The following is a 42,645-nucleotide window of genomic DNA, read 5'->3' as shown; positions in this document are numbered from 1 at the left end:
TGGAAGCCTCAGATGAAAATCTGAGGCTTTTTTGTATCCGCAGGACTCTAACTTGGGAGTAGGCCCCAGGCTATTCGGAAAGCCTCCAATACCGGATTACGCCTTCGGCTAATCCAGGCTACGGCGGCATGCTTCGTAGGACGGAATCGCCGCAGGCGCTTCCGTCGTTGGTACCCCGCACGACGCGCGGCACCACCGCCATCGCCGGGTTACGCCTTGGCTACGTTCTGTTTCACGAGCATGGGCCACTCCCTGCAATCGACATGGCCCCATAAACAAAAACACCGCCAACCCTTGCGGGAAAGCGGTGCTCGTGAAGCGACTCCAATTACTGCGCGGCGGCTTCCGGCTCGACTTCTTCTACCGGCGCCTGGGCTTCGTCACCCTTGATGCCCAGTAGCTCCAGCTCGAATACCAGCACCGAATTCGCCGGAATCAGCGGGCTCGGGCTTTGTTCGCCGTAGGCCAGGTCACTGGGGATATACAGCTTGTACTTCTCACCAACGTGCATCAGCTGCAGGCCTTCGACCCAACCCTGAATCACGCCGCCAACCGGCAGGTCGATGGGGCTGCCGCGCTTGATCGAGCTGTCGAAAACGGTACCGTCAACCAGACTGCCTTCGTAATGAACAGTGACGACATCATCGGCAGTGGGCTGAGCGCCTTCGGCCTGCTTGATCACTTCGTACTGCAGGCCGGATTCGGTAGTGGTTACACCGTCACGCTTGGCGTTGTCCTCAAGGAACTTCGTACCGGCAGCGACCGCTTCCTTGTTCATCTCGTCCATACGCTCTTCGGCGCGAGTCTGCAGGTAGGCAAAGGCCTCCATCAGCTCCTCGTCGGTCAGCTTCTGATCCTGCTTGGTCAGGGCATCGTCGATACCCTGCGCAACAGCGGCCGAATCGAGATCATTCATCCCTTCCTGCGCCAGACTTTTGCCCATGTTCAGGCCAATGCCGTAGGAGGCCTTCTGAGCTGGCGTGTCCAGCTTGACGCCAGGAGCGCTGGTATCGCTGTCGCAGCCCGCCAGGACCAGGCCCACCAGGGCAATCGCCGGAGCCAAACGCTGATATCTCATGCTGTTTCCTTATAACGCTAAAAGGGGGTAACGCAAAAAAGCAGTCGTCGAGCTTAGCAGGCGGGCACAATCACTGGCTACCGCACTTCACTCGGCTCTGTAGTAGACAACTCGCATCGGTGATCTGCATCACCACTTCACTGCGCATGTGTTGCAGCCCATTCAGGCCCTGACCCTTGCTGGATTCCCAAGCACCGTGCAACCGGGAGGAACGTCGCGCGTTACCACACTACCGGCACCGATCAGCGCATCGTCACCAATGCTCACGCCCGGCAGGATGATCGCTCCGCCACCGACCCAGACATTACGCCCGATATTGATCGGTCGCCCGAACTCAAGCCCCGATTCACGCTGCGCCGCATCGCGCGGATGGTCGGCGGTGAGTATCTGCACACCAGGGCCGATCTGGGTCATGTCACCGATGGTCACCGCGACGACATCGAGAATCACACAATTGAAATTGAGGAACACTCCTTCACCCAGACGGATATTGAAGCCGTAATCGCAGTGAAATGGCGGACGGATATTAACCCCCTGCCCGACTGCCACCAGGCGCTCTATCAGCAACGCATGCCGCGCCTCTACCGACCACGCAAGGGCAGCGTTGTAACGAGCCAGCCAGTGCATGGTTGCCATCATGTCGGCCTGCAACTCGGCATCGGAGGCGTCATACAGCTCGCCTGCCAGCATCTTCTGTTTTTCCGTTCGAGACATTTTCGTCAGCCTTTGCAGACATGTCGTTTCTCGGACAGCACAGAGCGGAATTTGATGCCGACAAAGAGTCTGCCGAATAAATTCGGCTCTACGACTGAGCGCTTTGCGCTGGAGATCGACTGTTTAGCCAGAAGAGAAACAAGCCTCAGAGCGCGCCGGAAGAATACCGGACGCAGAAAAACGAAAAGCGGCCAATGGCCGCTTTTCGTGTAGCTTCAGGGTGTTCAGTGGACCCATGAAGCGAATTTGGCGCAGCGGACGGGACTCGAACCCGCGACCCCCGGCGTGACAGGCCGGTATTCTAACCGACTGAACTACCGCTGCGCTAAACCTCGAGTGGTGGGTGATGACGGGATCGAACCGCCGACCCTCTGCTTGTAAGGCAGATGCTCTCCCAGCTGAGCTAATCACCCGTTTGCTCTCGAAGTGGGGCGCATTCTAGAGAGGGTTCCGCACCTTGGCAACCCCCTTTTGAAAAAAAAATTGAAGAACTTACAAAGACTTAGGAAACCCCTCTGTTTACGGACGATTTCATGGTTTCCATCGGCGCAGGGTTGGCCTCGGCTCCCGCCAGGGGAATAATGCGTGCTTTGCCTTTACCGGAGTTACACATCGCCATGTGGTTTCGCAACCTGCTCGTCTACCGTCTCACCCAGAACGTCCCTTTCGATGTCGAGACACTTGAAGCTGCATTGGCCGCCAAGCCCGCCCGCCCCTGCGCCAGCCAGGAACTGAGCACCTACGGTTTCGTCGCCCCACTGGGCAAGGGTGCGGACGCGCCACTGGTACATGCCAGCCAGGGTTTTCTGCTGATCTCCACGCGCAAGGAAGAACGCATCCTGCCCGGCAGCGTGGTCAAGGACGCGCTAAAGGAAAAGGTCGACGAAATCGAAAACGAGCAGATGCGCAAGGTCTACAAGAAGGAGCGCGACCAGCTCAAGGACGACATCATCCAGGCCTTCCTGCCGCGCGCCTTTATCCGCAAGTCCGGCACCTTCGCTGCCATCGCCCCGGAACAGGGGCTGATTCTGGTCGATGCGTCCAGTCCCAAGCGCGCCGAAGACCTGCTTTCCACCCTGCGCGAAGCCATCGGCTCACTGCCGGTGCGCCCACTGACCGTGAAGATCGCTCCGTCCGCGACCATGACCGAATGGGTGAAAACCCAGAAAGCCGCCGACGACTTCTTCGTGCTGGATGAATGCGAGCTGCGCGACACCCATGAAGATGGTGGCGTGGTGCGCTGCAAGCGTCAGGACCTGACCAGCGACGAGATCCAGCAGCATCTGGAAGTCGGCAAGCAAGTCACTCAGCTGTCGCTGGGTTGGCAGGACAAGCTGTCCTTCGTGCTGGACGACAAGATGGTCATCAAGCGTCTGCGCTTCGAGGAGCTGCTGCAGGACCAGGCCGAACAGGACGGTGGCGATGACGACCTCGGGCAGCAGGATGCCAGCTTCCTGCTGATGATGCTGACCTTCGGCGAGTTCCTGCCGGCACTGTTCGAAGCGCTGGGTGGTGAGGAAATACCGCAGGGGGTCTGATCCGCTCCGCAAGCACATGCACGGGCCGAACGTGTTCGGCCTTTGGGGCAGCATGGAAGGACGCGGGCTGAATGTTTCGGCCCAACAAACACCCGCAGCCACAGCAGGTCTGCCTCGGCTTGCCCGAAACGGGCTGATGTGCACAATAGCCCGAGTGAGGACGACCTCACCGCTCGCTCAAGCGACCCTACCGGGGACGACCCCAACTTTTCCTGTTGGAGCCCGTATGTCCTGGTTCATCCTGTTCCTCGCCGGCCTGTTCGAAATCGGCTGGGCCGTCGGCCTGAAATACACCGAGGGCTTTACCCGCCCGCTACCCACCAGCTTGACCATCGCTGCCATGGCGATCAGCGTCGGACTGCTCGGCCTGGCCATGAAATCCCTGCCGCTGGGCACCGCCTATGCCATCTGGACCGGCATCGGCGCAATCGGTACCGTGATCGCGGGGATCATCCTGTTTGGCGAATCAGTGAATCTGTTCCGCCTGGGTAGTGTGCTGCTGATCTGTACCGGCCTGATCGGATTGAAGCTCAGCCACTGACAGTCAGGCGCCCTGCTCTCAAGGTTCGGGCGCCGTATCGAGGTTGCCGGTGACCCACAGCCGGAAGCGGACAAGGAATTCCGGCACCGAGCAAAATATCCAGCCAGTTACCAGCACATTGAGCAGGGCCACGGCCAGAAACAGCTGCGGGATCGACAGCTCCGCCACGCTCAGAAAAAGGATCGACAGGATCGCCGACACCACCATAAACAGGGCGTTGAGGATATTGTTCGCCGCGACCACACGGGAGCGTTCCTGGCGTACGGTGCGCGACTGGATCAGGGCGTAGAGCGGCACGATATAGAGCCCGCCGAAGGCGCCCAGCGCGAAAATGTCCAGCAGCACCCAGCGTGTGCCGGCCTCGCCCAGCAACATCAGCCAATCGCGGGATTCGAGCGCTGGCGGCACGCTCGCGGCATGCCACCAGAGCGCAATACCGAACAACGTCAAACCGAGTGAACCGAAGGGCACCAGCCCCATCTCCACGCGATGTCGGGACAAACGCTCGCAAAGCAGCGAGCCCAGCGCAATGCCCACCGAGAACACCGCCAAAATCAGCGTCACTGCACCTTCGTCGCCCTGCAGCAGGTCGCGGGCGAGGGTCGGTATCTGTGTCAGGTAGACCGCACCGAGAAACCAGAACCAGGAGTTGCCGATCATCGCCCGCGAGACGGCACGCTGCTGACCAAGCCCCAAGCGCATGATCTGCACGGACTGCCGCAGAATGTTCCAGTCCAGACGCAGGCTCGCCAGCGCAGCCGTGGATGACGGAATCGCACGGCTGGTCAGGTAGCCGATGCTTGCCAGCACCACCACGACCACCGAAACCAGCACGGCATATGCACCACGGCTCATCAATAGACCGGCGAGGATGGTGCCGCCGAGAATCGCCAGAAAGGTGCCCATTTCCACCAGCGCATTGCCACCCACCAACTCATCGGCGCGCAACTGCTGCGGCAGGATCGAGTATTTCACCGGCCCGAACAGCGCCGACTGCGTACCCATACAGAACAACACCGCCAGCAGCATCGGCAGATTGCCCAGCAGCATGCCGAGCGCACCCGCGAGCATGATCAGGATTTCAGCGAACTTGATCCGACGAATCAGCCAGGCTTTCTCGTATTTCTCGCCGAACTGACCACCCAGAGCCGAAAACAGAAAGAACGGCAGGATGAACAACAGCGCGCAGAGATTGACCAGCAGATGGACATCGGCCTCACTGCCCAGCTTGTAGAGAATGGCCAGCACCAGGGCCTGCTTGAACACATTGTCGTTGAAGGCACCCAGTAGTTGCGTCACGAAGAAGGGCAGAAAGCGCCGCTTGCCGAGCAGGCTGAACTGGGAATGCTGGCTCATCGCATGCCTCCACCGTGACGCTCGCAGTCAGTGCTCACAATGGCAACTGCCCGAACGCCCAGCGCAGCAGGAAAAAAACCAGCAGGCCGCCCGCAATGGTCGCCAGCAGGTTGCGGCTCCATGCTGCGATCAGGATCGCCAGCAAGCCGGCCAGCAAATAGGCGTTGTCCCAGCGCAGCGCCCATTCCCCCTCGGGCATCAGCATGCCGGGCGCCACGATGGCAGTCAGAACGGCAACGGGCACGTAATGCAGTCCCTGCTCCGCCAGGCGAGGAAAACGCAGGTTCGGCCAGGCGAAAAAGCTGTAGCGGATCAGGAAGGTGATCACCAACATACCGATTATCAACAGCCAGATCAGCATCGCTGCGCCTCCTGTCGCGCACGGCGTTCGGCCATACGCTCAAGCCAGACGCCGACGACGATGCCTGCCAGCGCCGCGGCAATCAGCCCCAGCTTGTAGGGCAGTTCCCAGGTCAGCAACGCGACACCACCGGCCACCAGTGCCGAGGCCACCTGCGGTGACGTGCGCATCATCGGCACGGCGATACCGATAAAGGTCGCGATCATCGCGAAGTCCAGCCCCCAGCTCGCTACATTGGGCACCGCCTGACCGAAGCCTATGCCGATCAACGTTGCCAATTGCCAGCTCAGATACATGGTCAGCGCCGCGCCAAGGAAGAACCAGTGCTTGTGCGGTGAGGCATCGTCACGGGCATAGCGATGCTGGATCACCGCGAAGGCCTCGTCAGTCAGCCAGAACGCCAGGGGTATCCGCCAGCGGCTCGGCAGATGCCGAACGAACGGCTGCAATGCCGCGCTGTAGAGCGCATGGCGCAGGTTGACCACAAAGGTGGTCAACAACACAACCGCCGCGCCCACACCACCGCTGATCAATGTCACCGCAATGAACTGAGCCGAGCCGGCAAACACCAGCAGCGACATGCCCATGGCTTGCCAGCCGGACAGCCCGGCACCAATGGCGAGGGTGCCGAAGATGATGCCGAAGGGCACACCGCCGACGATCAGAGGCAGGATATCGCGGCAGCCATGCAGAAACTCTTGCGAGCGGGTCATCGGTTTCCTTGGAGGATTAACGCAAGGCACGCGCTGCGCGCCTTCATTGGAGTTGAAATAGCCAAGCATGAAGCGGCGTCATGACAAAATCGAGGTAGACCTTAACTCAAATCGGAAGCCTGTTGGCACAGACCTGCACGACATGAATCAGCTCGGCGAGCACAGGAGCAAAAAGTATTAGGTGATCTTCCGCACATTTCGTGCGAAGCGTCTGGAATGGGGCTTCCATCGACTCAAGAGTCTGCCGCCAGCTTATTCGACGTTGGTCGCAACCCCGGTCAGGATGCCTCTTTTACTGCGAAGATTTGCCCATACCTCTACCAATAAGCGGCAGCGTCGAGTGATCTGAAGCTGTCGAACCTGAATTGTCGCCCTCATCCGGTCAGCATGTTCAGCCTCAGGCCAGTCGGCCAAGGGGCCGGGCTCTGCTTTAATGACCGCTACCCAGGCGTCGTCAGGTCTCGATGAACTCTTCATTTCGACGCCCGCACATCCTTGCTGTCTGGAGTCTGCATGTCGTTGTCTGGTGGGCTGATCGCACTGGTCGCCTTCGCCTATATGGCCCTTTTGTTTGCCATCGCCTTCTATGGCGATCGCAACCGTGACCAGATGTCGCCGCGCCTGCGGCCCTGGGTCTACAGCCTGTCGCTGGCCGTCTGGTGCACCAGCTGGACCTTTTTCGGTGCGGTCGGGCAGGCCGCCGAACAGCTCTGGTCGTTCCTGCCGATCTATCTTGGCCCGATTCTGCTGATGCTGCTGGCGCCCCATGTGTTCCAGAAGATGATCATGATCAGCAAGCAGGAGAACATCACCTCGATTGCCGACTTCATCGCGGCGCGCTACGGCAAGTCGCAGCTGCTGGCCATCGTGGTGACGCTGATCTGCCTGGTTGGCGTGCTGCCTTATATCGCCCTGCAGCTCAAAGGCATCGTGCTCGGCGTGAACCTGCTGATGGGCAATCGGGCCGAGGCCGTCGCCGGCTCCGGCACGCAGGACACCGCCCTCATCGTGTCCGTGGTGCTGGCGCTGTTCACCGTGCTGTTCGGCACGCGCAACCTGGACGTGACCGAGCACCATCGCGGCATGGTCCTGGCGATTGCCTTCGAGTCGCTGGTCAAGCTGCTGGCCTTCATGGCGGTCGGGGCCTTCGTCACCTTCGGCCTGTACGACGGCTTCGGCGATCTGTTCAACCAGGCCCACGCCAGTGCGGAGCTGGCGAGCTTCTGGGAAGTCACGGTGAACTGGCCGGCGATGGTGGTGCAGACCGGTGTTGCGATGATGGCCATCGTCTGCCTGCCCCGACAGTTTCACGTCACCGTGGTGGAAAACATCGAGCCGAAGGATTTTCGCATGGCGCGCTGGGTATTCCCGCTGTACCTGGTGCTTGCCGTGGTCTTCGTCATCCCCATCGCGCTGGCCGGACAGATGCTGCTGCCTGCGGGCATCAGCCCTGACTCGTTCGTGATCAGCCTGCCGTTGGCCGAGAGCCATCCGGCCCTGGCAATGCTGGCTTTCATTGGTGGCGCCTCGGCCGCAACCGGCATGGTCATCGTCGCCAGTGTGGCCCTGTCCACCATGGTGTCCAACGACATGCTGCTGCCCTGGCTGCTGCGCCGCAAGGAAGCCGAGCAGCCATTCGAGGCGTTCCGCCACTGGATGCTCTCGGTACGGCGCATCAGCATCGTCACGATTCTGCTGCTGGCCTATGTCAGCTATCGCCTGCTGGATGCCAGCGCAAGCCTGGCGACCATCGGCCAGATCGCCTTCGCCGCCCTGACCCAGCTGGCGCCAGCCATGGTCGGCGCGCTGTACTGGAAACAGGCCAACCGCCGCGGCGTGTTCGCCGGTCTCACGGCTGGCGCGTTGATCTGGTGCTATACGCTGATTCTGCCGCTGCTCGGCTGGCCACTGGAAATGTTCCCCGGGCTGCAGTGGCTGTACACCACCAGCCTGCCCTTCGGCACCAGCGCACTGACGTTCGGTGTAACCCTGTCGCTGCTGGGCAACGCAACCCTGTTCTTCTGGGTTTCGATCCTGTCCCAGACCCGCGTTGCCGAGCACTGGCAAGCCAGCCGCTTCATCGGTCAGGAAATTCATCCCGCCGCCAGCTCGCGGCGCCTGCTCGCGGTCCAGGTCGAAGACTTGCTGCAGCTGGCGGCACGCTTCGTCGGTGCGGAGCGTGCGCGGACCAGCTTCTACCGTTTCGCCCGTCGCCACGGCCAGGACTTTTCCCCCAAGCAGCCGGCTGACGGCCAGTGGATTGCCCATACCGAACGGCTACTGGCCGGCGTGCTCGGTGCTTCCTCCACTCGCGCGGTAGTCAAGGCTGCCCTGGAAGGCCGCGACATGCAGGTCGACGACGTGGTGAGAATCGTCGGCGAAGCCTCGGAGGTGCTGCAGTTCAACCGCGCCTTGCTGCAAGGCGCCATCGAAAACATCACCCAGGGCATCAGCGTGGTCGATCAGTCCTTGCGGCTGGTGGCCTGGAACCATCGCTACCTGGAGATGTTCGAGTACCCGGAAGGGCTGGTCTACATCGGCAGGCCGATTGCCGATGTGATTCGTTATAACGCCGAGCGCGGCCTGTGCGGCCCCGGCAATCCGGACACCCACGTCGCCAAGCGGTTGTACTGGATGCGCCAGGGTCGTGCCCACACGTCCGAACGCATGTTCCCCAATGGGCGGGTGGTGGAGCTGGTGGGCAACCCCATGCCGGGCGGCGGCTTCGTCATGAGTTTCAGTGACATCACCGCTTACCGCGAGGCCGAGCGCGCCCTCAAGGATGCCAACGAGGGCCTGGAACAGCGCGTCAGCGAACGCACCCAGGAACTCTCCGAGCTGAATCAGGCGCTGACTGCGGCCAAGAGCACCGCCGAAGCTGCCAACCAGTCGAAAACGCGCTTTCTCGCGGCGGTCAGCCATGACCTGATGCAGCCACTCAATGCCGCCCGCCTGTTCTCCGCCGCGCTGTCGCACCAGCATGATGCCCTGCCGCGTGAAGCACAGGATCTGGTTCGTCATCTGGATAGCTCGCTGCGTTCGGCCGAGGACCTGATTTCCGATCTGCTGGATATTTCACGCCTGGAGAACGGTCGCATCACGCCTGACCGCAATCCGTTCCCGCTTGCCACCCTGTTCGACACCCTGAGCACCGAATTCACCGTGCTGGCCGCCGAGCAAGGCGTCGATTTCAAAGTGCACGGCAGCCGCTTGCGCGTCGACAGTGACATTCGTCTGCTGCGGCGGGTATTGCAGAACTTCCTCACCAACGCCTTCCGCTACGCCAAGGGCCGGGTGGTGCTCGGCGTGCGTCGCCAGGGTTCGTCGCTGCGACTGGAAGTGTGGGATCGCGGCCCCGGCATCGCCAGGGACAAGCTGCGGGTGATATTCGAGGAGTTCAAGCGTCTGGACAGCCACCAGACCCGCGCCGAAAAAGGCCTGGGACTGGGACTGGCGATTGCCGACGGCTTCTGCCAGGTGCTCGACCATCCGCTGTCGGTACGCTCCTGGCTCGGCAAGGGCAGCGTCTTCAGCGTGACCGTGCCGATTGCGGCCAATGTCGTGAAACAACCCAGCCACAGCGTAAAAGTCGAACCGCAGCAAGCCGCACTGACGGGCGTGCAGGTGCTGTGCATCGACAACGAAGACAGCATCCTGATCGGCATGCGCAGCCTTTTGTCACGCTGGGGCTGCCAGGTCTGGACCGCCAGCAACCGGGCCGAATGCGAGGCGCTGCTCAAGGAGGATGTACGCCCGCAAATGGTGCTGGTCGACTACCACCTGGATCACGGCGAAACCGGTTCCGAGTTGATGGCCTGGCTGCGCACCCGTCTCGGTGAACCGGTGCCTGGCGTCGTGATCAGTGCCGACGGGCGTCCCGAGCTGATTGCCGCAGTCCACGCCACCGGCCTGGACTTTCTCGCTAAACCGGTCAAGCCGGCGGCGCTGCGTGCACTGATGAGCCGTCACGTACAGCTGCACTGATCATTCCTGCCGGGTCTTGCCGCAGCGCAAGACCCGGCAGTAGCAAGACGCTAGACTGCAGCGGTTGCCGCTTCGCTGCCAGCCATGACGAAACAGGCCTGTCCCCCAACTTCGGTGCCTCTCCATGACCCTTGAGCTGTTGTTGAACCTGGCCACCGCGCTCGGTGTTGGCCTGCTGATCGGAACGGAACGCAGCTGGAGCGGGCGCGACAACGGCGGCGAGGAACTGGCCGGCCTGCGCACCTTCGGCCTCAGTGGACTGTTCGGCGGGCTGGCAGCATTGAGCGCAGGCCACTTCGGCGCGGCAGCCTGGATCGCGATGCTCGTCGTACTGGCGCTACTGGTGATCGCCGGTTACTTGATCGAGTCCCGCTACAGCGCCGATCACGGCATGACCACCGAAGTGGCGCTGCTGCTGACCTTTCTGCTCGGCAGCCTGGCGGTCGCTGAAAGCCGCATGCTGGCCGCCTCCATCGCTGTTGTCGTGGCGCTGCTGCTGAGCCTCAAGGCGCGCCTGCATGGCGCGCTGCGCAAGCTCAGCGAAGCTGAACTCGGTGGCGCACTGAAGCTGCTGTTCATTTCCGTGGTGCTGCTGCCAACGCTGCCCAATCAGGGCTACGGCCCCTGGCAGGCGTTCAACCCCTATACCACCTGGTGGATGGTGGTGCTGATCGCCGGAATCGGCTTTGCGGCCTATGTCGCCATCCGCCTGCTGGGCACCCGTCATGGACTGATGGTCACCGCGTTGCTCGGCGGCATCGTGTCGTCAACCGCAATGACCATGACCCTTGCCCGGCTGGATTCGGCCAAGCTGCGACCGGCACTGGCCGCTGGCCTGCTGGCCACCTCGGCACTGATGTTTCCACGGGTGCTGCTCGAAGTCGGGCTGGTCAACCGTACGCTGCTGCCGGCACTGATCGCACCCCTGCTGACCGCCGGATTGATCTACGCAGGTGGTGCATTGTTCTACTACCTGCGCGCCGCCCAACAGCCTGACGCCACCACCGAACCACCGCTGAAAAACCCCTTCGAGCTGGGCCCGGCCATGCGCTTCGCCGCACTGCTGGTACTGATCCTGTTTCTGGTCGAAGGTGCACAGCGCGGGCTTGGCGATACGGGTGTCTATCTGGTTTCGCTGGTATCAGGGCTGACCGACGTGGACGCCATCACGCTATCGCTGGCCAACAGCGCCCGTACCGAACTGAGCGAAGAGGTTGCAGTACGCGGCATCTTCCTGGCCGCATTGAGCAACAGCCTGGTCAAAGCGGTGCTGATTGGCCTCATCGGTGGCCGCTCCATGGCGCTGCTGACAGTACCCTTCATGGTTGGCGGATTGCTTGCCGGGTTCGCGGTGCTGTTACTGGTTTGAGGTTGTCGGTCATTCTTCATTGGCAGGCAGCGTCTCAGCTCCTGCCCGCTCCAGCCAGTCGTTCGGCAGACGCTTGCTGGCGCGGGCGCCGAGCAACTTGAGCTGTTCGGCACGACCCACCAGATTGCCACGGCCATCGGTGAGCTTGTTGCGCGCCCCCAGGTAGGCTCTGTCCAGCTGTTGCAGGCGGCTGCCTATCTCGTCCAGATCCTGAATGAAGGCGACAAACTTGTCGTACAGCGCCCCCGCCCGCTCGGCAATTTCGCGGGCATTCTGGCTCTGCCGCTCCTGGCGCCAGAGGCTGTCGATGACCCGCAGCGTTGCCAGCAATGTGGTTGGACTGACGATGACGACGTGTTTGCCATAGGCCTCCTGAAACAGCTCGGGATCGGCTTGCAGCGCCGCCGCGAACGCCGCTTCGATGGGCACGAACAGCAGCACGAAATCCAGACTCTGCAGGCCCTCCAGACGCTGGTAATCCTTCAGAGAAAGCCCCTTCAGATGATTGCGCAACGACAGCACATGCTGCTTGAGTGCCTGCGTGCGGCTGTCCTCATCCTGGGCGCTGGTCAGCATCTGGTAGGCCGTCAGGCTGACCTTTGCATCTACCACCACCTGCTTGTCGCCGGGCAGCTGGATCAGCACGTCCGGCTGGAAACGCTCACCATCGGCGCTCTTCAGACTGACCTGGGTGTGGTATTCGCGGCCCTTCTGCAGACCGGCATGCTCCAGCACCCGCTCCAGAATCATCTCGCCCCAGTTGCCCTGGGTCTTCTGCCCCTGCAGGGCTCGCGTCAGGTTGGTCGCCTCATCGCCCAGGCGCTGGTTGAGCTGTTGCAGCCGCTCCAGCTCACGGGCCAGGGAAAAGCGCTCGCGCGCCTCGTTCTGATAGCTTTCCTCAACGCGCTTCTCGAACGACTGGATGCGCTCCTTCAGTGGGTCGAGCAACTGGCCCAGGCGTTCGTGACTGCTTTCGGCGAAGCGTTTCTCGCGTTCCTCGAAGATCTTTCCGGCCAGCTCTGCGAATTGTGCGCGCAGCTCGTCGCGGGCGCCCTGGAGATCGTCCAGGCGCTGCTGATGGGTTTTCTGCTGCTCGTTCACTTCAGCGCTGACACTGGCATGTGCAGCGCTGAGAGCACGCAACTCGGCCTGCTGGGCGTCACGCTCTGCCTGCAGGTCATCGAGCCTCTCGCGGGCTTCCAGACGCTGCGCCTGCAACCATTCGCTCTCCCGGCGCAGTGCCGCCAGTTCAGCCTGTAATGCCGCGCGGGACTCCATGAGATCAGCCTGTTCCAGGCGACTGGTTTCCAGCTGCGCGTTGAGTCCTTCCTGAACCAGGGCAGCCTGACTCAGGCGTTCATCCAGCAAGGCGAGTTGCGCCTGTCGCTGAGCCAGACGGCGCTGTAACACAGCCGCAAGCATCGCCAACACGAGACAGAGAAATACAAGCCCGGCAAGCAGGTAGGAAGGATCTAGAGGCATGGACGCTCCGATAAAATTGCGGGGAAGTATAGCTGCCGAGTCAGGTCTTCTGACCCGCGGGTTGCGCCTTTGCCCTATCCAGTCTGCAAATCAAAAAGAGCAACTCGAAGGCTCTACCTCGCTGAGCTCGAAAACGCGAAGCAGAGCGCAGAAAAATTAATCCACAGAAGCTGTGGATAACTCTGTGAACAAATAGGTAACAGTTTCCCCTAGCGCCGATGATTGCAGGCCTGAGCTTAAACTGGCGTTTTTTTCACCAATTAAAAATACCTATATTTATCAATAACTTATTATCGGTCTATACCAAGACGAGGTTTGCGACACTTTGTCATAAGCGCTTGACAAGACAGGCGACAGGAATGTGCACAAGTTTGGCGCACGAAACACAAAACGCCCGTTCCAGGCACGTTCCTGCCCTTCGCGCGGAACTTCCCAGCCATCAGCTACTCCGCAACAGCGGCGGCAAACGGATCGCAACGGGGCATCGGCCAGCTTATGCTGTGCCGCTATCGACCACGGGACAGGCCATGGCCAAGCGGCGCGCTACCCTACTGTTTTCTGTTTCAGTCACGCTTTTACTGATGCTCGGTGCCGGTATTTACGCCGGATATCTGTGGCAGACGTTCAAGCGCGAACAGGGCATTGTCGCGCTCGAGGTTCATGGCTGGCGGCTGGCGGCGGACGGCCTTTTTCTGCAGCACATCAGCCTGACCCGAGAGACCGACGACGAACGGCTGACGTTGAATATTGACGGTCTGGCGCTGGGTCTCGACGCCTGGTGGCGACCGCTGCCACTGCGTTCACTGAGCATCGATCACCTGCGGGCAGACTGGCAGGATGTAGCACACACGGATCAGCACATCGACGACGACACGCCGCTGAGGCTGCCCGGTTCTCGGCAATTGGAGCAGTGGCTCGCCTGGCTTCCCCGCCAGGGTCATGTCGCCTCACTCGATTTCAGTCTGCCCTGCGTCAACGGCACCTGCCGCGAGCAGGGCCAGTTGCACTGGCAACAGGCCGGCGAGCGACCATTGCCGGCTGAAGCGCGCCTGCAACTGCAGCGCAACACGCACACGCTTGTACTGCTGGCCAACGCCTACGAAGAAAGCGCCGGCACTCATCTGGACGTGCACGTGCAACTCGACGGTCTGCAACGCCTGAGCCTGCTCAACAGGGTGTCGCCCCATACCGACGCTACCCTCTGGAGCGGCACTCTGGCCATGAGTGAGCTGCCGGAAGCGCCCTGGCTGCTGGAATGGCTAAGCGACTGGCTGGACTACCAGCCGCCGACACTGCCAGAGCTGCCCCAGCAGATGCGTATCGGTGCCGGCTGGGCGCTTCAGCTCGACTCATCGAACCTGATTGATACATGGAAAACCCTGGATGGTGACCTAAGGCTATCCGCCAACCTGCCTACGCCCTGGCCGGTACCGGGTATCGGCCAGCTTCAGGGCAAGCTCGACCTCACGGCCAAGGCAGAGCAAGGCCTCTGGCTACCCACAGAACTGGCCGCGAACCTGCAACTGGAGCCCACCGCCGATCTGCTCGCAGTGTTGCCGGCATCGCTGCGCCCACACAGGCTCGGCCTGATTGCAACGCCCGGCGCGGCGCGTGGCTCCGCATCGAGGCTGCCACTGCAGGTAGAACTCCAGGCAGAAGGCCCAGCACCGGCCACACTGCAAACGCACTTACTGCTCGATACCGCTGCGCCCTATGGCCTGACTGCGGAACAAGGACGTCTGCGACTGCAGAGCCAGAATCTGCCCGAACTTGGCGCGGAAGGGCTGGCGCTAGACCTGCGCTTCAAGGCTCAGGCATCGGCGCAGGCCGCGACATTTCGACTGGCTGAAGGCTCAACCATCCGCCTCGACAGCCTGAACAGCGCCCCGGATCTGTCGGCAGAAAAACTGAGCATGCAGCTATCAGGCGTCAACATAGAGGCAAACCTGACCGAGCAGCAGCTGCGGATCACTGGAGCGCCACTGATAGAGGCAGGCAGACTGCACCAGACATCGCTACGTTCACAGGGATGGCGCTGGAATCCGAGTCTGCACGGCAATCAGCAACGCATTACCCTCGACGGGCCGCTCACAAACGATGCCGGTCTTGCTCTGTCACTGGCGCTCAGGCATGACTGGGCGGACACCACGACCCGCATCGACGCCAAGCTTGGGGAACTGTTTCTGCGCGCCGGCAATCCGCTCGCCGCCACCCTGGCCGACTGGCCGCAAACACTGGAACTGAATACCGGTCGCTTCGAGGCTCAGGGGCGTATCGAGCTGGCCGCTGACAAAGCGCCCAGCGCCACGGCAACGCTCAATGCCAGAGGCCTGGGCGGCATTTTCGACCGCACCGAAATCAGCGGTCTGGACAGCGAGCTGAAACTCAATCTGCAACGCAATCAGCTACGCCTGGAAATTGCCGAGCTGAAGGTGCAGCAGGCCAATCCGGGCTTCAGTTTCGGGCCGGTGCAGTTGCGCGGGGACTACACGGCGGATATCCAGCAGCTCCAGCGGGGGCGCCTGAACTGGTCCACTGCCGAAATCCAGGTCATGGGCGGCAGGCTCTGGCTGGCTCCAGGCACAGCCGACCTGGCCGCCAGTGAACAGCGTCTAAGCGCCCAATTGCGCGGCCTGCAGCTACCGCTCCTGCTCGAGGCCTACCCCACCGAGGGCCTGTCCGGCAGCGGAGTCATTGATGGTGAGCTACAACTGCAGCGCAGCCAGCAGGGCCTGAGCATTGAACAGGGCTCTCTACTGGCACGCGAGCCCGGCGGCACCCTGCGCTTTCGCTCGGCGAAGATCCAGGCGCTGGGGCAATCCAATCCGGCCATGCGTCTGGTCGCCGAGGCTCTGGACGACTTCCACTACGACCTGCTCAGCAGCAACGTACGCTACGCCACCGACGGCACACTGAACCTCGGGCTCCGCCTGCACGGACGCAATCCGACACTCGAAGGCGGTCGTCCGATCAACCTGTCGGTCAACCTGGAAGAGAACATTCCAGCCTTGCTGACCAGCCTGCAATTATCCGATCGTGTCAGCGAAACCATTCAGCGGCGCGTGCAGGAGCGTCTCAGATAAGGCAATGTAGCGGTCCCCACAGAGGAGAAACCGGTCATGCGGTTGTGCTATCCCATCAGCATCCTGGCGCTGGCGCTGCTGGCCAGTGCCTGCACCCCGAGGGTGGAACTGGCCGTGCCCAACGAGCCGATCAATATCAATCTCAACGTAAAGATCGAGCACGAGATTTATATCCGGGTCGACAAGCAGCTCGACGCCATCATCAACGAAGACAGCGGCCTGTTCTGACCCGCCTCGAAGGAAGTGCCATGAAAATCTCTCTGAAACTCGGCTCGCTGCTCATCGCGCTGTGCCTGGCGCTGCCTGTGGCGGCCATGTCCCTCAACGAAGCCATGTCTGCACTGGGCCAGGCCAAGGCCAGCGGCCAGCTCGGCGAAAGGCCTGACGGCTACCTGGGCGTGGTGCAGCCCGGCGGCCAGGCCGAAGCCATCGCCAGTCAGATCAACCAGGCACGGCGTGCCGAATATCATCGTGTGGCGCAGAAGAACGGCATCAGCGTCAGTGACGTTGAAGCCATCGCTGGCAAAAAGGCCATCGAGAAAACCCCTGCCGGACAGATCGTCCAGCTCAACGGAAGCTGGGTGAGAAAGTAGCTTGAGTTGAGCAGGGCCAGGGAAGGCCTTGCGGTCCATGCTCGGTCGATTGGGCAGTCACGAGGCGGAACCCGTCGAACCGAATCGCAGCCGCCAGGGGCGATAACGCCTGTTTATGGCGCAGCAGCCCATGTCCTGATAAGTCCCCGCCCGGCAGATAGCTGGGCTAGTCTCTAGCATCCAGTTCCGGACGGAGACACGAACATGATAGATGTCCAAGGCTACGCAGCCCTTGACCCGAGCAAGCCTCTCGCACCGTTCAGCTTCCAGCGGCGCACGCCGGGTGAGCGTGATGTACAAATCGAAATCCTCTTCTGCGGCGTCTGCCATTCCGACCTGCATACGGCCCGCAACGAATGGCACAACACGCTCTACCCTTCAGTGCCCGGTCACGAGATCGTCGGTCGTGTCACTGCAATCGGCCAGGCCGTAACGAATTTCAAGGTGGGCGATATCGCCGGCGTGGGCTGCCTGGTCGACAGCTGTCGCCATTGCGCCTCCTGCGGCGAAGGCTTGGAGCAATATTGCGAAAAGGGCTTCACCGGCACCTACAACGGTCCTGTATTCGGCGGCGAAAACACCTTTGGTGGCTATTCGGACAGCATCGTGGTGGACGAGAAATACGTGCTGCGCATCAAGCATCCGGACAACCTGGCTGCCGTGGCCCCGCTGCTCTGCGCCGGCATCACCACCTATTCACCGCTGCGCCAGTGGAAGGTCGGCCCCGGCCAGAAGGTTGGCGTCGTAGGCCTCGGGGGGCTCGGCCATATGGCGGTGAAGATCGCCAAGGCCATGGGCGCGCATGTCGTGCTGTTCACCACATCCCCGGACAAGAAAGAAGACGCTCTGCGCCTTGGCGCCGCCGAAGTGGTGATATCAAAGAACAAAGAAGAAATGGCCGCGCATGCCAGCAGCCTCGACTTCATCCTCAACACCGTAGCCGCCCCCCACGACCTGGACGCTCTGCTAGCGTTGCTCAAGCGTGACGCCACAATGACCCTGGTGGGCGCACCAGCCACGCCCCACCCCTCGCCCAGCGTGTTCAACCTGATATTCAAGCGCCGCCGCCTTGCCGGTTCGCTGATCGGCGGGATTGCCGAAACCCAGGAAATGCTCGACTTCTGCGCCGAGCACGGGATCGTCGCGGACATCGAGATGATCCGCATGCAGGACATCAATGAGGCTTACGAACGCATGCTCAAGAGCGATGTGAAATACCGCTTTGTCATCGACATGGCGACCCTGCAGCAGCGCTGATGCCGCAATAAGCGGCGTTCAGGCCCCGATCACGCCACCGTCGTCCTTGGTGATGAGCACTGTCGAGGAGCGTGGCCGGGTCTTGCCGTCGCCCGCCGGAAAGCTCAGCTGCGGATGTTGCACGTTGACCCACATCGCGCGGTAGTCCGGACTCCAGGTGATGCCGGTGATCTCGCAACCACGCGGGCCGACTAGAAAGCGCCGCACCTCACGGGTTCGCGGATCGGCGCAGAGCAGTTGATTGGTGCCCATGTTCTGCATCGCCGGGTCGTCATCAGCGTAGTCGGTCTGAATCCACAAGCGCCCGGCAGCGTCAAAGGCCAGCCCGTCCGGCGAGGAAAAGATGTCGCCTTCGATAGTGCCGATCAGGTTGGCGGGCACGGCTTGCCCACCCTCACGCCGTGCACCGGGTTGCTCACCCGCCAGGAGAAAGACTTCCCAGGTGAACGCGCTGGCGCTCGGACTCCCGCCCTGCTCGTTCCAGCGCAGGATCTGCCCGTGCAGGTTGTTCGGTCGCGAGTTGGCCTTGTCCAGCGGCTGCCTGCTGCCACGCCCGTCATTATTGGTCAGGGTCACATAGACTTCGCGGCTCTGCGGATGCACGGCCACCCACTCGGGGCGATCCATGGGCGTCGCCCCGAGCAGGTCGGCAGCGGCCCGCGCATTGAGCAGTACCTCGGCCTGGTCGGCAAAACCGTTTTCGCCGCTCAGGCCATTCTGGCCATGCACCAGCGCCAGCCAATCGCCACTGCCATCAGCGTTGAAACGTGCGACGTAGAGCGTGCCACTGTCGAGCAGGCGACGATTGGCCTGGTCCGCGCCGGGTGTGTAGCGGCCCGCGGGGACGAACTTGTAAATGTATTCGCCACGGGTATCGTCGCCAGAATAGAAAGCCATGCGCCCGTCCTCGCCCAGCGACAGCACCGCACATTCGCGGCAGTAGCGCCCAAACGCGGTGCGCTTGACCGGCTGGCTGTGCGGGTCGAAGGGATCGATCTCCACCACCCAGCCGAAGCGGTTGGGCTCATGCACATGACCGCCGTGAGGCTGCGAGACATCCGGCGTGGCGTTGAAGCGCGGGTCGACGGTTTCCCAGCCGTAGTATTTGCTCCGGCTACCTCCACCCACGCCATAACGTCTGTGTGAAACACGCCGGGCCAGGTCATCGGCGTCCTGGTTGACGAAGTAGTGGTGCCAGTTCTCCTCGCAGGCCAGATAGGTGCCCCAGGGCGTCATGCCGCTGGCGCAGTTGTTCAGGGTGCCGAGGATTTCACCTCCGGCAGGATCAGAAGCGGTCTTCATCAACTCATGTCCAGTCAGCGGTCCGGCGACAGCCATCGGCGTCATGGCTGAGATGCGGCGGTTGTAGCGCGACGGCATGACCCGCTGCCACTGCCCCTGAGCATCCTTCCTCACTTCGATGACGCTGACACCATGCGCCGCCTGCTCCTTGCGCACCTCGTCCAGCGGACGCTGGCCGTCGGTGAAGGTCATGCCGTTGGGGTGCAGCGGCGGGTTGACGTACTCGTGGTTCATCACCAGCAAGCCGTGGCTGTCGGGGTTATCGGCAAAGGGAAAGAAATGCATGCCGTCATGGTTGTCACCCGCCTGCCTGAGCTGGGCCTGCCAATCGTCGCTGGCATCGGGGTTCCACTGCGGCGCATCGGCCAGCACGGCATCGCCCCAGGAAAAGAAGGTCCGCACGCTGTAGCCCGGCGCCACCTTTACGCTGTCGAAGGCAGGGTCGAGTTGCGCGGGAATGCTGCTGAACCCCATCAGCGATTCGTTCTGCAGCGCGCTGCGGCAGGCACCCAGGCTGCCGCCGAGAAAACCCAGAGCAGCCAGCCCCAGCCCACCCTTGAGCACACGCCGGCGGCTGCCATCCACCAGCTGCGCCAGTGAAGGGCTGGCGGCGGGATTGATGACCTGATCGTCATGGGCCGAAAGCTCGGCGTGAAAGTACTGAAACTCCTGTTTCATGGGCAGCTCGCTGTGCGAAGGGAGGGATCGGATGCGCAGGCAGCCCTCTCTCTATCACATGCAGGTTACGCTTCAGCGACACCCGGAATCTTCACGCTGCATTAGCACCCTCACGCGCACCCTTAGAACCGCACACTGAGGTTGCGACACGGCAGCCAATAGCCGAAAAAATCACGGCGGGATTGGCTTTCTGATGATGCAAGTAATCGGTAGACCAAAAAAATCGATCAGCAGCTGTGCGCCTCGGCAAGGGACCCGACGACGCCGGACACGTTCATGCCCGCGGCCTTAGCGCCGAACGACGGCGAACAAACCGGGTCGAAATCAGCGGTTACGACGCCACATAATCGAGGACTGATCATGCACATCACACCGCCCGCCATCGCCCTCTTCGCGCTGCTGACAGCAGGCGCGGCCTATGCCAACGAAGCCCCCAGTGACAGCACGCACGACGCTGCCGATCACAATCAGCAGCAAACCGAAGATGACTCCGCGCATGGCTACCAGAATCCCACCGGAGTCGATCCGGACCCGCGCATGGACGACCACCCTGCCCCCAACACCCATGAGCACGACGAAGACAACGATGACTGAGGCCCAGTAAAAAGCACCTGATCCCGCTTTCTTCTTTGCAACGCAACGGTTAAGGTCGCCGGCCTTCGCTGAGGAGCCGGCATGCCTTACCTGATCTTCGTCACTTTGTTGTGGGCGGTTTCCTTCAACCTCATTGGGGTTTATCTGGCTGGCGCGGTGGACAGTTACTTCGCCGTGCTCACCCGCGTGGTCCTGGCAGGGTTAATCTTTCTGCCAATGACGCGCTGGCGCGGCGTTGCACCGGGATTTATCGCCGGAGTAACGGTGGTCGGCATACTGCAGTTCGGCGTCACCTACCTGTGCCTGTACCTGAGCTTCAACATGCTGACGGTAGCCGAAGTGCTGCTGTTCACGGTGCTCACACCCCTGCATGTAGCACTGATCGACGACGCGCTTAACCGACGTTTCAATCCCTGGGCATTGCTCGCTGCCGCCGTTGCCGTACTCGGCGCCGGGCTGATTCGCTACGACGACCTCAGCAGCGATTTCCTCGGGGGTTTCCTGCTGATGCAGCTGGCCAATTTCACTTTTGCTGCCGGCCAGGTCGGCTACAAGCATCTGGCCCGGCATTACCAGTCGCAGATTCCGCTGCACCGCCGCTTCGGCTATTTCTTTATCGGCGCCCTGCTGGTGGTGCTACCGGCCTGGCTGCTGCTGGGCGATCTTGAAAAGCTGCCGGCTACTTCCACCCAATGGGGCGTACTGGTGTGGATGGGCGTGCTCGCTACCGCCCTTGGCCAGTTCTGCTGGAACAAGGGCGCAACCCTGGTCGATGCCGGCACATTGGCAGTCATGAACAACCTGTCGGTGCCGGTCGGTCTGATCATCAATTTCCTGGTCTGGGGCAGTGAAACCCGTCTCGACCTGTTGCTAATCGGTGGGCTGCTGATCCTGGGCTCGCTGTGGATCAATCGCGCCGGTCGCCTTTTCGGACAACAAACTTAACTGGCTGATTTTATTGATGATTTATCTGTAGGTCAGCGGTAACATGCCGATCTGTCGCATGGACGCGCTTCTCAGTTTGCCGTCGAGATATCCATGCGTCCGCTTATCCTGCTTTTTCTGCTGTTGCTTCCGTTCGCCTCGGTACAGGCCGACGCACCACGCACCTTTCGCGAAGCCAAAAAGATCGCCTGGACGATCTATGCCGAACGCCCGGTGGACTTCTATTGCGGCTGCACCTTCAAGGGCAACCGGATCGACCTCGACAGCTGCGGCTATGTTCCGCGCAAACAACCCAAACGCGCCGCACGGGTCGAATGGGAGCATATCGTTCCAGCCTGGGTCATCGGCCATCAACGCCAGTGCTGGCAACAGGGCGGTCGCAAGCAATGCACCGCCAAAGACCCGGTCTTCAGCAAGGCCGAAGCCGACTTGCACAACCTGGTGCCGGTGGTGGGTGAGGTGAACGGTGATCGCAGCAACTACGGTTTCGGCATGCTCAGCGAAAAGCCCAGCCAATACGGTGCATGCCCTTTTGTGGTGAACTTCAAGCAGCGCACCGCCATGCCGCCGGAGTACAGCCGTGGAGCCATCGCCCGTACCTACCTTTACATGGCCGAACGCTACAACCTGCGCCTGTCCAGACAGGACCAGCGCCTATACGACATCTGGAATCGCCAGTACCCGGTCAGCGAATGGGAACGCTGGCGCAACCGCAGCATCGCCTGCATTCAGGGCAACGCCAATCTGCATGTTGGCGAGATCAATCAGCACACTTGCGGACCGCGCAGAAGCATCGTCAGCCGCTAGCCTGTTGCCGCCAACGCGGCCAGGCTGCATCCTGTCGCCACGCCTGCGGGGAGACAGCGACACATGCAGCAGAACACGCTTTACATGGCACTTGGCCTGACGGTACTGCTGGCACTGATCCTGTCCGGTATCGCGCCATACGATCACGCCACCTGGTTGCTGGAGGTCTCGCCAGTGCTGATCGCCGCGCCGATTCTGCTGCTGACCTGCCGACGCTTCCCTCTCACCCGCCTGCTCTACGTACTGATCGCATTCCATGCGCTGGTACTGATCCTCGGCGGTGCTTATACCTACGCGCGCGTACCGCCGGGATTCTGGGTCCAGGAGCTGTTTGACCTTCAGCGCAACCCCTACGACAAGCTGGGGCATTTCATGCAGGGCCTGGTTCCGGCCTTGCTCGCGCGGGAGATTCTGCTCCGGCTGCGCTTTCTGACAACGGGCAGAATGCTGGGTTTTCTATCGATCTGCGTGGCGCTGGCCTTCAGTGCCTTCTACGAGATGATCGAGTGGTGGGTCGCACTGATCGCCGGACAGGGCGCAGAGGACTTTCTCGGCACCCAGGGCGACCCATGGGACACCCAGTCCGACATGCTCATGGCGCTGTTAGGCGCCTGCGTTGCGGTCATCGGCCTTGGCCACGTTCAAAACCGGCAGATCGCTTGCCTGGAGCGGGATGTCACCAGTAGTCGGTAGCCGCCTCAGATCTTCAGCTCGAAGTCGTCGCCATCGTGATAAGCGGGAAATTTCTCACGAAATGCGGCCAGATTACGGGCGCTCAGGGTCACGCGAAACACGCCCTCGGCATCACCGGCTTGCAGCAACGAATCGCCCAGATAATCCAGTACCTGGCTGTCGCCACTGTAGGGATGCCCCTTGCCGTCCTCGCCGACGCGATTCACTGCAGCCACGAAGCACAGGTTCTCGATCGCGCGCGCCGGCAACAGGCGGTTCCAGGCGTTGCGCCGGGCCGCGGGCCAGTTGGCCGTGTAGATCAGCAGGTCGGTGCCGTGGGCATCACGGCTCCATACCGGAAAGCGCAGGTCGTAACAGATCAGCGGGCGCACGCGCCAGCCGTTCAACTCGAACAGCGCCTGGCGCTCGCCCGCCGTGTAGTGCTGGTGCTCGCCGGCCATGCGAAACAGATGACGCTTGTCGTAATGCAGGATTTCACCGTTCGGACGCGCCCAGAGCAGACGGTTGCGATAGCTGCCGTCCGCTGCCTCGATGATCACACTGCCGGTGACAACGGCCTCCAGACGCGTGGCCTGCTCACGCAACCAGTGGTAAGTCGGCCCCTCTTCCGGCTCAGCCAGTCGCGCGGCACTCATGGAAAAGCCGGTAGTGAACATTTCCGGCAGAACGATCAGATCGGCGCCACGCGCCTGATCCAGCAGCCGGGTGAAATATTCGCGGTTGGCGGCGGCATCCTGCCAGGCCAGGGTGGCCTGGATCAGCGCCAGGTCGAGGTCGGGCAATGGGGTCAGATCGCGCATAGTCGTACCGCTGCCTGCCGCAGCGTTTCCTCCCGTTTGGCAAAGCAGAAACGCACCAGCCGCAAATCTGCCGGCGCATGCTGGTAGAAGACCGAGATGGGAATGCTCGCCACACCATGTTCGCGGGTCAGCCACTCGGCCATCGCCACATCGTCGAGGTCAGGGCGGATAGCTGAATAATCCGCCAGCTGGAAGTAGGTACCCGCCGCGCGTGTGAAGCTGAAGCGCGAGCTGGCCAGCAGTTCGCAGAACAGGTCGCGCTTGGCCTGATAGAAGCCCGGCAGCTCGGCGGTGTGTTCTGGATGCACGGTCATGTATTCGGCCAGCGCCCATTGCAGCGGCGTAACGCCGGTGAAACTGACGTACTGATGCACCTTGCGCAACTCTGTGGTCAACAGCGGTGGCGCCACCACATAGCCGGTTTTCCAGCCAGTGACGTGATAGGTCTTGCCGAAAGAGCTGATCACGAAAGCGCGCTGATAAAGCTCTTCATGACGCAGGACGCTGGCATGCTCACGCCCGTCGAACACCAGGTGTTCGTAAACTTCATCGCTGAGCAGGTAAATATCGCGACCACGAATCAGTGTGGCAAGGCGGTCCAGATCCTCGCGTTCGATCAGCGCACCGCTGGGATTATGCGGCGTATTGAGCACGATCATCCGCGTGCGCGGCGTGATCGCATCCGCCAGTTTCTGCCAGTCGATGGAAAAATCCGGCAGGCTCAGCGGTTGATGGATGCAGACGCCGCCTGCAAGCTCCACTGCCGGTTCGTAGCTGTCGTAGCAGGGATCGAAGACGATCACCTCGTCGCCGGCACGAATCACCGCGTGAAGCGCGCAGAAGATCGCCTGCGTCGCGCCCGGCGTGATGGTGACTTCGCTATCGGCACTCACCGTTCGCCCGTACAGCGTCGAAACCTTGAGCGCCACCTGCTCGCGCAGCGCCGGCAACCCGGCCATGGGCGCGTACTGGTTACGCCCGGCCATTACCGCTCGGCCTGCCGCTTCGCGCAGGGCCTGCGGCCCATCGAAATCGGGGAAACCCTGGGACAGGTTGATCGCACCGGTCTCGATCGCCAGCTGCGACATGGTGGTGAAGATGGTGGTACCCACGTTGGGCAGCTTGCTGGTGATCATCGGGCTCGCTCAAGGCTGGACACTGAAAATCAAAACCGGAAGCCCTTGAGAAAAAACGTCCAGCCTGACGCTTCAGGTTCGTGGCTATTTCTTGTCCCGGCGCTTCTTCTCGGCCTTCTTGTGGTGCGACATAAGTCGGCGCTTCTTGTTCACCTGACGGTCGGTGAGGGTGTTTTTCTTGCCCTCATAGGGGTTCTCGCCGCCCTTGTACTCGATGCGGATCGGCGTACCGACCAGCTTGAGCACGCGACGGTAGGTATTCTCGAGATAGCGCGAATAGGACTTGGGTACCGCATCGACCTGGTTGCCGTGAATCACGATCAGCGGCGGGTTGGCGCCACCCAGGTGCGCATAGCGCAGCTTGATGCGACGGCCGGAAACCATTGGCGGCGCATGCTCACGCACCGCGTCCTCGAGAATCTGCGTCAGCCGGCTGGTGGGCCAGCGGGTGACGGCAGAAGTGAAGGAGGCCTGTACCGACTTGTACAGATTGCCGACGCCCGTGCCGTGCTTGGCCGAGATGAAGTGAATGTCTGCAAATTCGACGAAGAACAGCCGGCGCTCAAGTTCTGTTTTCACATAATCGCGCTCGCCCGGCTCCATGCCGTCCCACTTGTTCAGCGCGATGACCAGCGCACGGCCACTGTCGAGCACGAAGCCGAGCAGATTAAGGTCATGCTCGACCACGCCCTCGCGGGCATCCATGACGAAGATCACCACGTTGGCGTCCTGAATCGCCTGTAGCGTCTTGACTACCGAGAACTTTTCCACCGCCTCGAAGATCTTGCCGCGACGACGAACGCCTGCGGTATCGATCAGCGTGTACTTCTCATCCCCACGCTCGAAGGGAATGTAGATGCTGTCGCGCGTGGTGCCTGCCTGGTCATAGACGATGACCCGTTCCTCGCCAAGCATGCGGTTGACCAGTGTCGACTTGCCGACGTTGGGACGACCGATGATGGCGATCTTGATGCCATCCTTCTCACTCGGGCCGGGAATGCGCTTGAGCTCCTGGCCTTCGATGGCTGTCTCGCCCTCTTGTGCGGCCTCTTCCTCAACCTCGGCGTTGTCCTTGGGAAAGATCCCCAGCGCCTGTTCAAGCATGTAGGTGATACCACGACCGTGCGCGGCGGCGATGGGCAGCGCATCACCCAGACCCAGAGGACTGAACTCGGCGCGGGCGATATCCGGATCGATGCTGTCGACCTTGTTCGCCACCAGAAAATGGCGCTTGTTCATCTTGCGCAGATGCTCGGCGATCATCTGGTCGCCTGGCGTCATGCCTGCACGAGCATCGACCATGAACATCACCGCATCGGCTTCTTCCATGGCCTGCAGGGACTGCTCGGCCATCTTGGCATCGATCCCTTCTTCGTCGCCTGTCAGGCCACCGGTATCAATGACGATATAAGTGCGGCCCTGCCATTTGGCTTCGCCATACTGGCGATCACGGGTCAGACCGGCATACTCGGCGACGATGGCGTCACGACTTTTGGTCAGACGGTTGAACAGGGTGGACTTGCCGACGTTCGGGCGGCCCACCAGGGCGATTACGGGAACCATGCGGCTCTCCACTGCGATATTTCAGAAAACACGAAGGCCGCTGCGGGGCAGCGGCCGGGTATAACGCGTTCCGCCAGAGGCGAAACAGCAGGCGGACAGTTTGAAGCGATCAGTCCGCCTGGCGAATGGTCAATGCGACCAGCTTGCCGTCGTTGCCATAGGTGTACAGCCAATCACCCTCAACCACAGGGCGAACGCGCAAGCCGGCACTGTCAATGCGAGTACGGGCAACAAAGCGGCCATCAACCTGACTCAGCAGATGCAGATAGCCTTCCTTGTCCCCTACCGCAACATAGCTGGAAAACACGGTGGGACCGGAAAGCTCGCGGCGCGCCAGGGAATCGTTGCTCCAGAGAACCGTTGTCGAGCGTTCGTCGATACCCACTACCGAGCCGTCGGCCTGGCTGACATAAACGCTGCCATAGCCCAACGCGACACCGGCTGAAGTGGAGGCGTCGCGCTGCCAGAGCACGCGTCCGCTTTCCAGATCCAGCGCCGCCGCGCGTCCCTGGTAGGTGGCGACATAAACCACGCCCCCCGACAGCAACAGGCCACCGTCGATATCGACGACACGCTCAAGTTCGGAACGGCCCTGGGGAATCGCCACGCGCTGCTCCCACACCGGCAGACCACGGCGGGTATCCAGCGCGACCACCTTGCCACTGGACAGACCGGCTATCGCCAGCTCATTGGTCAGCAACGGCGCACCCGTTCCGCGCAGCGTCAGCACGGCAGGAGAACTCTCGTAACTCCAGCGCTGCTCGCCGTTATCGATATCCAGCGCAATAACGCGGTCGTCCTGCGTCTGCACCACAACCACGTCGCCATTGACGGCAGGTGCGGCCAGCACTTCACTGCTGACCTGGCTACGCCAGCGCTCTTCACCTGTGGAGACATCCAGCGCAAGCACTTCGCCGCGTAGTGTACCGACCAGGATCAGGCCATAACCGGCACCCACCGCACCGGAGACCGGTACATCCAGTTTCTTCTTCCAGTTGACCTTTCCGCTCTGGCGGTCCATCGCCACCACCAAGCCTTCGATATCGGCGGCAAATATCTCATTGCCGTAGACCACCGGAGCCAGCAGGTTGTATGTCTCGCCCTGGCCTTTGCCGACCGAACGACTCCATTCCTTCTTCAGATCGATTTCAGCATCGAACTTGACCAGTTCGGCCGGACCGGGCTCTTTCTTGTCGTTGCTGCTGCACCCTGCAGCCAGAATGGCCAGGGTCAGCAGTGCTGCAGTTTTCCAACGCATCAATTCACGCCTCTCCACGAGCCAGGTCATCCAGCTTCAGTTGCAAGCCACCGATGGCGGCATCCTGCGACAACGACTCTTTCGCCTTGGAATAGGCGGCGTGAGCCTCGTCGTGACGTTCAAGCTTGAGCAGCAGATCGCCGCGCAATTCCTCACGGCTGGCGACAAAGGCATCGGGCGCCTCGCCAGCAAGCAACTCCAGCGCAGCTTCGGTCTTGTCCTGAGCAGCCAGTACGCGGGCCAGACGCTGACGGGCAAGCTCTTCGAGTGTCTTGTCCGCAGGCTTGTCCAATACGCCCTGCAGTTCTGCTGCCGCCTCGTCGAGACGACCGGATTCAACGGCTACCTTGGCAACGAAAAGGCTGCCGTATTGCGCGTAATGCGTACCGGCAAAATCCTTCTTGAGGCGCTGCCCCAGGCGCGAGACCTCTGCAACATCAGCTGCAGAGTCATTCAATGCCGCCATCAGCAACTGCTGATAGATAGCCGAAGCGCCATACGCCTGATTGGTCTGATGCTTCTGCCAGAACTGCCAGCCAAACACCAGCGCCAACGCCAGGACAGCGCCCGTCAACAATGGCATGCCGTTACGCTGCCACCACTCCTTGATCTGAGCCAGTTGTTCTTCATCGTTACCCGAGGTCACGCTGTTACTCCTTTGATTCGCTGATTTCAAACCTGTCGATCAGACCAGACAGGCAGCCAGACGCTCGGGCAGAGCATCCCAGGCAATACTTTGTTGTTCACTGTCGTCACGCAGCGGCTTGCAACCTACCACGCGACCAGCCAGTTCGTCCTCACCCAGAATCAGTGCGAAACGTGCGCCGCTCTTGTCCGCCTTCTTGAACTGGCTCTTGAAGCTGCCAGCACCGGCATTGACCAGCAGGCGCAGACCCGGCAACTCATCACGCAGGCGTTCAGCCAGGGCCAGAGCGGCCAGTTCGGCTGCCTCGCCAAAGGCACAGATATAAGCATGGGCTGGCTGGTTGAGCGTTTCGGGAATCAGCTCCAGGGTTTCCAGCAACAGCACCAGCCGCTCCACGCCCATGGCAAAACCCACACCCGGCGTCGGCTTGCCACCGAACTGGCTGATCAGCCCGTCGTAGCGACCGCCAGCACAAACGGTGCCCTGTGCACCCAGTTTGTCAGTGACCCACTCGAATACGGTGCGACCGTAATAGTCCAGGCCTCGCACCAGTTTTGGATTGATTTGATAGGCAATGCCGACCGCATCGAGCCGCGCCTTCAGCCCGTCAAAGTGCACGCGAGACTCGTCGTCAAGAAAATCGCTCAGGGTCGGCGCCTCGGCGAGCAATGCCTGAGTCTGGGCGTTCTTGCTATCGAGAATACGCAGCGGGTTGGTGCTCAGGCGACGCTGGCTGTCTTCGTCCAGCTGGTCGAAACGCTGCTGCAGATAAGCCACCAGTGCATCACGGTAGGTCGCGCGAGCCTCGCTGGAACCCAGGCTGTTGAGCTGCAAGGTCACGGCATCAGCCATACCAAGCTGCTTCCACAGACGCGCTGTGAGCACGATCAGCTCGGCATCGACATCCGGCCCCGGCTGATTGAAAACTTCCACGCCAATCTGGTGAAACTGTCGATAGCGCCCTTTTTGCGGTTTCTCGTAACGGAACATCGGCCCGCTGTACCAGAGTTTCTGCACCTGGCCGCCACCGGTCATGCCGTGCTCCAACACGGCACGAACGCAGCCCGCAGTACCTTCGGGACGCAGGGTCAGGGATTCCTCGTTGCGGTCGAGGAAGGTGTACATTTCCTTGTCCACCACGTCCGTACCTTCACCGATACCGCGGGCAAAGAGGTCGGTAAATTCGAGAATCGGCAGACGGATTTCGCTGTAGCCATAGCTGTCAATCAGCTGCGCGAAGGTGCTTTCCAGGTAGCGCCAGACCGGTGTCTGCGCCGGCAGGATATCGTTCATGCCACGAATGGCTTGCAGGGACTTGCTCAAATCGGTTCCTTAATCAGCTGCGCAGGATCAGTGCCGCATCGCTCTCGGCTTTCTCGGCAGCCTTGCGGCGAATCAGCTGTTCGAGCTCATTCACCAGATTTTCGTTATTCAGCTTCTGCGCCGGCTTTCCGTCGATGTAGATGAGGTTGTTCGGAGTCCCGCCAGTGAGGCCGATATGCGCCTCCTTGGCCTCGCCCGGACCGTTGACAATACAGCCGATGACCGCCACATCCATTGGCACCAGCAGATCATCCAGGCGCCCCTCAAGCTCGTTCATGGTCTTGACCACATCGAAGTTCTGCCGCGAGCAGCTGGGACAGGCGATGAAATTGATCCCGCGTGAGCGCAGCCGCAACGATTTGAGAATATCGAAGCCAACCTTGATCTCTTCCACCGGATCAGCCGCCAGGGAAATACGGATCGTGTCGCCAATGCCTTCGGCGAGCAACATGCCCAGACCCACCGCAGACTTCACCGTACCCGAACGCAGGCCGCCGGCTTCGGTGATACCCAGGTGCAGAGGTTGCTCGATTTCCCTGGACAGCAGGCGATAGGCCGCAACGGCCATGAACACGTCTGAAGCCTTCACGCTGACTTTGAAGTCGGGGAAATTCAGCCGATCAAGATGCTCGACGTGGCGCAGCGCGGACTCCACCAGCGCCTCGGGCGTCGGCTCGCCGTACTTTTTCTGCAGGTCCTTTTCCAACGAACCGGCGTTGACGCCGATTCGGATCGGGATGCCTCGATCCCGCGCGGCATCGACCACGGCACGCACCCGGTCCTCGCGGCCGATGTTGCCCGGATTGATGCGCAGGCAATCGACGCCCAGTTCAGCCACCCGCAGGGCAATCTGGTAATCGAAATGAATATCGGCGACCAGTGGCAACTGCACGCGCTGCCTGATCTTGCCGAAGGCCTCTGCCGCATCCATCGAGGGCACCGACACACGCACGATATCGGCGCCGGCATCCTGCAGGCGCTCAATCTGCGCAACGGTTGCATCGACATCGCAGGTTTCGGTGTTGGTCATGCTTTGCACGGCGATGGGCGCATCGCCACCGACCGGCACGCTGCCTACCCAGATTTTGCGAGTAAGCCGGCGTTTGATGGGAGACTCAGAGTGCATGGATTACTGTCCGAGCTTGAGACGCGCAGTCTCGCCACGCGTGATGCCTGAAAGATTGACGGCTTCGCCGTTGAAGCTGACTTGCGCGCCTGCCGGGAAGCCGAGATGCAGATCCAGCGGTGTTTTGCCGACCAGGGTGCGGCTGCTTCCGGCTTTGGCCAGCGCACTGTAGAGCACTTCGCCATTCGCATCGGTCACACGTGTCCAGCAGTCGTCGGTGAATGTCAGCGTCAACCGACCCTCACCGGGCGCTGGCGCAACAGCCTCAGCCGCTGATGCCGGCGTTGGCGTTGGCGTAACGGGTTCCGTGACAGGTTGCACAGCGACTGGCGCTTCGCTCGTAGCAACGCTCTCGCCCGTTGACTGCTCGACCGGCGCCTGCTCAGGCTGCCCTGGCGAGGAAAGAGTCTCGGCCAGTGGCGTATCGCGCGGCTCGTCCGGGCCAGGCTCGGGCAGTTCTTCATCACGTTCAAACAGATGAATTTCGGTAGTGCCGTCTGCCGCCTCCACTTCGATCTGATCCAGAGAGGAAAGCGCCGGCACCGACTGGCCGCGGGTTGTCTGATCCTGCCACCAGAACAGTGCAGCCGCAGCGACAATCAGGATCAATGCGAACACGAAAAAGCGCATCACACTGCGTGACAGCCGCACCGGCTCATCGATATTGCCCAGACTGTTGATGTTGCTGGCGGCAGCACCGGTGCCGGTATGGTGATCAAACTCGTTGACCAGGCGGTTCTGATCAAGTTCTAGCAGCTTGGCATAGGCACGAACGTAACCTCGGGCGAAGGTCAGCCCCGGCATTCGGCTGAAGTCACCGGCCTCGATCTGGGCCAGCGAGCGTTCCGACAGGTTGAGCTGCTGGGCTACCGAAGAAAGCGGCAAACCTTTTTCTTCACGCGCAGCGCGAAGCGTTTCGCCAGGGTTGGCAGCCGTTGAGGCAGCCGCTTCGGAATGGGGCGCTGTCATCGTTGCTCCGAAAGAAACTGTTGGTATTCAGGCGTACCCGGATACAACCGCTTGAGCTGTAGCCCCAGGCTTGCGGCCTGATTGCGGTCCTGATGGATATTGGCCAGACGTATGCCCAACAGCAAGCTGCGGGCATTCTGTTCGGCCAGGCTGCTGAAGCCGTCATAGTAACGCTTGGCCGGCACGTAATCCTTGGCCTCATATGCGAGCAGAGCCAACTCCAGCAGAGCGCGCGGCTGCCGACTATCGAGGCGCAGCGCACGGGTAAAGTAGGTTTCGGCCTGCTCACGCTGGCCCAGCTGCAGTGCGGTCATGCCCATATTCTGAAAGACCCGCGCACGCTCACCGTACAGATTGTCCTCTGACGCCTTGGCGAAACGCTCCATGGCCTCCGGGTAGCGTTTTTGCTCGAACAGGAAACTGCCGTAATTGTTCAGAATACGCGCATCGTTTCGGCCTGAAAGCGCCTTGCGATAATGCTCATCAGCAAGCTGGTATTCCATCTCGTTCTGGAATACCAGAGCCAGCGCTGCATGTGCATCCGCACTGCCGGGATCCAGCTCGAGCGCCTTGCGCAGCGGTGATTTGGCCCGCGCAGCTTCACCCTGCTGGAGATAACCGATACCGAGCTGGATATAGGCATCACGCGCCTGATCACGTCCACTCGAAGTGCGCAGCGGATCGCCGGAGCCTGAAGAAACACAACCGGCCATAAGGCCGGTAAGTAGAAACAGCAGCGCAATGCGCAAGGTCATCAGTAGCATCCCCCTCAGGATCGATTTGTGGCAATGGGCGCCGCACCGGATTCGGACTGCAATTCACGCACAGCGATGTAACGCTCGCTTCGGCGTGTCCGATCCATCACCTGCCCAACCAGTTGGCCGCAGGCTGCATCGATATCCTCACCCCGCGTGGTGCGCACCGTCACATTGTGCCCGGCTTTATGCAGGATGTCCTGAAAACGCCGGATGGCGTTGTTGCTGGGGCGCTCATATCCCGAATGAGGGAATGGATTAAAGGGAATCAGGTTGATTTTGCAAGGTATCTTCGCCAGCAGCTCGATCATCTGCTCGGCATGTTCGGGTTGATCATTGATCCCCTGCAAAAGGGTGTATTCGATGGTGAGAACACGCTTCTCGCCCAGGCTGGAAATATAGTTCTGGCAGGAAGCCAGGAGCATTTTCAGCGGATACTTCTTGTTGATCGGCACCAACTGGTCACGCAGCTCATCGTTCGGTGCGTGCAGCGACAAGGCCAGTGACACATCGATGACCTTGGACAGCTCGTCGATCATCGGCACCACGCCGGATGTCGAGAGCGTCACCTTGCGCTTTGAAATCCCGTAGCCGAGATCGTCCATCATGATGTGCATGGCGGCGACGACATTATCGAAATTGAGCAGCGGCTCGCCCATGCCCATCATCACCACATTGGTGATGGCGCGATCGACCTTGGCCGGAACGCTGCCGAAGGATTTGCTGGCAATCCACACCTGGCCTATCACTTCGGCTGCGGTGAGGTTGCTGTTGAAGCCCTGTTTGCCGGTGGAGCAGAAACTGCAATCCAGCGCACAGCCCGCCTGGGAGGAAACGCACAGCGTGCCACGGCCTCCCTGGGGAATATAAACAGTTTCGACACAACTGCCCGAAGCGACACGAACCACCCATTTGCGAGTGCCGTCGCTGGAAATGTCCTCACTGACCACTTCCGGGCCGCGTATCTCGGCACAAGCCTTGAGCTTTTCGCGCAAGGCCTTGCCGATGTTACTCATGGCATCGAAATCATCGACGCCAAAGTGGTGAATCCATTTCATCACCTGACCGGCACGAAAGCGCTTCTCCCCGATGGACTCGAAGAAGCTTTCCAGCTGTGGCTGGGTCAGCCCCAGCAGATTGACTTTGGCAGTCGTGGCAATCATGGAATTCACCTGTCACTCAGCGAATGCGCGCACAGACTTCGGTTTGAGCGAAGAAGTAGGCGATTTCGCGAGCAGCGGAGGCTTCGGAGTCCGAACCGTGTACGGCGTTCTCGTCGATGGAGACGGCGAAATCGGCACGGATGGTGCCTGCAGCAGCTTCCTTGGGGTTGGTAGCACCCATCAGTTCACGGTTCTTGGCAATGGCATCTTCGCCTTCCAGAACCTGAACGATGACCGGACCGGAAACCATGAAGGCAACCAGATCCTTGAAGAAACCGCGCTCGCTGTGCTCAGCGTAGAAACCGCCTGCTTCGCGCTCGGACAGTTGAACCATCTTGGAAGCGACGACGCGCAGGCCGGCCTTCTCGAAACGGGTGGTGATTTCGCCGACGACGTTCTTGGCGACAGCGTCAGGCTTGATGATGGAGAAGGTACGTTGCAGGGCCATGTGAAGCTCCAGTCTGGTGGGTTTAAAGCAAACAAGTAAACCCGCGGATTATACGCGGGTCGGGAAGCAAAATATAAGGGCAGCCACACGCTTCAAGAGAATCAGTGCAGACCGGGCCGAACGCCGCGGCCGCAGGTCATGGCTCGAAGCCGCCGTCTAGGCTTCTTCTATCCAGGCCGCCTGAATGGCTTCGAGAACCTTCTCGCCACCGCGCGCCGGATCATCGGAAAACTCTGGCAGCTCGACCACCCAGCGGTGCAGGTCGACGAAGTTGACGTAGCGCGGATCAACGTCCGGCCTGGTTTCGGCAAGCTCGATGGCGATATCCAGCACATCCGCCCATTTGAGACTCATTATGATGCCCTCGCCTTCAATGGCCTTCGGAAACCTGGTTGATGGTGTATTTGGGGATCTCCACCACCAGATCGGCGTTAGCCACGACAGCCTGACAGGACAGCCGTGAGTCAGGCTCCAGGCCCCAGGCCTTGTCCAGCATGTCGTCTTCCAGCTCGTCGGAAGCTTCCAGCGAAGCGAAGCCTTCGCGAATTACGACGTGACAGGTGGTGCAGGCACAGGATTTCTCACAGGCGTGCTCGATATCGATGCCACTGCGCAGCGCGGCATCCAGCACGGTTTCGCCAACCCGGGCTTCTACTACCGCCCCCTCCGGACAATGGTCTGCATGGGGCAGGAAAACAATCTGCGGCATCTGGGTCATTCCTCGATATCGTTGAGCTGCCGTCCGGCCAGTGCGGCCTTGACGGTTGAGTCCAGGCGGCGCGCTGCGAAGGCATCGGTAATCTGGCTGAGGCGCTTGATCTGCCGCTCGATGACAAGGCCATCCTGACTGTCGAGCAAGTCACGCAAGGCCTGCATCTGCAGCATGATCGCGCCACGCTCTTCCTGACTGAGCAAACGCTCGCCATCCGCCGCCAATGCAGTCTCGACCGCTTCGAGCAAACGCTGGGCATCAACCAACTGTTCACGCAGCGCACGAGCGACCTTGTCTTCGCCCGCCTTGCGGAAGGAGTCTTCGAGCATCCGCGCGATCTCGCCATCAGTCAGCCCGTAGGAAGGCTTGACCTGAATGCTCGACTCGACACCCGACGCAAGCTCGCGGGCGGAGACACTGAGCAGCCCGTCGGCATCGACCTGGAAGGTGACGCGAATCTTCGCCGCTCCAGCGACCATGGGCGGAATGCCACGCAGTTCGAAGCGCGCCAGTGAGCGGCAGTCGGCGATCAACTCGCGCTCGCCCTGCAGGACATGAATCATCATGGCCGACTGGCCATCTTTATAGGTGGTGAATTCCTGCGCACGCGCGACCGGGATGGTGGTATTGCGCGGGATGATCTTTTCCATCAGTCCACCCATGGTCTCCAGGCCCAGCGACAGAGGAATAACGTCCAGCAACAGCAACTCTTCGCCATCACGGTTGTTGCCCGCCAGGGTTTCGGCCTGGATCGCGGCACCGATGGCCACCACCTCATCAGGATCGATATCGGTCAACGGCTGGCGACCGAACATCTCGCCCACCCGCTCACGCACACGCGGAACCCGCGTCGAACCGCCAACCATCACCACCGCGTGAACGTCTTCCAGTTCGACCGCCGAGTCGCGCAGCGCACGACGGCAGGACTTAAGACTGCGGGCGATCAGCGGATCGATCAGTTCGTGGAAAATCGTCCGCGTCAAAACCCCCTGCCAATCGGCATACTTCAGCTCGACAGATTCTTCAGCGGTGAGTCGCTCCTTGGCATCACAGGCTAGCTTGAGCACTTCACGCTGCGCACCCGGAGCCAGATCTGACGAAGCACAGGCCTGAGTCAGAATCCAGCTGGCAATTGCATGATCGAAGTCATCACCACCCAGCGCCGTATCACCGCCGGTGGCCAACACTTCGAATACACCCTTGGTCAGGCGCAGAATGGATATATCAAAAGTCCCGCCACCCAGGTCATAGATGGCCACGACACCCTCGGCCTGGCGGTCAAGACCATAGGCCACAGCTGCAGCGGTCGGCTCGTTGAGCAGGCGCAGTACATTGAGATTGGCCAGACGGGCGGCATCCTTGGTCGCCTGCCGTTGCGCATCGTCGAAATACGCCGGCACGGTGATCACCGCACCCACCAGCTCACCACCAAGTGCCGCCTCGGCGCGCTCGCGCAGCGCCCGGAGGATTTCGGCGGATATCTCCACCGGACTTTTCGCCCCCTGCACCGTCTCGATGAAGGGCATCTGCGACTCGCCTTCGCTGAAGCGATACGGCAGCTGGCCACCCAGCTGCATGACGTCGCCGACACCACGCCCCATCAGGCGCTTGACCGACAGAATGGTGTTTAGCGGATCGCTGGAGGCTGCCTGCTTGGCCGCCCGCCCCACTTCGACACGATCAGCGTGATAACGCACGGCCGAAGGCAGTATCACCTCGCCGTCAGCATCGGCCAGTGGTGCGGTAATGTCGCTACGCAACGCAGCCACGAGGGAATTGGTTGTGCCCAGATCAATACCAACCGCCAGACGGCGCTGGTGAGGTTGCGGGCTTTGTCCGGGCTCAGCTATCTGAAGTAAGGCCATGTCTGTCTGATATCGGGCGCAGCGCCAGGCGCTACGCGGGGTTAATCGTCGAGGCGCTCTTCCAGCAGGCGCACTTCCTGGGACAGCTTGTCGAGAAACTGCATACGGCGGACCAGCCGCTCTGCTTCCTCGCGATGCGCAGGGTCCTGCCAGGTACGGGAGAAGGCTTCATTGATGTCCTGCAGGGCGGCCTTGAGGCGAGCCTTGAACGTCATGACGCCCGCCACATCGGCCTCGTCCTGCAGCTCTTCCAGTTCTTCACGCCATTGCATCTGCTGCAGAAGGAACTCCGGATCCTGGACGGTCGCTTCAAGGGGCATGTCCTGCCCCTGCAGCGCAAGCAGGTAACGAGCGCGCCGCGAAGGGCTTTTCAGGGTCTGGTAGGCCTCGTTCAGATTGGCTGACTCTTCAACCGCTCGCCGCTGCTCCAGCTCACTACCATCAGCGAACCGGTCGGGATGAACCTTGCGTGCCAGCTCGCGATAACGCGACGACAGCATGTCCAGATCAAGATCGAATGCCGGCTGCAACTCGAACAGCGCGTAATGACAGGGAATACCCACGGCGCCCTCAGATATTGAAGCTCTCGCCGCAGCCACATTCACCGCGCACGTTGGGGTTGTTGAACTTGAAGCCCTCGTTGAGGCCTTCACGAACGAAATCGAGCTCTGTGCCGTCAAGATAGACGAGGCTCTTCGGGTCGATGATGATCTTGACGCCGTGATTGTCGAAAACCGCATCCTCGGCAGCCGCCTCATCGACGAACTCAAGCACGTAGGCGAGGCCGGAACAGCCCGTGGTGCGCACACCCAGCCTGACCCCGACGCCTTTGCCACGCCCTTCGAGAGAGCGACGCACGTGATCGGCGGCGGCAGTCGTCATACTGATAGCCATCGATACCTCCTCCGCTTATGCCTGGGGCAGGCCTTTCTTCTCACGATAATCGCGAACGGCGGCCTTGATAGCGTCCTCGGCCAGCACCGAGCAGTGAATCTTCACTGGCGGCAGGGCCAACTCTTCCGCGAGTTGCGTGTTCTTGATGGTTTCGGCTTCTTCGAGGGTCTTGCCCTTCATCCACTCGGTGGCGAGGGAGCTGGAAGCGATTGCCGAGCCACAACCGTAGGTCTTGAACTTGGCATCTTCGATGACGCCCTGCTCGTTGACCTTGATCTGCAGACGCATCACGTCACCGCAGGCCGGCGCGCCGACCATACCGGTGCCGATGGAAGGGTCCTCTGCGTCGAACTTGCCGACGTTGCGGGGGTTTTCGTAGTGGTCGATGACCTTTTCACTGTATGCCATGGTGCAATCCTCGTTGATTCTGACTATGCGCGGTGCAGCGGCTTAGTGGGCCGCCCACTCGACCGTGGAAAGGTCGACGCCGTCCTTGAACATGTCCCACAAAGGTGAAAGTTCACGCAGTTTGGTGACGGCCTCGCTGACCTTCTGCGCGGCATAGTCGACTTCTTCTTCAGTGGTGAAGCGTCCGAAAGTGAAGCGGATAGAACTGTGCGCCAGTTCGTCGTTGCGACCAAGGGCACGAAGCACGTAGGACGGCTCCAGCGAAGCGGAAGTACAGGCCGAGCCGGACGAAACGGCCAAGTCCTTGAGCGCCATGATCAACGACTCGCCTTCCACATAATTGAAGCTGAGATTGAGGTTGTGCGGCACACGTGCCGTCATGCTGCCGTTGACGTACAGCTCCTCGAGATGCTCGACCTGCTTGAAGAAACGGTCGCGCAGCGCACGAATACGCTCGTTTTCCGCCGCCATTTCCTCCTTGGCAATACGGAAGGCCTCACCCATGCCGACAGACTGATGCGCCGCGAGGGTACCCGAACGCATGCCGCGCTCGTGTCCGCCACCGTGCATCTGCGCTTCGAGACGCACCCGCGGCTTGCGGCGAACGTAGAGGGCACCGACGCCCTTGGGGCCGTAGGTCTTGTGTGCGGAGAAGGACATCAGGTCAACCTTCAGCGTCTCCAGGTCGATCTCCACCTTGCCGGTCGACTGCGCTGCATCGACATGGAACAGCACACCACGTGAGCGGGTCAGCTCACCAATGGCGGCGATGTCATTGACGGTGCCGATCTCGTTGTTCACGTGCATGATCGAAACCAGCACCGTATCGTCGCGCAACGCAGCTTCGACCATGGCCGGCGTGATCAGACCATCGGTAGTCGGGTCGAGGTAGGTGACCTCAAATCCTTCGCGCTCAAGTTGGCGGGTGGTATCGAGTACCGCCTTGTGTTCGATCTTGCTGGTGACAATATGCTTGCCCTTGGACGCATAGAAGTGGGCAACACCCTTGATCGCGAGGTTGTCGGATTCGGTCGCGCCGGAAGTCCAGACAATCTCGCGCGGATCGGCATTGACCAGTTCGGCCACCTGGCGACGCGCATTCTCTACCGCTTCTTCAGCCTTCCAGCCAAACGCATGGGAACGCGAAGCCGGATTGCCAAAATTTCCGTCGGCAGTCAGGCACTCAATCATCTTATCGGCCACACGTGGATCGACCGGCGTGGTAGCGGAGTAGTCCAGGTAAATCGGCAGTTTCATCAGGTATCTCCTATTCGGCTGTCGCCCGGATCATTCGATGGCGGACGCTTCAATCTTGTCGAGCTGCGGCGCTTGGCCATTGGCATGACGCATATTCTGCCGCAACGCCACCTCCTGGACCTCACGCCGATTGACCAGATCGGCCAGGCTGATGCCACTGAGGAATTCGTGAATCTGCTGACTCAGGTCACACCAGAGGTGGTGGGTCAGGCAGGTATCGCCCGAGTGGCAATCGCCAAGCCCCTGACAGCGCGTGGCATCAACGGACTCGTTGACCGCGTCGATCACCTGCACGACCTGTATGTCGGCCATGGCACGGGACAGCTGATAGCCGCCACCTGGCCCGCGAACACTACTGACCAGGCTGCCACGGCGCAGCTTGGCGAACAGCTGTTCGAGATAGGAAAGCGAAATACCCTGGCGTTCGGATATGTCCGCAAGTGAGACAGGACCCTGCTGCGCATGAAGCGCCAGGTCAAGCATCGCGGTTACGGCGTAACGGCCTTTGGTAGTCAATCGCATCGGTTTGCACCAAGCATCAAGGTTTGACGCAAGTATGCAATACCCGAGTATTTAGATCAACTATATGACCCTTTAATTTACTCAACCTTTCCGGCAGAACAACCGCTTTCGGCGAAGCACAACTCAACCAGACCGCATCATACCAGCTCGCATCCACCCCGCCATCAGGTACGCGGCCCTTCGCCCTCGTCCTTGATTTCGGCGAAATCCTCTTCACGCAGCGAAGGCATCTCTCTGGCACAGTAATCGCTGCCCAATGCGGCAAGCGCCTGCCCCATTTCCTCCATGCGCGCCTCCACCGCCTGCACATGATCGAGCAACTGCCCGATTGCACGGGCCACAGGGTCTGGCATGTCCTCACTGACACCATAGGCATCGAAGCCAATCTTCTCGGCCATCGCCTTGCGCTTGGCCTCCTGGGCATCATCGGACTTGATGATGATCTTTCCGGGAATGCCTACTGCAGTCGCCCCCGCCGGAACCTCGCGGGTCACCACCGCATTGGAACCGACCTTGGCGCCCGCACCGACCGTGAACGGCCCGAGAATCTTCGCGCCCGCACCGACGATTACGCCATCCTCCAGAGTCGGGTGACGCTTGCCCTTGTTCCAGCTGGTGCCACCCAGAGTCACCCCGTGATAGAGCGTCACATCGTCACCAATCTCGGCGGTTTCACCGATGACGATACCCATGCCGTGGTCGATGAAAAAGCGCCGCCCGATTTGCGCGCCGGGATGAATTTCTATGCCGGTGAGCCAGCGCGCCAGATTGGAATTCATCCGCGCCAGCCACTTGCAGTCCTTGCGCCACAGCCAGTGGGACAGCCGATGAAGCCAGACAGCATGCAGGCCCGGATAGCACGTGACGACCTCGAAGGCATTACGCGCTGCGGGGTCACGATGGAACACACTCTGGATATCTTCGCGCATGCGTTCGAACATCAATCCTATCTCCGCTTGTGTGGCTCTCCACGAACGGCTTTCTGAGTCTCGGTCAGGATGCCGCGCAGGATGTTCATTTCCAGCTTGCTGACGCCACTGCGACCGTAGAGCCTGCGCAACCGGGGCATCAGATGGCGCGGCTTGGCCGGATCGAGAAAACCGATATCGATCAGCGTCTGTTCAAGATGCCCGTAGTAATGCTCCAGTTCGTCGGCTGTCACCGGCTGCGCATTGAGCAGCGAAGTGGTTTCCAGCTTCTCCTGCTTGCTCGGCTGGTCATGGGCGGCCAGCCAGGCCATGCGCACTTCGTAGGCGAGCACCTGCACGGCTGCGGCAAGGTTCAGCGAACTGAACTGCGGGTCCGAGGGAATGTGCACGTGGTAATGGCAGCGTTGCAGCTCTTCGTTGGTCAGCCCCGCATATTCGCGACCGAAGACCAGCGCCACTTCGCCGCCCTGCTCAGCCTGCTCGATACAGGCCGAACCCGACTCGCGAGGGTCCAGCAGGGGCCAGGGAATACGCCGGTCACGCGCACTGGTGCCAAGCACGACACTGCATCCCACCAGCGCTTCCTCAAGGGTTGCAACGACTAGGGCCGCATCGAGGATATCGGTTGCGCCCGACGCCCGCGCCACCGCCTCGGAACTGGGAAAGTCCTCGGGGTCGACCAGCACCAGCCGGGACAGCCCCATGTTCTTCATGGCCCGAGCGGCGCCACCAATATTGCCAGGGTGGCTGGTATTGACCAGCACCACGCGAATGTTCTGAAGCGACACAGTTTCTTCCCGGCCAAAAGCAAAGGCAAAAGCTTACAGGAAGCAGCCGCTGCTTCGCCATTGAACTGCGGTACAGACAACATATAGCGAATGCTTTCTGCTAGAATTTGCGGCTTTCTTTAAACGACCAGGTATTTGATCGATGCAGCCCATGCTGAATATCGCGCTGCGCGCCGCCCGCAGCGCCGGCGAAATGATTATTCGTTCCACCGAGCGCCTGGACGTGATCTCGGTCAGCGAAAAAGACGCGCGCGACTACGTCTCTGAAATCGACCGCAACGCCGAACAACTCATCATCACAGCATTGCGCAAGGCCTATCCGAACCACGGCATTCTTGGCGAAGAAAGCGGACTATCACAAGGCTCCGGTGATGGCGCCGATTACCTGTGGATCATCGATCCGCTGGATGGCACCACCAACTTCCTGCGCGGCGTTCCGCATTACGCAGTCAGCATCGCCTGCAAGTACCGCGGCCGCCTGGAACATGCCGTGATCATCGACCCGGTCCGCCAGGAAGAATTCACCGCCAGCCGGGGTCGCGGCGCCGCCCTCAATGGCCGCCGGCTGCGTGTTGGCTCGCGCAAGAGCCTTGAAGGCGCCCTGTTGGGCACCGGCTTCCCGTTCCGTGACGGACAAATGGACAACCTGGACGCCTACCTCAACATGTTCCGCAGCCTGGTCGGCCAGACCGCCGGTGTGCGCCGCGCTGGCGCTGCGAGCCTGGACCTGGCCTACGTTGCCGCCGGTCGCTTCGACGCCTTCTGGGAATTCGGTCTTTCCGAATGGGACATGGCTGCAGGCGCACTGCTGATTCAGGAAGCAGGCGGCCTGGTCAGTGATTTCTCCGGCGGTCATGGCTTCCTTGAAAAAGGCCAGATCGTCGCCGGCAACAACAAATGCTTCAAGGCCGTATTGACTGCGATCCAACCGCACCTGACACCCTCGCTGAAACGCTGACGGCTGCACAAAAGTCAGCCACAAAAATCTATGGTCA

Annotated in this window: 41 protein-coding genes and 2 tRNA genes; 13 read left to right on the top strand and 30 right to left on the bottom strand. The window is 61.0% G+C overall.

The window, feature by feature from the left end:
• Nucleotides 1–328: 328 nt before the first annotated feature.
• The 4 genes from NAV32_RS15400 to NAV32_RS15385 all read right to left on the bottom strand — a co-directional run bounded on the left by NAV32_RS15400 (nucleotide 329) and on the right by NAV32_RS15385 (nucleotide 2,205).
• Nucleotides 329–1,078 carry an FKBP-type peptidyl-prolyl cis-trans isomerase gene (locus NAV32_RS15400; RefSeq protein WP_256053675.1) on the bottom strand — a complete coding sequence of 250 codons (750 nt, stop codon included), beginning with the start codon at nucleotides 1,076–1,078 and terminating at the stop codon, nucleotides 329–331.
• A 162-nt stretch (nucleotides 1,079–1,240) separates the two neighbouring features.
• Nucleotides 1,241–1,792, bottom strand: a complete 552-nt coding sequence (locus NAV32_RS15395; protein WP_256053674.1) for a sugar O-acetyltransferase — start codon at nucleotides 1,790–1,792, stop codon at nucleotides 1,241–1,243.
• A gap of 247 nt (nucleotides 1,793–2,039) precedes the next feature.
• Nucleotides 2,040–2,116: transfer RNA gene (locus NAV32_RS15390), tRNA-Asp, on the bottom strand.
• A gap of 13 nt (nucleotides 2,117–2,129) precedes the next feature.
• A tRNA-Val gene (locus tag NAV32_RS15385) sits at nucleotides 2,130–2,205 on the bottom strand.
• A 204-nt stretch (nucleotides 2,206–2,409) separates the two neighbouring features.
• On the opposite strand from NAV32_RS15385, the gene rdgC reads away from it, so the two are divergent.
• Nucleotides 2,410–3,330 (top strand): recombination-associated protein RdgC, encoded by a 921-nt coding sequence (rdgC, locus tag NAV32_RS15380; protein WP_256053673.1) that lies wholly within the window; start codon nucleotides 2,410–2,412, stop codon nucleotides 3,328–3,330.
• 226 nt (nucleotides 3,331–3,556) lie between these two features.
• Nucleotides 3,557–3,871, top strand: coding sequence for a quaternary ammonium compound efflux SMR transporter SugE (gene sugE, locus NAV32_RS15375; protein WP_256053672.1), 315 nt, complete (start codon nucleotides 3,557–3,559; stop codon nucleotides 3,869–3,871).
• Nucleotides 3,872–3,889: 18 nt separating this feature from the next.
• Here the strand turns inward: sugE and NAV32_RS15370 are convergent, their stop codons facing one another.
• Genes NAV32_RS15370 through NAV32_RS15360 form a run of 3 tightly spaced genes read right to left on the bottom strand, consistent with a single transcriptional unit; the run spans nucleotide 3,890 to nucleotide 6,301 of the window.
• Entirely contained in the window at nucleotides 3,890–5,227 is a 1,338-nt protein-coding gene (locus tag NAV32_RS15370) for an MFS transporter (protein ID WP_256053671.1), read from the bottom strand.
• Nucleotides 5,228–5,261: 34 nt separating this feature from the next.
• Nucleotides 5,262–5,588 (bottom strand): AzlD domain-containing protein, encoded by a 327-nt coding sequence (locus NAV32_RS15365; protein ID WP_256053670.1) that lies wholly within the window; start codon nucleotides 5,586–5,588, stop codon nucleotides 5,262–5,264.
• Nucleotides 5,582–6,301: an AzlC family ABC transporter permease gene (locus NAV32_RS15360; protein WP_256053669.1), complete on the bottom strand. Its 720-nt coding sequence runs from the start codon at nucleotides 6,299–6,301 to the stop codon at nucleotides 5,582–5,584. The genes NAV32_RS15365 and NAV32_RS15360 overlap by 7 nt, the downstream gene beginning before the upstream one ends.
• A 513-nt stretch (nucleotides 6,302–6,814) precedes the next feature.
• Here NAV32_RS15360 and NAV32_RS15355 point away from each other — a divergent pair.
• Entirely contained in the window at nucleotides 6,815–10,285 is a 3,471-nt protein-coding gene (locus tag NAV32_RS15355; protein WP_256053668.1) for a hybrid sensor histidine kinase/response regulator, read from the top strand.
• 124 nt (nucleotides 10,286–10,409) lie between these two features.
• Nucleotides 10,410–11,654 (top strand): MgtC/SapB family protein, encoded by a 1,245-nt coding sequence (locus NAV32_RS15350; protein WP_256053667.1) that lies wholly within the window; start codon nucleotides 10,410–10,412, stop codon nucleotides 11,652–11,654.
• Nucleotides 11,655–11,663: 9 nt separating this feature from the next.
• On the opposite strand, the gene rmuC is transcribed toward NAV32_RS15350, so the two are convergent.
• Nucleotides 11,664–13,136: a DNA recombination protein RmuC gene (gene rmuC, locus NAV32_RS15345; RefSeq protein WP_256053666.1), complete on the bottom strand. Its 1,473-nt coding sequence runs from the start codon at nucleotides 13,134–13,136 to the stop codon at nucleotides 11,664–11,666.
• A 527-nt stretch (nucleotides 13,137–13,663) separates the two neighbouring features.
• On the opposite strand from rmuC, the gene NAV32_RS15340 reads away from it, so the two are divergent.
• From NAV32_RS15340 to NAV32_RS15325, 4 genes are all read left to right on the top strand, one after another.
• The gene (locus NAV32_RS15340) at nucleotides 13,664–16,219 is read left to right on the top strand and encodes an intermembrane phospholipid transport protein YdbH family protein (RefSeq protein WP_256053665.1); all 2,556 of its coding nucleotides are present in this window, start codon (nucleotides 13,664–13,666) and stop codon (nucleotides 16,217–16,219) included.
• A 36-nt stretch (nucleotides 16,220–16,255) separates the two neighbouring features.
• Nucleotides 16,256–16,447: a YnbE family lipoprotein gene (locus tag NAV32_RS15335; RefSeq protein WP_256053664.1), complete on the top strand. Its 192-nt coding sequence runs from the start codon at nucleotides 16,256–16,258 to the stop codon at nucleotides 16,445–16,447.
• Nucleotides 16,448–16,467: 20 nt separating this feature from the next.
• The gene (locus NAV32_RS15330; protein ID WP_256053663.1) at nucleotides 16,468–16,812 is read left to right on the top strand and encodes a YdbL family protein; all 345 of its coding nucleotides are present in this window, start codon (nucleotides 16,468–16,470) and stop codon (nucleotides 16,810–16,812) included.
• A 204-nt stretch (nucleotides 16,813–17,016) separates the two neighbouring features.
• Nucleotides 17,017–18,069, top strand: coding sequence for an NAD(P)-dependent alcohol dehydrogenase (locus NAV32_RS15325; RefSeq protein WP_256053662.1), 1,053 nt, complete (start codon nucleotides 17,017–17,019; stop codon nucleotides 18,067–18,069).
• A gap of 18 nt (nucleotides 18,070–18,087) precedes the next feature.
• Here the strand turns inward: NAV32_RS15325 and NAV32_RS15320 are convergent, their stop codons facing one another.
• Entirely contained in the window at nucleotides 18,088–20,049 is a 1,962-nt protein-coding gene (locus NAV32_RS15320; protein ID WP_256053661.1) for a PhoX family protein, read from the bottom strand.
• Between the two features lie 360 nt (nucleotides 20,050–20,409).
• Between NAV32_RS15320 and NAV32_RS15315 the strand changes: the two genes are divergently transcribed.
• The 4 genes from NAV32_RS15315 to NAV32_RS15300 all read left to right on the top strand — a co-directional run bounded on the left by NAV32_RS15315 (nucleotide 20,410) and on the right by NAV32_RS15300 (nucleotide 23,088).
• Entirely contained in the window at nucleotides 20,410–20,643 is a 234-nt protein-coding gene (locus tag NAV32_RS15315) for a hypothetical protein (RefSeq protein ID WP_256053660.1), read from the top strand.
• 81 nt (nucleotides 20,644–20,724) lie between these two features.
• A complete protein-coding gene (locus tag NAV32_RS15310; protein ID WP_256053659.1) occupies nucleotides 20,725–21,588 on the top strand; it encodes a carboxylate/amino acid/amine transporter in 864 nt (287 codons plus the stop codon).
• A gap of 93 nt (nucleotides 21,589–21,681) precedes the next feature.
• Nucleotides 21,682–22,395: an endonuclease gene (locus tag NAV32_RS15305; protein WP_256053658.1), complete on the top strand. Its 714-nt coding sequence runs from the start codon at nucleotides 21,682–21,684 to the stop codon at nucleotides 22,393–22,395.
• Between the two features lie 63 nt (nucleotides 22,396–22,458).
• Entirely contained in the window at nucleotides 22,459–23,088 is a 630-nt protein-coding gene (locus NAV32_RS15300; protein WP_256053657.1) for a DUF2238 domain-containing protein, read from the top strand.
• Nucleotides 23,089–23,093: 5 nt separating this feature from the next.
• Here NAV32_RS15300 and NAV32_RS15295 read toward each other — a convergent pair whose 3' ends face one another.
• From NAV32_RS15295 to trmJ, 21 genes are all read right to left on the bottom strand, one after another.
• Nucleotides 23,094–23,888, bottom strand: a complete 795-nt coding sequence (locus tag NAV32_RS15295) for an amidohydrolase (RefSeq protein WP_256053656.1) — start codon at nucleotides 23,886–23,888, stop codon at nucleotides 23,094–23,096.
• A complete protein-coding gene (locus NAV32_RS15290; protein ID WP_256053655.1) occupies nucleotides 23,876–25,024 on the bottom strand; it encodes a pyridoxal phosphate-dependent aminotransferase in 1,149 nt (382 codons plus the stop codon). The genes NAV32_RS15295 and NAV32_RS15290 overlap by 13 nt, the downstream gene beginning before the upstream one ends.
• 84 nt (nucleotides 25,025–25,108) lie before the next feature.
• The gene (der, locus tag NAV32_RS15285) at nucleotides 25,109–26,587 is read right to left on the bottom strand and encodes a ribosome biogenesis GTPase Der (RefSeq protein WP_256053654.1); all 1,479 of its coding nucleotides are present in this window, start codon (nucleotides 26,585–26,587) and stop codon (nucleotides 25,109–25,111) included.
• A gap of 109 nt (nucleotides 26,588–26,696) precedes the next feature.
• Nucleotides 26,697–27,845, bottom strand: a complete 1,149-nt coding sequence (bamB, locus tag NAV32_RS15280) for an outer membrane protein assembly factor BamB (protein ID WP_256053653.1) — start codon at nucleotides 27,843–27,845, stop codon at nucleotides 26,697–26,699.
• Between the two features lie 4 nt (nucleotides 27,846–27,849).
• Nucleotides 27,850–28,491, bottom strand: coding sequence for a YfgM family protein (locus NAV32_RS15275; RefSeq protein WP_256053652.1), 642 nt, complete (start codon nucleotides 28,489–28,491; stop codon nucleotides 27,850–27,852).
• A 39-nt stretch (nucleotides 28,492–28,530) separates the two neighbouring features.
• The gene (hisS, locus tag NAV32_RS15270) at nucleotides 28,531–29,814 is read right to left on the bottom strand and encodes a histidine--tRNA ligase (protein WP_256053651.1); all 1,284 of its coding nucleotides are present in this window, start codon (nucleotides 29,812–29,814) and stop codon (nucleotides 28,531–28,533) included.
• A 13-nt stretch (nucleotides 29,815–29,827) separates the two neighbouring features.
• The gene (ispG, locus tag NAV32_RS15265) at nucleotides 29,828–30,940 is read right to left on the bottom strand and encodes a flavodoxin-dependent (E)-4-hydroxy-3-methylbut-2-enyl-diphosphate synthase (protein WP_256053650.1); all 1,113 of its coding nucleotides are present in this window, start codon (nucleotides 30,938–30,940) and stop codon (nucleotides 29,828–29,830) included.
• Between the two features lie 3 nt (nucleotides 30,941–30,943).
• Nucleotides 30,944–31,909 carry a RodZ domain-containing protein gene (locus NAV32_RS15260; RefSeq protein ID WP_256053649.1) on the bottom strand — a complete coding sequence of 322 codons (966 nt, stop codon included), beginning with the start codon at nucleotides 31,907–31,909 and terminating at the stop codon, nucleotides 30,944–30,946.
• Entirely contained in the window at nucleotides 31,906–32,664 is a 759-nt protein-coding gene (gene pilW / locus NAV32_RS15255; protein ID WP_256053648.1) for a type IV pilus biogenesis/stability protein PilW, read from the bottom strand. Before pilW ends, NAV32_RS15260 begins: the two co-directional genes overlap by 4 nt.
• Nucleotides 32,665–32,678: 14 nt before the next feature.
• Entirely contained in the window at nucleotides 32,679–33,827 is a 1,149-nt protein-coding gene (gene rlmN, locus NAV32_RS15250) for a 23S rRNA (adenine(2503)-C(2))-methyltransferase RlmN (RefSeq protein ID WP_256053647.1), read from the bottom strand.
• Between the two features lie 16 nt (nucleotides 33,828–33,843).
• Complete coding sequence (gene ndk / locus NAV32_RS15245) at nucleotides 33,844–34,275, bottom strand: nucleoside-diphosphate kinase (RefSeq protein ID WP_256053646.1); 432 nt, start codon at nucleotides 34,273–34,275, stop codon at nucleotides 33,844–33,846.
• 156 nt (nucleotides 34,276–34,431) lie between these two features.
• Nucleotides 34,432–34,629: a Fe-S cluster assembly protein IscX gene (gene iscX, locus NAV32_RS15240; protein WP_256053645.1), complete on the bottom strand. Its 198-nt coding sequence runs from the start codon at nucleotides 34,627–34,629 to the stop codon at nucleotides 34,432–34,434.
• A gap of 16 nt (nucleotides 34,630–34,645) precedes the next feature.
• Nucleotides 34,646–34,984: an ISC system 2Fe-2S type ferredoxin gene (gene fdx / locus NAV32_RS15235; RefSeq protein WP_256053644.1), complete on the bottom strand. Its 339-nt coding sequence runs from the start codon at nucleotides 34,982–34,984 to the stop codon at nucleotides 34,646–34,648.
• Between the two features lie 5 nt (nucleotides 34,985–34,989).
• Nucleotides 34,990–36,852, bottom strand: a complete 1,863-nt coding sequence (hscA, locus tag NAV32_RS15230; RefSeq protein WP_256053643.1) for a Fe-S protein assembly chaperone HscA — start codon at nucleotides 36,850–36,852, stop codon at nucleotides 34,990–34,992.
• Between the two features lie 41 nt (nucleotides 36,853–36,893).
• Nucleotides 36,894–37,415 (bottom strand): co-chaperone HscB, encoded by a 522-nt coding sequence (gene hscB / locus NAV32_RS15225; protein ID WP_256053642.1) that lies wholly within the window; start codon nucleotides 37,413–37,415, stop codon nucleotides 36,894–36,896.
• A gap of 7 nt (nucleotides 37,416–37,422) precedes the next feature.
• Nucleotides 37,423–37,746 (bottom strand): iron-sulfur cluster assembly protein IscA, encoded by a 324-nt coding sequence (gene iscA / locus NAV32_RS15220; RefSeq protein WP_256053641.1) that lies wholly within the window; start codon nucleotides 37,744–37,746, stop codon nucleotides 37,423–37,425.
• A 15-nt stretch (nucleotides 37,747–37,761) separates the two neighbouring features.
• Nucleotides 37,762–38,154 (bottom strand): Fe-S cluster assembly scaffold IscU, encoded by a 393-nt coding sequence (gene iscU / locus NAV32_RS15215; protein WP_256053639.1) that lies wholly within the window; start codon nucleotides 38,152–38,154, stop codon nucleotides 37,762–37,764.
• A gap of 42 nt (nucleotides 38,155–38,196) precedes the next feature.
• Complete coding sequence (locus tag NAV32_RS15210; RefSeq protein ID WP_256053638.1) at nucleotides 38,197–39,411, bottom strand: IscS subfamily cysteine desulfurase; 1,215 nt, start codon at nucleotides 39,409–39,411, stop codon at nucleotides 38,197–38,199.
• 30 nt (nucleotides 39,412–39,441) lie between these two features.
• Nucleotides 39,442–39,933, bottom strand: coding sequence for a Fe-S cluster assembly transcriptional regulator IscR (iscR, locus tag NAV32_RS15205; RefSeq protein ID WP_256053637.1), 492 nt, complete (start codon nucleotides 39,931–39,933; stop codon nucleotides 39,442–39,444).
• A 164-nt stretch (nucleotides 39,934–40,097) separates the two neighbouring features.
• On the bottom strand, nucleotides 40,098–40,874 hold the full coding sequence (gene cysE, locus NAV32_RS15200; RefSeq protein WP_256053636.1) for a serine O-acetyltransferase: 777 nt from the start codon (nucleotides 40,872–40,874) through the stop codon (nucleotides 40,098–40,100).
• A gap of 5 nt (nucleotides 40,875–40,879) precedes the next feature.
• Nucleotides 40,880–41,650 carry a tRNA (cytosine(32)/uridine(32)-2'-O)-methyltransferase TrmJ gene (gene trmJ / locus NAV32_RS15195; protein WP_256053635.1) on the bottom strand — a complete coding sequence of 257 codons (771 nt, stop codon included), beginning with the start codon at nucleotides 41,648–41,650 and terminating at the stop codon, nucleotides 40,880–40,882.
• Nucleotides 41,651–41,792: 142 nt separating this feature from the next.
• Between trmJ and suhB the strand changes: the two genes are divergently transcribed.
• On the top strand, nucleotides 41,793–42,608 hold the full coding sequence (gene suhB / locus NAV32_RS15190) for an inositol-phosphate phosphatase (RefSeq protein ID WP_256053634.1): 816 nt from the start codon (nucleotides 41,793–41,795) through the stop codon (nucleotides 42,606–42,608).
• Nucleotides 42,609–42,645: the final 37 nt, after the last annotated feature.

It is taken from the genome of Stutzerimonas stutzeri (assembly GCF_024448695.1).
GTDB classification, from domain to species: domain Bacteria; phylum Pseudomonadota; class Gammaproteobacteria; order Pseudomonadales; family Pseudomonadaceae; genus Stutzerimonas; species Stutzerimonas stutzeri_T.
Note: the sequence above shows the minus strand (reverse complement) of the source record. Positions and strands in the feature narration are given on the sequence as shown.

Bases quoted from the DNA above. Each gene is read 5' to 3' on its own strand.
- pilW (WP_256053648.1), bottom strand. From the start codon at position 32,664: ATGACCTTGCGCATTGCGCTGCTGTTTCTACTTACCGGCCTTATGGCC.
- NAV32_RS15330 (WP_256053663.1), top strand. From the start codon at position 16,468: ATGAAAATCTCTCTGAAACTCGGCTCGCTGCTCATCGCGCTGTGCCTG.
- rlmN (WP_256053647.1), bottom strand. From the start codon at position 33,827: ATGATTGCCACGACTGCCAAAGTCAATCTGCTGGGGCTGACCCAGCCA.
- NAV32_RS15365 (WP_256053670.1), bottom strand. From the start codon at position 5,588: ATGCTGATCTGGCTGTTGATAATCGGTATGTTGGTGATCACCTTCCTG.
- cysE (WP_256053636.1), bottom strand. From the start codon at position 40,874: ATGTTCGAACGCATGCGCGAAGATATCCAGAGTGTGTTCCATCGTGAC.
- NAV32_RS15325 (WP_256053662.1), top strand. From the start codon at position 17,017: ATGATAGATGTCCAAGGCTACGCAGCCCTTGACCCGAGCAAGCCTCTC.
- iscR (WP_256053637.1), bottom strand. From the start codon at position 39,933: ATGCGATTGACTACCAAAGGCCGTTACGCCGTAACCGCGATGCTTGAC.
- NAV32_RS15315 (WP_256053660.1), top strand. From the start codon at position 20,410: ATGCACATCACACCGCCCGCCATCGCCCTCTTCGCGCTGCTGACAGCA.
- hscA (WP_256053643.1), bottom strand. From the start codon at position 36,852: ATGGCCTTACTTCAGATAGCTGAGCCCGGACAAAGCCCGCAACCTCAC.
- NAV32_RS15295 (WP_256053656.1), bottom strand. From the start codon at position 23,888: ATGCGCGATCTGACCCCATTGCCCGACCTCGACCTGGCGCTGATCCAG.
- NAV32_RS15360 (WP_256053669.1), bottom strand. From the start codon at position 6,301: ATGACCCGCTCGCAAGAGTTTCTGCATGGCTGCCGCGATATCCTGCCT.
- suhB (WP_256053634.1), top strand. From the start codon at position 41,793: ATGCAGCCCATGCTGAATATCGCGCTGCGCGCCGCCCGCAGCGCCGGC.
- NAV32_RS15400 (WP_256053675.1), bottom strand. From the start codon at position 1,078: ATGAGATATCAGCGTTTGGCTCCGGCGATTGCCCTGGTGGGCCTGGTC.
- bamB (WP_256053653.1), bottom strand. From the start codon at position 27,845: ATGCGTTGGAAAACTGCAGCACTGCTGACCCTGGCCATTCTGGCTGCA.
- NAV32_RS15340 (WP_256053665.1), top strand. From the start codon at position 13,664: ATGGCCAAGCGGCGCGCTACCCTACTGTTTTCTGTTTCAGTCACGCTT.
- NAV32_RS15370 (WP_256053671.1), bottom strand. From the start codon at position 5,227: ATGAGCCAGCATTCCCAGTTCAGCCTGCTCGGCAAGCGGCGCTTTCTG.
- NAV32_RS15305 (WP_256053658.1), top strand. From the start codon at position 21,682: ATGCGTCCGCTTATCCTGCTTTTTCTGCTGTTGCTTCCGTTCGCCTCG.
- sugE (WP_256053672.1), top strand. From the start codon at position 3,557: ATGTCCTGGTTCATCCTGTTCCTCGCCGGCCTGTTCGAAATCGGCTGG.
- rmuC (WP_256053666.1), bottom strand. From the start codon at position 13,136: ATGCCTCTAGATCCTTCCTACCTGCTTGCCGGGCTTGTATTTCTCTGT.
- der (WP_256053654.1), bottom strand. From the start codon at position 26,587: ATGGTTCCCGTAATCGCCCTGGTGGGCCGCCCGAACGTCGGCAAGTCC.
- NAV32_RS15210 (WP_256053638.1), bottom strand. From the start codon at position 39,411: ATGAAACTGCCGATTTACCTGGACTACTCCGCTACCACGCCGGTCGAT.
- fdx (WP_256053644.1), bottom strand. From the start codon at position 34,984: ATGCCGCAGATTGTTTTCCTGCCCCATGCAGACCATTGTCCGGAGGGG.
- NAV32_RS15335 (WP_256053664.1), top strand. From the start codon at position 16,256: ATGCGGTTGTGCTATCCCATCAGCATCCTGGCGCTGGCGCTGCTGGCC.
- iscA (WP_256053641.1), bottom strand. From the start codon at position 37,746: ATGGCTATCAGTATGACGACTGCCGCCGCCGATCACGTGCGTCGCTCT.
- rdgC (WP_256053673.1), top strand. From the start codon at position 2,410: ATGTGGTTTCGCAACCTGCTCGTCTACCGTCTCACCCAGAACGTCCCT.
- ispG (WP_256053650.1), bottom strand. From the start codon at position 30,940: ATGCACTCTGAGTCTCCCATCAAACGCCGGCTTACTCGCAAAATCTGG.
- NAV32_RS15320 (WP_256053661.1), bottom strand. From the start codon at position 20,049: ATGAAACAGGAGTTTCAGTACTTTCACGCCGAGCTTTCGGCCCATGAC.
- NAV32_RS15395 (WP_256053674.1), bottom strand. From the start codon at position 1,792: ATGTCTCGAACGGAAAAACAGAAGATGCTGGCAGGCGAGCTGTATGAC.
- iscX (WP_256053645.1), bottom strand. From the start codon at position 34,629: ATGAGTCTCAAATGGGCGGATGTGCTGGATATCGCCATCGAGCTTGCC.
- iscU (WP_256053639.1), bottom strand. From the start codon at position 38,154: ATGGCATACAGTGAAAAGGTCATCGACCACTACGAAAACCCCCGCAAC.
- NAV32_RS15355 (WP_256053668.1), top strand. From the start codon at position 6,815: ATGTCGTTGTCTGGTGGGCTGATCGCACTGGTCGCCTTCGCCTATATG.
- NAV32_RS15260 (WP_256053649.1), bottom strand. From the start codon at position 31,909: ATGACAGCGCCCCATTCCGAAGCGGCTGCCTCAACGGCTGCCAACCCT.
- NAV32_RS15310 (WP_256053659.1), top strand. From the start codon at position 20,725: ATGCCTTACCTGATCTTCGTCACTTTGTTGTGGGCGGTTTCCTTCAAC.
- NAV32_RS15290 (WP_256053655.1), bottom strand. From the start codon at position 25,024: ATGATCACCAGCAAGCTGCCCAACGTGGGTACCACCATCTTCACCACC.
- NAV32_RS15300 (WP_256053657.1), top strand. From the start codon at position 22,459: ATGCAGCAGAACACGCTTTACATGGCACTTGGCCTGACGGTACTGCTG.
- NAV32_RS15350 (WP_256053667.1), top strand. From the start codon at position 10,410: ATGACCCTTGAGCTGTTGTTGAACCTGGCCACCGCGCTCGGTGTTGGC.
- ndk (WP_256053646.1), bottom strand. From the start codon at position 34,275: ATGGCCCTGCAACGTACCTTCTCCATCATCAAGCCTGACGCTGTCGCC.